Genomic DNA, 57,259 nt, shown 5'->3' with positions numbered 1-57,259 from the left:
GTAATCGGTTTGCTAGTCGGCGTTGATTGGGTGATGACCGTCGGGACAGGCTTTACCGGCTGCTGCGGCGCCACGGGCGGTTTAACCCGTGGGACCGGCTCGACCGGTTGTTTCGTGTTAGTTACAAGTTTCTCAGCTGCCGGCGTCGGGTTGCGAGGCTGCTCCATTTTGGGCGCGGGAGACATCCTAGCCGGTTTTGCAGGGCTATCGGCTGGAAGCGGCGGGTTTGTTTTCGCCAGTAACGGCGCGGGATATTCGATAGTGGCGACGGGCGGCGCTTTGTCTGCGGGTGGTTGCGGCGCGATGCCGAGAAAATAGGTCAGAATCGCCAAATTTAACAGGACCAGTACGACAATGATCTTGGTCAGGCTTTGCCGTTCGGGTGTTTGCTGAACAGCGATGCGACTGGTCACGGTGTCGGGCTGCATGGCTTGGCGTTCTCGTTCGGATTTGCGCAATGCATTCAAAATGTAAGACATATCAACAAGCCTAGCGAGTGGTTATTGCCAAATGGGGCGAAGCAGCAGCTCCGCTTTGGTTATCCAAATGTATCAGGGTGCGGGCACCGGCTATACCGTCGGGTGTCAGATGTTGCCGGCGTTGGAAAGCAATCAGCTCGGCTTTGAGGGGTTCATCGAAAACGTGGGATGCCATGTCGCCGGCAGGCTTCCCGTTGATCTTCTCCAGCCGTTCGCGCAGCCAGAGCACAGCGTCGGATTGCTGTTGCGGTGCGATTTCCGTAATCCCTGGACGCGGCGGTCGCCACAGCAGCAGATAATTGCCGTCCCAGTTCGTCAACAGTTCGGCGAGTGGAAATCGCAGGGTATCATTCTTGACGCGGATTTCAGCATGATCGTTATCAACACCGGTCAACAAAGCGTAGCGCTTTTGCTCGGCAGGGCCCGAAAACGCCAAAATGGCCGGGCGGTCTATGCTCAGCAATTCTTGCCAACTCGCTTTTCCTGATAAGCAACTCAATCCCAGAGCGGCGACCGCATGGCAGTCCAGTGCTGAGTCGGCTGGCGCCGTTTCCCGCCAAACTTGCAGTGCTTCAGCGAATGCGCCCGTCAATGTCAGTCCCGTATTCTCAAGATGTTGATTGAGGCTGGGTTCTGCTATCTTTGCGGTCACGGGGGGCGGCAAGGCAGTTTGCTGGGTCGCGACCGGCTTAGCAGGCTTGATCAAAGATAAAGCCGGACGCCATAGCTCAAATCCCGTCACAACTGCAAAGCACAAAACCAAAGCCGCCGCCAAGTACCATCGCGGCATAAACCGGGCCGAGCCCATCACTTCTGCCGCCGCCCGGCGAATAATTGCCGGCGTAATTACCCCGGCATTGGTCGCATAGGCACCCAGCAAGGCGCGGTCGCACAAAATATTGATCAATCGCGGCACGCCGCTCGAATACTGGTAAACCTTGCGGATTGCCGCCGGGTTGAACAGACGGTAGTTGCCTTTGCAGACCCTTAGCCGATGTTGAATATAAGCCCGGGTCTCTTCTAGCGAAAGCGGCAGTAAATGGTAGCGCGCGGTGATGCGCTGATTGAGCTGACGCAGATCCTGGCGCGCCAGCATTTTGTTCAACTCGGGTTGGCCGACCAGAATGATTTGCAGCAACTTGGCCTTGCTGGTTTCCAGATTGGTCAATAGCCGAATTTGTTCCAGCACTGTCATGCTCAGGTTCTGGGCCTCATCGATCAGCAAAACCGTCCGCCGCCCGTTGGCATACGCGGTCAGCAGATAGTGATTGATAGCATCGATCAGATTTTTTGCCGTTATCGGCATGCTGTTATGGCGGATGCCCAATTCGTCGCAGATGGTTGCCAGTAGTTCCAGAGCCGTCAGCTTGGGGTTTAATATCAGGGCGATATCGACGTTATCCGGCAACTGCTGGAGCAAGCAGTGACAGAGCGTGGTTTTCCCGGTGCCTACTTCGCCGGTCAGGGCGACGAAACCGCCGCCCCTGTTGATGCCGTAGAGCAAATGCGCCAGACCTTCCTGATGCCGCTCGCTCATGTACATGAAATGCGGGTCGGGCGAGATCGAAAAAGGCAATTCGCTGAAATTGAAGTATTGCTGATACAAAGTTCGGGTGCTTCAAGAAAATGGTGTCACGATGCTAATTCAAACCGAGGCGAATTGCACTTAAAAGTCTATGCGACTTCAGTGGTAGTCCCGATTTGCGAAGCGTAATCGGGGATGAATTGTAAAGTTTGCGTCTGATTAGGGGCGTAGGTGTCGCTGACGCGACGGTTGTTTTAATGTCGGGTCTCGGCCCGACAGCCGAGTAACTTTTCTTTGTTTGGCCAAAGAAAAGTCACCAAAAGAAAAGCCACCCGGATGCCGCTTTAGTCCTGCGCTCCGAAGCTTTTATCGAGGGTCGGCAGAACGGGCTTCCCAGCCCCTCCGCCGACGTGCGGCATCCCTGCCGCACCCCTTCGGGCTACTCACTCGGCACTTCCCTGTGCCTCGCCCTTCGGGTGCTCCGCATGCAAATCGGCAATCCTGCCGATTTGTCTCGATAAAAGCCCCGGTGCTCGGCGCGGCATACGGGGAAACCCCGTCGCGAGCTCAAAGGGCTTTGATGGTTTTTTTGGATTTAGAGGAATGATGGTGTAGCTCCGAATAGCGAAGCGTATTCGGAGGAACGAGAGGTATGCGAAACGTCGTTTGGACTTTTGCGAGGTAGCACAGGCCCTAACTGATTGAGGCGTTGCCAACATGCGTCCGATTACGCTTCGCTAATCGGACCTACAGAGGGCCACTGAAAATCGGGATGGTTTTCTCCCGTATGCCGCGCCGAGCACCGGAGCTTTTGAACGGACAAATCGGCAGGATAGCCGATTTGCATGCGCAGCACCCGAAGGGCGAGGTACATGGATGTACCGAGTGAGCAGCCCGTAGGGGCGATGCATGGATGCATCGCGTTGCCGAAGGGGCAGGAAGCCCCTTTCGGCAACCCCGTTCAAAAGCGAGGAGCGCAGGGAATAAGCGGCATCCGGGCCGCCTTTTCTTTGGGTACTTTCTTTTGGCGGAGCAAAAGAAAGTACCTCGGTCGTCGGTCCGAGAACCGACATTAAAACCAGCCGTCGCGCCAGCGACACAACAACATAACAAGTCAGCGCGTTACGCTCGACGAATACGCGACCAAAACCCCGCAACCCCCACGCCAAATAACCAAAACGCCCCCGGCAACGGCACCGTCTGCAAAACCACATTATCCAACCCTGCAGTTTCAATAATGCCGTTGGTGTATTCGCCGTGAATATAAAGCCCACTCAAGTCGGACAACACATTATGAAAATCACTTTGACTGGCCAACGCCCCGTCTGTAGTGCCCAGCCGCCATTCGGAGGACGGTGCCAAGCTCAGGCTGACATGAGTCCAACCACTATTTGGCACGATGTTCGGGTCCCGCTTCCATAGCAAGCGCAGACCGTTGCCTACCAACATGACGTCGGTGGTTTGCCAATTGACATCGCCATCGCGATACGTCAAATCATAGGACAATCCGGTAGCGCCGGCCTGCGGCCCCAGGAAAGCAGCAGGGGCAGAGAAGGTAAAATCGCCGCTGTCCGGATCACTGGCGGCGAGATAATTGCCGGGATTGCCACCACCTGACACGTAACTGGATTGGTATTGGCCGATGATCGAATAATTGTTCTGGCTGAAATCGGCAAAACTGACGATTTGCCAGTTCTCGCTGTTTACATCGAACGAACTGGACACACTGGCGTGAACTGGCTGCGAAATCAGCAGTGCAATAGCAACAGGTAATATCTGGTTGTTGTTCATGATCGGTACTCCCAAGGTAAAAGCCCGGCGTTGAAATCGGGAAACGTGGTTGTTAAGGCGATAAGGTTCAAGGCATTGGAGGCAATAAGTCGCTATCTTTATCACGCCTTATGTTCAGCCTTATGTCATTCCGCGCATCAGGATGTTACTTATGACGTCCTAAGGATTAAGGACTTTGCAAATTTTAGACGATTTGTAATTTCACGACGGGTGGGGCGCCAATATGACGTAGCGAATTCCTCGGTTTTTAAACGGACATACGATAGTCGGGCCGGCTTTCTTTTTTAGGCCAAGCGCAAATTTATTCTAGCAAATATCAACAGTGGATAGCCGGACTCGCCGGGTAAAAAACTAACGAGGTTTTTTGTGGAAACAGTCACTTGAACCTCGACGCACAAACTGCCAAAAACATATTCTTCACGGCAGCAGCATAAACCTATGCACCCTTAGCCGCCTCCCACACCAATCCATTCAATCGCTGAATCAGCTCCCCTCTGGCACTGGTTTTGCGCCAAACCATACCTATGGTCCGGCTCGGCGCCGGCTCCGCGAAAGGTAGATAACAGATCCCCTGTTCCTCGCGAACTGCGATTCGCGGCATAAAGGTGATGCCGGTGCCGGCGTGAACCATTTGCCACAAGGTTTCCAGACTAGTGGCGCGAAGGTCTTGTTCTTCGTCGGCACCGACTGTTTGGCAGATTTGCAGCGCATGACCGCGTAAGCAATGGCCTTCGTCAAGCAACAGCAAATGTTCGCCGTTTAGATCGTCTTGTTCGACTTGCGGCTTGGCCGCCAACGGATGACCGTCAGCCACCGCCAGCAAAAACTCATCGTCGAACAAGGCCTGGCTTTCCAGAAAGTCCTCGTAAATCGGCAGAGCCAGCAAGGCGCAATCCATTTGCCCGCTGCGGAGTTGCTGTAACAGTTGTTCGGTTTTTTCCTCCACCAAAATCAGCCGGATGCGCGGTAAATCCCTTTTGATTAAGGGTACCAGTGGCGGAAACAAATAGGTAGCCAGGGTGGGAAAGGCACCGAAACGCAGGTTGCCGGCCAGCGGGTCCTGGGCTGTGGCGGCCAGTTCCTTGATATTGTCTTGTTCCTTCAAGATACGCCTTGCCGACGCCACGATCTGCTCGCCCAGTTCGGTAGGCAGCACTTTTTTATTGGTGCGCTCGAAAATCTGGATACCCAATTCGTCTTCCAACTTTTTTATCGGGGTACTCAAGGTCGGCTGGCTGATGCAGCAACGGTCGGCCGCCTGCACAAAGCTGCGCAGGTCGGCAACGGCGATTAAATAATGTAAATCCCGCAGATTCATAGCCACCCCGCAAATAGCCAATAGCTATCGTTTAAATGATAACAATCGATTATAAGTCGACCATCCGGCAGAAACGAGTTTCGGTCACCAAAGCCGCGATCTAAAATAAAGTCTTCGCAGTGCGAAGTTGCCCGTGCTAGCGGCATATACCGGCTATAGTGGATAGCCACATTTCCACAACAGCTATAACTTTCCCACAAAATCTGTGGATAACTCTGTTGGCAACCCGTTAAAAGCCGCGCTAAGTTGTTGCTGTGCTTAGAGTGGTGTTAAATTGTCTAAAATTTATACAATATCCATTTCTTTACACAAACCGGCACTTCGACCGGCCCCAGCAAAGGATCACAGATGATAGATTGGAACCACACCTATGCGGCAATTTGGCGCCAGCGCCAGGCGTTTCTGCGTCCTGTTCGGCAAATTGACCCGATCCGGCTGGATCAACTGCTGGGCATAGAGCCGCAAAAGCAGCAAATGATAGACAACACCCTGCGCTTTCTGGCCGGACTGCCGGCGAATAATGCCTTGTTGTGGGGCGCGCGCGGTACCGGCAAGTCCTCGCTGGTGAAAGCCTTGTTGAACGAATATTTGCACGAAGGCTTAAGAGTCATAGAAGTGGATAAACAAGACTTGTTGTATCTGCCGGAAATCGTCGACGACATCCGCGAACACAATCAGCGTTTCATTATTTATTGCGACGATCTGTCTTTCGAGAACGGCGATGCCCTATACAAGCCGCTGAAGAGCGTTTTGGAAGGCTCTATTGAATTACCACCGGAGAATGTGTTGTTTTACGCCACCTCCAATCGCCGCCATCTGCTGCCGGAACATATGCGCGACAATCTGGATACCCTGCTGGTTGACAACGAGGTGCATTATTCCGACGCCATAGAAGAAAAAATCTCGCTCTCAGACCGCTTCGGTTTGCGGCTGGCGTTTTACCCGCAACATACCCAGACTTACTTGGACATTGTCGACAGTTATTTCGTCGATTATCCCGGCAACCGAGAGGCTTTGCACAAGGCCGCGTTGGACTTTGCCCATCAGAATGCCGCCAAAAACGGTCGAACCGCGAAGCAATTTTTCAATGCCTTTAGTAATGACGAGCGTACTGAACAGCTGTAACTCGGCTCTAAAACCGCTACCGGTTATAAAAATTCTTCTGCTTAGACAGTATCTTCAGTTAACACGAAGGAGGGAGCGGCGGAGTACCGCTGACTATTGCAAATCCTCGTCGTCGAGAATAATGGAGCCATCCTGCGCCCAATTGACTTGAGTGATACCCGGCTCCTCGGCCTCGAGCGCCTTAATAATCGCTTCTTTTTCATTCAGGAGTATCTGCTGTGCGCGCACCTGATCGGCCAGGGCCCGGTTTTCCAACAACATGCGCTTGTGCGCCAGACCATTCTCGACGACGTTGACGATCTCCAGATTACTCCAGGGTTTGTTGATAAAGCGAAACACTTCCGCCTCGTTAATGGCGTGCTGCGCGCCTTCCAGATCGGCAAAACCGGTCAAGACAATGCGCACGGCATCCGGCTGCATGCGCTTGAATAAAATCAAAAAGTCGATACCGTTAATCCCCGGCATCCGGTAATCGGAAATCACCAGATCGAAGCGATGTTGCTCGGCTAACAATAAGGCTTCCTCACCGCTGATTGCGGTAACAGGCTCATATTGTTTCAGCAAACGCGTCAGTGCTTTCAATACGTTCGGCTCGTCGTCAACGATCAGTATTCTAATGTCTGCCTGGTTCATGGTTTTGCAATAACAGTGGTCTATTGATGACATAGTCTGGCATGTAAAGCCCCTTCTGCAAGTTCGGTTTTAAAAATCCGCCAGACGCACCAGACTATTCGGCGGCCCCCAATTCCGGCGGCCGAATCGGCAGCCAGACTCGAAACCGACTACCCTGCCCAAGCTGGCTGGTCACTTCGATTTTACCGCCATGCTTACGCACGATATTTTGGGATACCGACAGCCCCAATCCGGTGCCCTTGCCGACCGGCTTGGTGGTAAAAAACGGCTCAAACAAACGCGGCAAGTTCTCAGGAGCAATACCTTTGCCGCTATCGCTGATTTCCACCCACACATTCTGGTCGGCGCGACCGGTACGAATATGAATATCGCCTTTGGTTTCGATGGATTGCGCGGCATTGATCAGCAAATTCATAAACACCTGATTCAATTGCGAAGACAAACAATAAATCTGGGGAATTTCGCCGTACTGTTTATGTACCGTGCAATGGTATTTCAGCTCGTTGGCGATAATATTCAGCGTGGAATCCAGACCCTTATGCAAATCGCCCAACTCCCATTCGTTTTTGTCGGCATGCGCAAAATCCTTCAAATCCTGAATAATGTCGCGCACCCGCGTCAAGCCTTCCATCGATTCGGCGATCAATTCCGGAATATCATTACGTAAATATTCAAGCTGCTTGGCTTGTTTCAGCTCGCGCAAGCTTTGCAGCGTCTCCTCCGATAGGGGTTTTTCGTCCAAGGCCGCGTTGCTGGCATCCACCACGCAAAAAACATCACGCAAATAGCTGTCCAGCGTATTCAAATTGGAATTGACAAAACCGATGGGATTATTGATTTCGTGTGCGATGCCGGCCGCCAATTGCCCTATTGCCGCCAGTTTTTCCGATTGCAATAATTGTAAATGTACAGCCTCATTCTCCTGATGCCGGCGTTGCACTTCCGTTTCCAGATAGGCATTTTGGTCTTTCAGCCAATCGCGGGCATTCTTCAGCTCCAGCTGGGTTTTGATTCTAGCCAATAGAATCGACAAATGGCACGGCTTGTAAAGGTAATCCACCGCCCCAAGTGACAAACCGCGCTCTTCCTCCAGATCGGAAGTCAAGGCGGTAACGAATATCACTGGAATGTCGCCGGTTTTGGGATCGGCTTTTAACTGGCCGATGACTTGATAGCCATCCATGTCGGGCATCATCACATCCAGCAGGATTAAATCAGGCTTCGGGGCTCCACCCGCCAGTTGCAAGGCTCTCTGCCCGCTGGTGGCCACCAAAACCTGATAATACGGGGCGAGAAACTGCCCGAAAACCGACAGGTTGATGGACTCGTCATCGACTAACAGAATGGTGGCTTGGCGCTCTGTCGATTGTTTATCGGATTCCATCTAAATTCCGTTCGATTTTAAAACCATGATCTGGATTGACTGCAAGCGTCTCAGGCAAGCGAGTTCGGGTCACGACTCAGTTTTTGGAGCGCCAGCAAAGTGTACCCGATTGTCGATGACATTCCAGTAAGAACAGTGTGCCATTAGCTCAAAGCGCCTTTTCGGCAAAGCTTAGCCGCATATAGGGGAGTTTATGCCGTAAAAGCCGATCTGAGAAAGACAAATCGCTTAAACGGCAGGATTGAGTCAGCGAAACTAGCGATACGCACTAAAATGATAGGGGAAAAGAACTCGCTATTTTGCCAATAAAACAAGCACCACCCGAATAGATCAGCACCCGGATCATGCCAGACCTTATCAAATGCGCAATCGCTATAACTCCTACAGGTTTCCATCGACTATGACCACCATCGCTCCCAATGCCGGACAAACAGCGTCCCCGGCTAGCGATATGCTGGCGACGGTCAGCAGCGACGAACAGACGCTACGCGTAATGCTTAAACCTCACCTCTCGGTACGCCAAGTACTCGACGCCACCGATTTACGCGTACGTGCAGCCTGCGGCGGCTTGGGCACCTGCGGCGCCTGTCTGATTCAAACCGTCAGCGGCGAGTTTAATCCGCCGACCCTGGCGGAACGGCAAAAGCTGCTACCGGAAGATCTGGCTAACGGCATGCGTTTGGCTTGCCAATTGCGGGCGTATAGTGACTGCGAACTTTACCTGGAAAATCCAGCGCCGCATTCCGCATGGAAAAGTCTGGACCCGACCCAGCTTTATCAAGCCAGCGGCAATCCGGCCATTTCCGAGCATGTCTATGGCGTGGCGGTAGACCTGGGCACCACGCACATTCGCCTGTCCGTGTGGAACCGGCAATCCGGGCGCCGGATCGGCACGCGCTACAGCATCAATCCGCAAGTCGCGCATGGCGCGGACGTGCTGACCCGGCTGGATGCCGAGCGCCTGGACGTTCAAGATTGCCTCCGGATAGGCCAGCAAGCTCGCGAGGCTATCATGGATGGCATACGCGATATTCTCAGCCGCGATATGGGCGAAATAACGCCGGTACTGGCAGCGCTGGGCAAAGTGTTGATCGTCGGCAATACCGCAATGTTGACGCTGATTTGCGGCAATAGCGGCGACAGTCTCTACCAACCTGAGAACTGGCAAAGCCCCATCGCCTGCCAGCCCACCGATGCCGATGCCTGGCGCCAGATATGGCGTACACCGCATGCCGACATCGACATTGCCCAACCGCTGGCCGGCTTTATCGGTTCGGACTTACTGGCCGACCTGCTCGCCACCGGCATTACTGAACAATCGCAACCGATGTTGTTGGCAGACTTCGGTACCAACACCGAAATCGCGGTGTGGGACGGCACAAACCTGTGGGCCAGTTCCGTGCCGGGCGGCCCCGCTTTCGAAGGGGTGGGCATGCGCAACGGTTTAACCGCTGAAGCCGGTGCGATTTGCAAAGTGTCGGCAAGCGGCTTACAGACGATAGGAGATGCCCAGGCGCGCGGCTACTGCGCCAGCGGATTCATCGACGCGATTGCGTTGCTGCTGGACAAAAAACACCTGAAACCGTCCGGACGCTTCGCCGAACCGCCAACCGAACAGGGCTTTTTATTGCAAGCCGACATGCCAAAAAGTGCCATTTTTGCGAGCGACATCGATATTTTCCAGCGTGCCAAGGCATCGACAGCCGCTGCCATGGCACAATTACTAGCCTTAGCAGGTTTAAAAGTAAACGAGTTAGACAGGTTATGGATTTGCGGAAGTTTTGGTCAACATCTGGATCTAAACAGTGCATTCCGGGTCGGTTTACTGCCGACGCTGCCCAGCGAGCGGATCAGCCTGCTGGCCAACGCCAGTCTGGCCGGCTGCGAACAGCTGCTGTTGAATCCAGCCGGGCCAAATCTGTTGAATGATATTGTCCAACGGGCGCGCACGATCAATCTGGGCGGGGTTTTCGAATACGAAAACCGCTTTATCGACAATTTACGCTTGCAACCCATGCCTATCGGGGAGTACGAATAATGCTTGACGCTTATATTCAATCCTACAACCAGGCGGTATTCGAGACCGATAAGCAGGCGGCGCTGGATGTCGTCAATCAGGCCTTGAGCGACGGATTCAGCCCCGAAGATATCGTCTTCAAATTAGTCATCCCGGCCGTCGAATTGATGATGACTTTAATAGAAAAGGATCCGGACGCCAATCTGGCTCAGCATTTCATGACCGCGCAAATAGCCGCCGACGTCACCGAAAAAATGCTGGAAAAATTCAGTAAACCGCCGGAAATGATAGGTCGCGTCGTGATCGGCGCCGCTTACGGCGACCTGCATTCCTTGGGCAAACGGATTGTCAGTGGCTGTTTGAAATCGCTGATGGTGGATGTGGTCGATCTGGGTACCAATGTCAGCGCCGAAAAATTCGTCGATACCGCAATGACCGAGAACGCTCAGGTCATCGCGGTATCCGCCATGATGGTCCACACCGCCACCAGCGAAAAAGGCAGTTTGGGGGTGCGCGCACTATTACAAGAGCGCGGCTTGGAACAGCAAATCAAACTGGCGGTAGGCGGCGCGCCCTACCGTTTCGATCCGGAGTTGTACATCCAGGTCGGCGCGGATGCTTGGGCGCCGGATGGCGTCACCGCCGCCAAAGTCATCGTCGATTTGATTCGCGAGGTCAAGCCATGACCCCCCTGGAAATTCTTACCGCAGCGATGACCGGCAGCCCCGCACCTCGCATCCCGGTTTTTTGCAATCTGCCCGATCACGGCGCGCGGGAATTGGGTATGCCTGCCAAGCAATACTTCAGCAAGGGCGAATATGTCGCCGACGCCCAACTGCGCATGCGGCGGCGCTACGGCTACGACAACATCTGGAGCCTGCATTACGTAGGCAAGGAAGCGGAATTGCTGGGTTGCCGGGAAATCCTGTTTGCCGACGACGGCGTACCGAACGTCGCCGACTTCGTCATCAAAAACCTGGACGACATCGCCAAGCTCGAAATTCCCGCCGACATTACCCAACAACCAGCCTGGCAACCCGTCTCCGACAGCCTACAGATTTTGCAAAGCGAAGTCGGCGCCACGCATCCGATTTGCACCTACATCACAGCATCGACCACCTTGCCAGCCATATTGATGGGCATGGATAAATGGATGGAGTTATTCCTGCTCGGTCCATTCGATGTCCGCGACGAACTACTGCGAAAATGTTCGGATTTCTGTCAACAGGAAATCGCCGCATTGCGGGCCTTGGGCACCAATGTCTTAATTTACTCCACACCATTCGGCTCGCCGTATTTCGTCAGCCGTAAACAAATCGAGCAAATCGTGATGCCCTGGATGCGGCGGGACTTACTGCCCGGCGGCAGCGAAGGCGTCGTCTATTACTGTGGCATGGCCCCCTTTAACGATGTGATCGATTTGGTTTTCGATGAACTTCACATCAAAGCCCATCACATCAGCCCGCTCGCCGACATTGCCGAAGCCAAACGTCTGATCGGTAATCGCGGCCTGACCTGCGGGGTAATCGACGATATTAAGATGATTCACTGGAGCGCGGAACAAACTCGCGCTGAAGTGCAGCGTATTGTCGAAATAGGCAAAACCGGCGGCCATTTTTTGTTCGGTAACGGCGTGATGCCGATGGCGGTGCCCGAGGCCAATATTCAGGCCATGGTCGCTGCCGCGTTCGAATATGGGAGATTGGCATGAAAAACTTCACAATACACCCGGAAAATCAAACCCCGCTGACCATGATAGGCTGCGGCATTTTGCGTAAGGAAGTGGACGGATTAATCGCGAAAAATCACTGGAACGTCCATACCCATTATCTGGATTCGGCCTTGCACAATTACCTGAATCGTTTGTCAACCGAGCTGAATCAAGCTCTGGAAGAACGCGAGAAACTCGGCGAGAAAACCGTGGTGTTTTACGGCGGCTGCCACCCGTTGATGGAAAAGTATCTGGAAGGCCACCACACCTGCCGCACCCACGGCCAAAACTGTATCGTGATGCTGCTCGGCTACGAATTATTCATGCAGGAACTGGAAAAAGGCGCCTATTTTTTACTGGAAGATTGGGCGTTGACCTGGGAACCGATGATCACCGCCTGCTTTGGCGCGAACATGACGGTAATCAGGGAGATATTTCATAGCAGCCACAAATACATCCTGGCTCTGCGCACCCCGTGTAACGGTGACTTCAGCGCCGCCGCCGAAACTGCCGCGCGGTTTGTGGATCTGCCGCTGGAATGGATGGATGTCGGCCTGGAGCATCTGGAAACTGTTTTGGCCGATGCCATTCAACGCCGGCTTGCCGCCGACCAATGACTCAAGCACCTTCCCATCAAGAGCTCGAGGAGCGGGTCAAGCAATTGGAAACCCGCGTCCGCAAGCTTTCGGAAGAAAAAGCCAATCTGTATCTGGTTCTGCACCTGGTGGAATTGTTAAACCCCATCGCCGGCGTCGAAGGACTGTTGGAGAGTTTAATGACCGCCTTGTGCGGCAGTTTGGGCGGCAGCAATGTCGAAATTTATTATCTGGACGAGGGCGAGATTCATTACGCCAATTTGGCCGGCGAACGCCAGGTTATCGACCATATCGACGACCCGTTGATCAAAGAAGTTTTTCAGCATCGCCGCTTTGTCGAACAAGCCACGGATTCTCAGCATACCTTACTGCGCGGGATGACCCCGGCCATTGCCTGCACTTGGGTGATGCCCTTGCAGGTAGGCAAAGAATTAATCGGCGCCATCAAAATGACCGACATGCTGGGGTCGGCGCAAATGCGCGATTATCTATCGCCGTTTTTCTCGCACATGGCGCTGATTTTGAGCAACGAAATCAAAACCCGCATCGCTGAAAGCGCGAATCAGGCCAAAAGTAATTTCCTGGCCACCATGTCGCACGAAATCCGCACCCCATTGAACGGTATTTTGGGGATGGCGCAGTTGTTGAGTCTACCGGACTGCGACCCAAGCAAGCATCAAGAGTGCGCCCGTACCATCCTCGCATCCGGACAAACCCTGTTAACCCTGTTAAACGATGTGTTGGATTTGTCCAAAATCGAGGCGAATCGGCTGGAGCTGATTTACTCGGCCACGCAGCCTCGGCAAATCATCACCGACGTGCAATCGCTGTTCGGGGAAAGCGCGCATCAGAAAAACCTGCGGATCGAAACCGCCTGGCTCGGACCCAGCGAACAATGCTACCAGCTGGATCAAATCAGAGTCCGGCAAATGCTCTCAAACCTGGTCAGTAATGCCATCAAATTTACCAATCAAGGGGTTATCCAAATCCAGGTTACGGAGTTGCGCCGGCAAGGATCGCAGGCGCAACTGGAATTTTCAGTTACCGATCACGGCATCGGCATTGCCACCGAACAGCAAAGCCTGCTATTTAAACCCTTTACCCAAATCGACGCCAGTTCGACGCGGCGTTATGCCGGCACCGGCCTGGGCTTATCCATCGTGCAACGTTTTGCCGGGCTGATGCAGGGCGAAGCCGGTGTGGAAAGTAGTCCCGGCACGGGCGCCCGGTTCTGGTTCAAAATTCGCTGCGACCTCGTTGATTGTCAACTTCATAATCACAATTCCGAACAAGAGCGCTTACCTATCCCGTGCGCGGAACTGTATTCTGCGGCAGCCAATGCCGGACTCCATCGAGATACGCCTGTCTATGCGGAGCAAACCGTCTTTGCGGTGGCCAACCCGACGATCAGCACGGAAGACATCGCCATGCTTCACCGTAACCAAGAAATACGACCACTAATGGACGAACTCGATAACTTACTTGCGAAAAACATGTTCCATGCCATTAATCAAGTCAAGGCATTGCAAAATTTACTGCGCGGTAGTGCGGTAGAACTGGGTTTTTCCGAAATAGCTCAATCGGTCAACGAAATGAAATTCGACCAGGCACGCCAGCAATTAGGACAGCTTTATTCAGTCTTGGGTTGGGACGGAGGGCAAACCGAATGAACAGCAAACAGTTGAAAATTCTCGCCATCGACGATACGCCCGCCAATTTGGCCTTGTTAGGTCTGGCATTACAGGACGATTATCAAATTCAAATCGCCACCTCCGGCGGCAAAGGCCTGCAACTGGCGCTGGATGAGCCGCCCGACCTGATCCTGCTCGACATCATGATGCCGGATATGGATGGCTACGAAACCTGCCGCCGGATCAAGGCCAGTCCGCTGTTAAAAGACATTCCGATTGTGTTCGTTACCGCTTTAAACGAAATTCAAGCCGAGGCCTTGGGCTTTTCCTTGGGTGCTGCGGACTATCTAACCAAACCCATCAGTATCGAAGTTGCCCGCTTGCGGATTCGCAACCTATTGGAACGCGAACAATTTCGTCAAGAACTGCAACGCCGCGAGGCCGAGCAACGCTTGGCGGCCAGCGTATTTGCCCACACCCACGATAGCGTGGTGATTACCGACAGCGAGAATCGCATCATCGATGCCAATGAGGCCTTCAGCCGAATTACCGGCTATGCGCGCGAGGACGTTTTGGGTAAAAACCCCAGCATGCTCAAATCCGGCCGGCAATCCGCGGAATTTTACAAAGCCATGTGGCAAGCGCTAAACACAAACAATCATTGGAGCGGTGAACTGTGGAACCGCAACAAAAAAGGCGAGGTCTTCGCCGCGCTGACGTCGATTTCGGTGGTGCGGGACGACGACGGCCAAATTCATCATTACATCGGCTTATCGGCGGACATCACCCCACTGAAAAATCATGAATACGATCTGGAACGCATCGCTCATTTCGATCCGCTGACCGGCATTCCCAATCGGGTGCTGCTGGCCGACCGACTGGCGCAAGCACTGGCCCACACGCACCGCGCCGGCAACCATATGGCGGTATGTTATCTGGATCTGGACGGTTTTAAACCGGTCAACGATCAGTTCGGCCACGAAGTGGGCGATCAATTGCTGATTGAAACGTCCCTACGCATCCGCGACTGCCTGCGCGCCGGCGATACCGTGGCCCGCATCGGCGGCGACGAGTTTGTGCTGCTATTACTGGACTTTAGCGACAGCCGCGAATACGAAGCCGTATTGGAACGCATGCTTTGCAAAGTCGCGGAACCCCTGTCGATTGCAGACAACCTGGTCTGTGTTTCCGCCAGCGTGGGCCTTACCCTGTATCCGGACGATCTGGCGAGCGCGGACACCCTGTTGCGGCACGCCGACCAGGCCATGTATGTCGCCAAACAACGTGGCAAAAATCGCTACCACCTGTTCGATCAGGAACTGGACAGGATCGCGCTGATCCGCGGCGAAACCTTAACGCAAATCGAAACCGCGCTGCTGAATAACCAGTTCGTGCTGTATTTTCAACCCAAGGTCAATATGCGCCTGGGTAAAGTACTGGGCGCGGAAGCATTGATTCGCTGGCAGCATCCGGAGCGCGGCTTATTATCGCCTGCCGCGTTTTTACCCGACATAGAAGGCACCGAGCTGGTCATAGCGCTGGGCAACTGGGTATTGGCCCGCGCTCTGGACCACTTACAAAAGTGGCAAGACATGGGCTTGAACATTGTCATCAGTATCAATATTGCCCCGCGCCACTTACTGCACCACGACTTCGTCGACACCTTGAAAGCCGGCTTTGCCGCCCATCCGCAATTGCGCCCCCACTGCCTGGAACTAGAGATACTGGAAACTGCGGCGCTGGAGGATATTGGCCGGGTCACCGCCGTGATGAAGGAATGCCAAAAACTGGGCGTCTGCTTTGCATTGGACGATTTCGGTACCGGTTATTCGTCACTAACTTACCTGAAAGCCTTACCGGCCGACACCTTAAAGATCGATCAATCGTTTATTCGCGACATCCTCGGCGACCCGGAAGATTTGGCTATCGTCGCCGGCATCATCAATCTCACCGCTGCCTTTCATCGGCAAGTCATAGCCGAAGGCGTCGAAACCGAAGAACACGGCTTGCTGCTACTAAAACTGGGTTGCGACAACGCCCAAGGTTATGGCATCGCCCGCCCCATGCCGGCCGGGGAGTTACCGCGATGGATAACTAATTGGCTACCGAACCAGGAATGGCTGAAAAATTAGTTGTGAGGGCTGCTCTATCTCGTGATTTCTCCCTTTGCCCTACGAAAATCCCCTCCGCGAGCGGGCCGAGGTAAGGGAATTTAAGCAAAAGCTATCCAGTCAAAACAGCGTAAAAACAATCGTAGGCTGGATAAGCGAAGCGCATCCGGCAATCTTGGTGGATGCGCACGGCTTATCCACCCTAAACTTCACAATCTCTAATTATTGATCCGGCCTTGTGAAGTTTTAATAGCCGTTCGCCTTGAGCTTGTCGACAGGCTGTTTGTGCTTCGACACGCTCAGCACGAACGGTTAAAACATTTAAGGGCCGGATCAATAGATCCAATAAAACTGGGTCAATACTCGGGCTATTAACCCTGCCCTACTTTTCACAGATATTCCGTTCCGGCTCACTGCGGCTTATGGATTTCCAGGTTCTCGATGAAATATTTAAACAGTTGAGTATCGTCGTCACTAGGCAACCCAAATTGTCTTTTATGTTCAGCGACTATCGATTGCAACTTTAGATAGGAATCCGTGACATAAGATTGCACTTTCAATTCCTCTAAAAACTTGTCCCAACTTTCAGGATTATTTTCACCCAAGTAAAAATGCAACGCTGCCAACGCCACCAATTGCGCTTCGCCGTGCGCGCCAGTCGTGTTCGGCCAGCGACTGGCAAAGCAGCGCAGTCGGTTTAAAAAGGCTTTGACGGTACGCGGCGAATTAATCTCCGGCGGCTGTGACTGGGTTTGGTGAATCAGCGGGTACCAGATCCGCAAGGCTGCGGCAAACTCCGGCGTATCCTGAGTTTGCCTTGGTCCGAACCAGTCCCGGCCAAAGGCTTTGTAAGCCATTTCCAGATAATCCACCAGCCAGTTTCGCGCCTTCTCGTTGACGCCTACCCAGACCAATCCACCGGCCAACAGCATAACCAGCAGTAACAAGCCATAGCCGATGCGTTGCGGCCAGGGCGTCAATTGTTCGGGTTTGAAATCGGCGCGAAACGAGGTGACGCCGGACTCGGCTTTACGCTGGTCGGGCTGATCGGAGACAGGCTCGACGTTGGTTTCCGCCAGCTTAGCAACCACTTCAGTCGCCGGCTGCGCTGCCAAAATCAGGGGTTTGGGAGTGGTAGGTATAGGCTGACTGGCATGGTAAGCCGCCCAAGCCATCGCAGCCAACAGAACTAAACCCTGCAATGTCAAAACCAGCCCGTTACCTACGGTTTGCAAGCGCTGCTCGCGTTGGCCGCGACTATCCTCTTCGCCGCCGCTGCCGGTTAATAAGTTCAGCATCGCCTCGCTGCCGGCGGAAGGCACCGGCACTTCAATGTTGATCAATTTTTGCAGATAAAAGCGCGCCAGGCTGCGTGGTTTTCGGGCTGGCGCAGTTTCGGCCGGCACGCCAACCGCCGCCGGACCATTGTCATCAAATTCGTGCAAGGCTTCGGCGAGTTCCTTGAAATGCAATTTGACATTGGCCAGTACATATTTAGGGGCAATGCCCATCACGATGAACAACTCGCCGCTGCTGACCAAGAAATTACAGGTTTCCAGCACCCGCAGCGCATGCTCGCGGCTGCACCGGTCCAGATCGTCGATAAACAACACCAACCGGCGCCGACCCAACAACTTGGTCAAACGCTCGAAGCGCCGTTCCCAGATTTGCCGGGTACCCACCGGCTCGGCAGCTTCTATAACGCCGGTTTTGCTGATAGCGGTTTTCAATAAATCGGTGCTGGCTAAACCGAACAATGAAGCACCTTTGACCACGACTACACCCGCTACGGTTGTCAGCACCGTCAACAAGGCTGTCAACCAGGCCGGCAAAGCAAACGGCGCTTTGCCTGGGCTATGTTCCAGTTGCTTAACGATGGCTTGTTTACGCTCTTGCGTTAATTCATGCTCAAGCACTTTTCCGGCTTGTGCCAATAACTCATCGTCGCTGGCGAAGGCGCTTAAGGTATCTTTGCAGTTTGCCGAATCTTTCGCTGTGCCGGAGATATCCGCATTCACCAGACATTGCAGTTTCTCGCAATCGGCAAGGCTAAACAGCTGGCCAGTGGCGGACTTCGCTGGATTGGTCACACCATCCGCTTGAGCACATAAGCGGGCGTGGCCTTGTGCAGTCAGCACCGCCGGTTGCTCCAAGCCGGCCAAGTGGGAAGCGAAGTGCCACACCTGATTTTCTTCCGCCTCTTCATGAAAATAGGAAAATGCCGCCAACCAACAAAAACCCGTCAAGAGCGCAGCCGCCAGCAGCTGGAGCCAAAATCGCCGATGTGTCAACAAACGCAATTTAAACCACAGGCCCGGCAACAGCCAGGGCCATAGCGGCGGCGTGGCCTGCTGGCGCACGCATTCCAGGATGGAGCCCAGCACCTGTTGCTCTTCCTGATGATGCCAAGCGTTGTACCACACCGGCCGCAAACCTTCGCGGCGCAACTCGGCTTGCAAATAATTCATCACCGAGCTTTTGCCGCTGCCCCAATCGCCGGTAATCGCCAGGGTCAATGGTGGCTGAGTGTTTTCGTTGCGCAGAAAGGCGGATAAATCCTGGGCTAACTTCAAACTGCCTAAATAATCCCTGCTGCCGGGACCGGTAGGTTTATCGGAAATAGCGGTGGGATTTATCCCTAAATTGGGATCGTTGGCTTCCGGTTCGCGCAAGTCGGTCAACTGCAAGCGCAAGCCTCGGCTGAACAACAGCATGATCGGCAACCAGCTCAGGTAATACCAAGGCGCCGGATAGCGTTGGTAGGGCAACACCGGGTCTTGCCAATGTTCGCCGCCGTCGCTGGTGGCGAGTAGGGTGCCGGCTGCGCCGACGGCCCAGGCATGTCGGCCTCCGTTGTCGGCATATATGTCTATCAAGTTAGCCGAGGTATCACTGTCTTGCGGCTGCCATGTGCCACCGCTATTTGTAGTAGACACTACAGTGCCGCCGACACCAACTGCCCAACCACGACTGCCGTCGCCGGCAAAAGCTGATCCTCTGAGATTCTGTTGGGTAGTACTCACTTGAGCATGCCAATTTTTTCCGCCATCGGATGTGGAAAAAATCGCCCCCTTAGAGCCGACAGCCCAACCGTTTATACCGTCGGCCTGAAACTGAAGATCGAGAATGCCTGCCTTTGAACCAATCACCTGAGATTGCCAGGTCAAGCCACCATCCTCGGTAAAGTCCGACTTACCGCTGACGTCGGCCAGCCAACCTCGCTGACCATCCCCCGAAAAATGCATGGCAAAAAGTGTTCCCCATATATCAGGGTCAAGTTGCCAGTTTTTGCCTCCATCACGGGTGACCAGAAGCCCCCCGTCACCCGCAGCCCAGCCGTGCAAACCGTCATTGAGAAATTGAACTCTGAATAAGAACATTTTGGTGTTGTTGTTTTGAGCACGCCAATTTTTCCCAGCATCGGTGGTAGCAAAAATAACCCCATTGCTACCGGTCAACCAGCCACGTTGGCCGTCAGCTAAAATGTGCAAGCCAAATAGGTCTTGATTGGTTTGAATTTCCTGCCTTCGCCAATTTCGACCAGCATCGGTACTGGACAAAACTGCGCCATCAGCGCCAATTACCCAGCCAAGTTGACGATTATTCATAAATTGCACACTGCTAAAAACCTTCTGGCTTGCAGCCTGCCAACTATTGCCACCGTCAGAGCTGGCGACTATGGTTCCGTCGGCACCGACGGCCCAACCGCGCAAACCATCAAGAAGAAATTTAACGCTACGCAACTCACCAGAAGTTCCGCCGTTTAGTGTTCGCCAGCTAAGCCCCCCATTAGTCGTCGCTGCGAGGGTACCGTTCGTGCCAGCCACCCAACCCCGTAAGCCGTCTTTTAGAAAGCGGACGCTATGCAGAAATTGCGACACTTGATTGGGTTGCGACTGCCAAGTGTTGCCTCCATCCGTGGTGGCAACGATGCGCCCACCCGTTCCCACGGCCCAACCGCGCCGATTATCGATAAAATCTACTGATTGAAAAATTTGATTGGCATTTTTAGCTTGAGCTTGCCAAGTTTGACCGCCATCTGCGGTGGCAAGTATGACCCCAAGATCACCGACGGCCCAACCATGCAGTTCATCGGAAAACGTCACACTATTCAGATGTGACCCGGCAACACTCGCCTGATTTTTCCAACTTTTACCACCGTCTGCGGTAGCCAGAATGAGGCCCGCCTGGCCTACTGCCCAGCCATGCGCGGGATCGACAAAATGCACGCTGTTCAATATTTCCTTCGTGCCGCTGGTTTGGAGCTGCCAACTTTTGGCGCCATCGGCGGTGACCAGAATCACACCATCTTCGCCGACCGCCCAACCATGAGAGGTGTCGACAAAATACACGGAATATAAATTGGCGCGCTTCGGATCCCGTCCACTCGGCTTTTGCTTCTGAACGGGTGGTGGCGAAGCGGGTTCGCCCGCCTTATCGACTGTACTTGCTTGAGGTGAGTTTTTTGGAGTGGGTGTCGCTGGCTCATTATTGGTCTTTGCCGCAGGTAGGTCTTGCTCTTGCGGCGCACTCGGGGACTTTTGGACTGGCGACTGGTTTGCGTAATCGAGCGCAGGGTTTATCACCTTGGCAGCATTTGCCTCGCCGCCGTCGGCATTCCGAACGTTGAAAGGTGCATTGTCTAGGTTAGTTGGAACCGATTGCTGCTGTTGCGGCTCGGCCGCCGGCATCTCGGCTTGCGCTGCCTTAATCCAAAAACCGTCGGCTCGCGCCAAAGGTGTTATTGGCGCAGGAGGCCCAATTTGCCCTTGCTGCCAACTCACGCCAGCATCCGTACTGTAGATGATCAAACCGCCATCACCCACAGCCCAAATATGCTGACCATCTTCGGAAACAGCCAGATCGTTGAGATTCCCGGCGATGGCCGGCAACCTACGAAAAGCGTTGCGCTCGATTGGGTATCCCCAATAATTCCAACTCGACAATTTGGGTTCAGGGCGATAGGCGTTACGGTGCGGCGCTTGCTGGAAGGCGATGACGGTAGACAGCAAGGCCAGCATTAAGGCCCAGCCTAGCCAGTATCCAGGGCGGCTCAGCCAATGCCGGGGGACCGCGCTTATAGCTGCGCCTTTGGTAGCAGACGCGTGTTTTGTCGCCAGTCCGGACATGTCGTCCCCCTTATCGCCGTTAGATAAGGGCTTTTTAACAACAAAATCGCCGCAAGGAAAGGCCAATCGAATGGCACTATTTCACAGTGAATCGATTCCTGAGTTTGCAGGTAGATTGAATCAAGAATACACGTGGCTATTCATTAGGTAATCAGTGATAGCTTTCCGCCGTATTAACGATTAAGGCTGGTGGTGGCCGTGGTGCATATGCTGTCCGCCGGGCACCGCATGGCGAGCGTGATCGCTGAGTTGGGCATCGAAATAGCTATGCACTGCTTCTACCAACTGTTTGTCCTCGCTCCGATACTCGATTTCGGCGCCGTTCGACAAATCCCGATAGGCAAAACTGACTTTTCCGGCAGCGGACGCCAAGGCTTTTAGCCCCGGCATATCATCGCCATGAATGCGGCGCGGCCCGGAAAAATCCCCTTTGGCAAAACCCGCAGCCAGTTGCGCCAGATGGCTGCGCGCCAAAGCAATTTGGTCAGTATCCTCGCCATCTTTGGCGATGACTTGCTGGATGCCGCCGGTGTCAGTCTTATTAAAAATATGTAAGGTTTTTTCCAGATCAAACGGCATGACATGGCTGCCGCGCTCTTGCACTTCGTCCAGCCGCGCCGGATCGACCGGTGGGATGGCCCGGGCAGCGCTGACCGCTAGCAGTAAGGCAGTTAGCAATAGTGTTTTTTTCATCCTAATCGTCCTGTGTGAATGAGCAACGCTCACAAAATATTCGAGTTGAAATGGGCATCGACCTTACCGAGAACACCCGCGCATAGCCGCCGAAATCTGTCGAGAATGCAGCTGAATTGATGTATTACGATTCGTCGCTTGGCTTACGAATAAGCAGTGTCGATAAGGCCAGCAATAAAATACCGCCGGACACCAATAAAATCCCCATATCGGCCTGGTGATGGGCTTGAATATCAGCAATTAACAAACGGGCCAGCGCGGTGATGGCAATGTAAATCAGACAACGCACCGGCATTAGGTTAGTTTTGAAATAGATGCCGACCATCGCACCCAATTCCAAATAGATGAACAACAGCAAAATGTCGCCAATGGTGGCGTGGCCTTGCAACATCATGCCGCCGTATGCCACCACCGCCGACCAAACAATACTGGCGCCAATGACAAACAAGGCCAGATAATGAAAAACTTCGATCAGCAAATTGCCTGTTTCGTCCGCCAGCCGTTTGGCTTGCTCGTTCAATTGTCTGAAACGTTGAATATCCAAAACTTTACCTCACTGAACGGGCTGGGTATGCGCGGGCATCGCTGCGGGCATCTGACCTGCTTGGACGATTTTCAAACCGCGTTGAGCCATCATTACGCCCATCGCGATAACCAATATTGCGGAAACCTTGACGAGCTGCCGCATAAATACCGGCGACAACAAACTGGCGAAAAACCCAAAACCGAGCAACGGCGCCAACGTACCGAGGCCAAACCAAAATAGGATCAGCGCGCCCTGCACCGGGTCGCCGCTGCCGGCGGCCATCACATACATGGCCTGTAGCGGCCCGCAACCCAGCAAAAAACCGGTCAACAAGCCGGTACGCAATGCACTGCGCGGTTTGCGCATTTCGTCTGCAAGCTGGCGATTGACGGCCTTGGGCATGCGCAAGGTAAAACGGCGCAAGACCGCAAAGAAGTTGAGCATCTTTAGACCGTACAGCAACAGAAATAGGCTCGCAACCAAAGCCAGCCCGCCACGTATCTGCGGGGTAATGGCGATGCTGGCACCTAACAATCCAAAGCCGGCGCCGAGTGTGCTGTAGGACACGGTCTTGCCGAATGCGTAACTTAAATGCGCCAGCAATTGGCGGGATTTGGGTTTGGCCGGATCGGTGTAACCCACCACAAAACCGCCGCACATGCCGATACAATGAAAACCGGTGAGAAAACCGATGCCCAGCAATACCGCTTGATCCATATGCGGCGACATTTGTTGCATCACGCCCGGCATCAAGCTCTTGCCCCAGAACGCCACGCCGCCGACCACCAGCAATAACAACAGAAAAATCAACAGGCCTTTCAGCTTTCCGCTAGCAGGGCGCGGCGTCAGTACCACGCCGTAACCCTTGCCGCGAATGGCTTGGCATAACGCCGCTTCGTCGGCCAGCTTGTCGTCAAATTGCACATCAACCGTCGCTCGCGCATAGCTGACTTCTACCGTTATCACACCCGGTAAATCAGCCAGCGCTTGGCGAATGGTATCTTCGCAACCAGGGCAGTGCATGCCCTCGACTGTTAAATGCCTGTTGATCACCGTCATATCCCGCTCCCTGACAATTAGCGTCGTCTGCTCATCCCACCAAGAAATCCCGCATCATACCCATATCTTCGTGTTCCAGGTTATGGCAGTGGTACATAAACAAACCTTTAAAATCCTGGAAGGGCTTGATGATTTTTACCCGCTCGCCCGGCATCACCAGCACTGTGTCTTTCCAGCCACCTTCGATGAAGCCCTCTTTAACCGTTGCGTAATCTTCGCCAGCGTTGGTGGCTATGGTCCTGCTCAGGATTTGAAAATATTGGCCGTGCAAATGAATCGGATGCGCCATAGACATCATCATGCCCATGCCACCGCCCATACCTCCCATGCCGCCCATCTGATGACCGCCGGCTTCTTCACTGTCGCCGCCATGGCGCATGCCCATCATACCCATGCGCCGATGACCACCCTCGCCTTGCTTGTTATCATCATCGTGCCGCATACCGCCCATCATGCCCATGCCGCCCATTCTGTGACCGCCGGACTCCGCTTGCATGCCTGAGTTGTGCTTGACGCCGGCACTCTCTTTGCCGCCGTGCTCAGCAGCACTGTTAGCACCATGTCCACCGCCATGTGCATGAAAAATCTCCAGCAATTGCACGGTATTCAGCGGGATACGCTCGCTCGGCAAGATGTCGTTATAGGCATAGGGCCGGCCATTTAAAACCATGCGCATCGGTCCTTCCGAAATAGCGATAGGCACCGGTTTATCGGGGTTGACTGTGTCGCTTAAGCCGTAATGGTGAATTTGCGCCAAACTGTTGGGTAATTTCGGACTATCGCTTACTTGCCGGGTGACTTTCACCGTAAAAATCGGATAGTCACTACCCACCGGCAAAGCACTGCCGTGCATACCCATGCCGCCGCCCATGCGCCCATGTTCACCTTGGCCACCGCCCATCATTCCCGGCAATACGCCGGAAAAAGAACGGCTGCGCAACACCAACTGAGAGCCGACTTTACGCCCGCTGAAATCCGCCCAAATATCCAAACGCTCGCCGGGGGCCAGCATCACGTAAGGTTTATTGACCGGTGCCTCCAGCAAACCGCCATCGGTGCCGATGACGGTGATGGGCGATTTGTCGTCCCAAGCCAGTTTGTAGATGCGCGCCGTTGAGCCGTTGAGGACGCGGAAACGATAAGCTCGACTGGCCACGTCGAGTTGAAAATTGGGGCGACCGTTCACCAAAATCCGGTCGCCGTAAAAACCCATCATGCGATCGCGCATGTGCCGCGCGTAAACAAGTTGGTTGCTGTCGTCAAACAACTTATCTTGAATGACGATAGGGACTTCGTATTCGCCGCCGGGCAATTCCAGCCGCCGTTCTTCCTCGTCGTTTACCAAAATGGCGCCCGCCAGACCGTGATAAACCTGTTCCGCAGTGGTGTTGTGCGGGTGCGGGTGGTAGATATTCATGCTGGCCCGGTTGAGCATTTCAAACTCATACACGAACACTTGACCGCTATCTATCGTGTACAGCGGATGACCATCCACTTCGGCAGGCACGTGCAAACCATGCCAATGGGTAATGCTGGGTTCGTTAAGTTGATTGTGCAGATTGATTCGAATCTTCTGGCCTTTCTCGAAACGCAGCACCGGTCCCAAATAAGAGCCGGGAATTTCGGTTAAGGTCTGCGCCGGCCCCTTCACCAACTTGGCAAAGTATTGCTGCACCCGCGTGGGCTGACCCGGCAAAATAGCAACCGAGCCAGGCTTGCAGATCAAGTCCAATTCCACATCCGGATGAAAATTGGCCGAGGCTTTTCGCGGTGACATTTTCGGCATGTCGCCCATGTTTTCCATGGCCCGCAGCCACGCGGGCGTTGCCGCCCAGGCCATTAATCCGGCGCCACTTTGCGCAAAAAAGCGCCGACGGGACTTATTGAATGAATAAGACATATACCCTCCTCAAACGATTTTTATAGTTATGCGCCAAGCGGTTAACACCGGATGACGAAAGTGACGGTCTAACACAACCGTCAATATTAGTCTAGCCTAATTTATAGGTGCTGCCGAGGCTGCATTGGCACCGCTTCTATATGCGGTTTACGGCTATGAATACGATTGCCGATTAGACCTAGTGCCAAGACGGCGGCTAAGCCGGCCAACACCCGTCGCCAGGCAAGTTCGTCATCCTGCCACACCGCTACCGATGCCAGCAGCTGCCAACTCAAGGCGTTAAACAACACGTAAACCGCCACCACCATCACGAACCAACCAAACCCTCGCCGTAACACTGCCGCACTAATAAAATTGGATAACCAGCCGCCCAGAAAACTGCCGCATACCGCACCGGCGGTGACCAGTATCATCAACTCGATATCCAGCTGAGCGTGATTGGCATAACCGCTCAAGCCGGCGGTGGCGTTCATCACGATAACCAGTAAGGACGTACCGATCGCCGCCGGCATCGGCAAGCCCACCAACAAGGTCAATGCAGGCACGATCAAAAACCCGCCGCCGACCCCCACTAATCCGGTCAAAGCGCCGACCAAAACCCCATCAAATAACAAGCGCAATATCGGTGTCTGTAAGGGACACATTGGTAATGCCTGCTCAATAGTTGTCTCGCTAGGCGCTTTCTTGAAGATCATCGCCAAACCGGTCAACAAGGTAATCGTCCCAAAAAACACCATTAGCCATTCTCCGGAAAAATGCCCGGCCAAGCGACCGCCGCCAAATGCGCCTAGCATGCCGGCCAAACCAAATACCAGCGCGCTTTTCCAGCAGACGTGGCCGCGCCGCGCATGTGGAATTAACGCCATCAGGCTGGATACGCCCACCACTACAAACGAGGTGACGATGGCGGTCTTGGGCGGCACATCCAACACGTATACCAGCATCGGCACCGTCAAAATCGAGCCGCCGCCGCCCAACAAGCCCAGCAGCAGGCCGATACAGATTGCCAAGATCAGCGTTAGGATCATCGGCTAACTCCGCCTACTCGGCCAGCGTCCCACAGGACTGATTGGCCGGCAGCGCCTGATCGATAAACTTGGGATACGCCAACTTCAATTCGCTCATGATCGCTATGAACTCGGCACGCGTGCGGCCTTGACCAATGCGGGAGTTTTTAGCCATTTCCTGTTTGATGGTAGACACGGTATTGCCTTGGTAATCATGTCCGGGATAAACCAGCGTATCAGCCGGTAAAGTAAATAATTTGCCGGTGATACTGTCGTAAAGCTGGCCCGCATCACCTTGCTGGAAGTCGGTGCGACCGCTGCCGCCGATCAACAAGGCATCGCCGGTAAACACCCGGTCGGCCATCACATAACTGACGCAACCGCCGGTATGGCCGGGGGTATGCCGTACCTGAATATCCAAATCGCCAACTTGCAGTAACACGCCGTCGGTGACCAGCAAATCCGCGCAGAGCGCGCCGGCATCCCGATGCACCACGCTCTTGCTGCCGAGTTTTTCCCGCAACAGACCGGCGCCGGTGATGTGATCGGCGTGCACATGAGTTTCCAGGGTATAAATCAGTTTTAGATCCAAGCTTTGCAGTAAATCGATATAAATCGGCAGCTCTGAAGCGACCGGATCGATCAGGCAGGCGCGACGGCTACGTTCACAGCCCAACAAATAACTGTAGGTAGAGGTTTCTGTTTCGAAGAGTTGTCTGAAAATCATGACCAGCCTCGTTTATCGCAAAATAAGAAGAATATAGCGTTTATATATCAATACTCGTGCCAGCTTATCCGCAATATTAATCTCCGCACTATTTATAAAATTAGCTTTGCAGAATATGGGCTAAATACGGATACACCTTTGTTTTAACTGAATATTTTATTTTTCACCGATTAGGTTGATAAGTCGATAGATTCTATAAAGTGGCCTCGTAACGGCCATAGATGGCGTTTCAATATGAAATACTGAAACAATACTGATACACTTGAAACATCACTGAAACAACACGAGATTCTGCGCATGGCATCTTCCTCGCCCCTATTCAAACGTTGGCTCGGCCAAATCGGCGCCGATCAAGTCGTGGAAGTGTTGACCGACTTATTCGAAAGCGGCGCGGCCTTTATAGTGGACAGCAATAGCGACATCTTGCTGTGGAGCAAAGGCGCAGAACAATTGTTCGGCTTGAGCGCGACCGAGGCCATCGGCAAACCTTGCAAAACCGCGCTGAATTGCGATAGCGACAACGACCCCTGCAATCTGGCCGAACTTGGCATCGTCAAGTCGCAAGCAGTGCGGATACATCGCCCGGATGGCCGAACGTTGAATTGTTATCGAACCGCCCGCGCCTTCTACGACAGCAACGGCGGCTTCGCCGGGGCGATAGAATTTCTGCAACCAAGCGACACAAGCCCAAAACAAAAACCGGACGACAGCGACAGCTTTCACGGCATTCTGTCGCGCGACCCGGCGATGAAGGAGGCCATCAAAATTATTCGCAACGTCGCCGAAACCGAAGCCACTGTGTTGATCCGCGGCGAATCCGGCACCGGCAAGGAGATGGTGGCGCATGCACTGCACCTGGAAAGCCCTCGTCACTATCAACCGTTTCTGGCCATCAACTGCGCGGCCTTAACCCCCAGCCTGTTGGAAAGCGAGTTGTTCGGCCATGTGAAAGGCGCGTTCACCGGCGCGGTGCGCAACCATGCCGGCCTGTTTCAACGCGCCAACGGCGGCACGCTGTTTTTAGACGAGATAGCGGAGCTGCCACTGGAACTGCAAGCCAAGCTCTTACGCGTGATACAAGAACGCAACTTCATCCCGGTGGGCGGCGACAGCGCCGTCAGCGTGGATGTGCGGATTATCGCCGCCACGCATAGATCGCTACGCGAAGAGGTCAAGGCCGGGAGGTTTCGGGAGGATTTGATGTATCGCTTACGGGTGGTGCCGATCTTTCTACCGCCGCTGCGCGAACGTCGCCAAGACATCAGCCTGTTGCTGCAACATTTGATAGACCGGCATAACACCCAAGGCCATCGGCATATCGACAGCATCGCGCCGGAAGCGATGCGCCTGCTGCTGGATTACCGCTGGCCGGGCAATGTCCGGGAATTGAATAATGTCGTCGAATACGCGTATGCGGTTGGCCGCGACAGCGAGCTGAGCATAGGCGATTTGCCGCCCGAGTTCCGCGAGCAGCTTAGACCGATAGCAACGATTGACCAGCACGTTGCACCGCGTGCGAAAAGTCAAAACGAAGCGGAATTGATCCGTGAAGCCTTGGAAAATAACCCCGATAATCTGGAACAGGCTGCGCAATATGCGGGGATGAGCCGGGCGACTTTTTGGCGAAAGCGGCGGAAGTATGGGTTATAGGCTTGCTTTATTGGCGGGTTAATCGCCTCAACGCCACGCAAATATCGTAAGTATTGACGTCCCATTGATTGCGTCTTATCGTGTAACCCCAGTCATCAATGGGACTCTACTCATGCAAGCACCCACTCTAAAACAGGAAGCGCTGGAATCGATTGACCGTTTGCCTGACAACGCAGACATTGACGAAATCATGTACCAGCTTTACGTCGTCGACAAGTTACGTAAAAGCCGCGACGCTATCGTTGAAGGCCAATTCATTCACCACGAAGAGCTCAAGCGCGAAATCGAACAATGGTGATCGTTTGGTCAAAACCCGCCCGCGAAGACCTCCACTCGATACATCAATTTATAGCCCGTGATTCCAAACACTACGCAAACCGGGTGGCGCGAGACATTCTTGCTAAAGTGGATGTACTGGCGACCATGCCCAAGCTGGGCCGGACAGTTTCCGAAATTGGTGAAGAAAATGTGCGTGAAATCAGCATATATCCATACCGGATACTTTACGAAATAATCGGTGAAACCGTATATATCCATGGCGTGATTCATAAGCGGCGAGACTTCAAACAGGAAGATCTGCAACGGGAATAAGCACTGAATGGCTAAACGCAGGCTACTGCCAAATTGCCTAACGCCTCCCCACCATCAGCTCAATTTCCTCAACGATTTCTTCCTGACGCAGCCGGTTGCGTTGCCGTTGTAGTTCTTCGCCACCGCGCTCCAGATGCCGCAACGCGGTTTCCATCTGCATCAGCCGCATGTGGTTTTCCACCCGAATCGAGCGCAACAATAACGCCAGCAAGGTGTGAAACAGATAATGTTCGGCAACGCCTTGGGCCACTTCCGCCGGCGGCGCGAAAGTCAGCGGCGGGTTTTGCCTGGCGTTGCCAGCAACATTCGACAGAGGCCAAAGACGCTGGCTACGCGCGCCCTGCTCGTCTCGGACGCAGGCTATCAACCCAAACTCGACCGCGCGCAATTCGGCTACCGCCGCCAGAATGTTATCTATCGCTGCCGGTGCATCCAAACCGCCGTCGGCACCGCGCAGCCGTTGCCGCGCGCCGCGCTCGTCAACCATTTGGTGCAGGCGTTCGCCAACCAGAATCAGCGGGCCTTGCTGAGTGGATTCTGTTCGCCAATAGCGGATCACGTCTTCGTTAAAGCTGCCGCAAAAGCCGCGCACGGAACCGAACAACAGCCAGATGTCGTTGGCGGGCGAGCTTAAAGCCGGCTCCGGCAAGCTGTCGGCCAAATCGGCCAAGGCGGTCTCCAGGGATTGCACCACTTGTTGTTGCGCGGCTTCGCGCTTACCCACTTTTCGCAGTTCGGCCAAGGCAAAACTGCGCATCGCGCCGAGAATGCCGGACAAATCGTCGAACAAGGCCAGTCGCGCCTCGACTTCCCGGCGCTGACTCATGTTTTATCCGCCAATAATTGCCGCAACACTGATAACCATTGCTTTTTAGGTGAATCCAACATCAAAGTATCCGGCAGTTTTACAAGTAGCGCTGCCAAGACGCCGGCTGCCTGTTCCGGTTTGAGTTTTTCCAGCAAACCCTCGCCATAGGCCAGCAACCAGGCCAGATGTGCTCGTTCGGACAAAGGTTGCAAGCGGTCCTGTTTCAATATTTCCCGCAGTAAGCGGCCGCGTTGCAGTTTTTCCTCAACCCCGGCTTCTAAACGCGTCCCGAAACGGGCGAAAAGCTCCAGTTCCAGAAATTGCAAATAGTCCAAGCGAATATGCGCGGAAGCGGTTTTGATGGCCGGATGCTGGGCCTTGCCGCCGATGCGCGACACCGACCGGCCGATGTCGATAGCCGGCAGCATACCCGCCGCGAATAGTTTGCTTTCCAGATAAATCTGGCCGTCGGTGATCGAAATCAGATTGGTGGGAATGTACGCCGACAACTCGCCCTGGCGGGTTTCGATGATGGGCAAGGCGGTCATGCTGCCGCCGCCATATGCCGATGACAACACGGTGGAACGCTCCAACAGCCGGGAATGCAGATAAAAAATATCGCCAGGATACGCTTCGCGGCCCGGCGGCCGTTGCAGTAACAGCGATAGCTCGCGATAGGACTGGGCGTGGCGCGTCAAATCGTCGTAGACCACCAGCGTATCGCGGCCCATGCGCATCCAGTGCTCGGCAATCGCGCAACCGGCAAACGGCGCCAGGTAACGAAAACCCGGCAAGGCATTGGCTTCGGCAACCACCACCACGGTATAGGCCAACGCGTCGGCCTGGCGTAGTGCTTCTATCGTACCGGCTACGGAAGAACGCGGCTGGCCGATCAACACTATCACGCACAACACATTGCGACCGCGTTGGTTGAGCACTGCATCCAAGGCCAGCGCGCTTTTGCCTATGCCGTCGTCGCCGATGATCAATTGCCGCTGGCCCTTGCCGATCGGAATCAGCGTGTCGACGATCTTGCAACCGGTATATAAAGGTTCGGACACGAAATCGCGCTCGATGATGGGCGGCGCGGCGGCTTCCAATGAGCGAAACTGGCGCAATTCCGGCGGCGGCAATCCGTCCAGCGGACTGCCAAGCGGATCGACCACCCGTCCCAACAAAGTATCGCCAACGCCCACTTCCAGCTTGCGACCGATATGTTGCACCGCCATGCCGGCAGTAACGCCACGGTTTTGCGACAACAGAATCGCCCCCAACACCTCCTTGCCCAACTGAAACACCAGGCCGGTGCTGCCGTCGTCGAAACCGATCAACTCATCAAGCCGCGCCGTCGGCAAGCCGCGTATCCAGGCGATGCCGTCGCCGATACCGGCCACGCAGCCGCGCTCGGATAGGCGTAGGCCAAATTGATAGGGTTTAACCGACTCAACCATGATTGGCTTGGCGCCGGAAAAACGCCAGCTCATCGGCCAGATTGGCGTGCAATTGGCATTCGCCGACTATGGCGCGCAGACCGGCAATCAAGGCCGGGTCTTCCTTGAACCTGAATTGCAAGATTTGTCCGGCAGCGCCCGATAAGGCTGCCGTCACTCGCGCTTGATCAGCTTCGCTCAAAGGATGCGCGCTAAGCACCTCCACCGCAGAAGCGGCAATCAACATCGCCGCCGCTTTGCGCAGCGCGGCTTGTTCGCTATCTGGCATATTCAACAGATCCTGCAAAAACACCTCGACAATACGCTGCGTCAATTGCGGCGATGCCAGCCGTTGTAACATGGCCGCTGCTTGTCCATACGCCGCGCCCGCCGCTTCCCTAATCAAAGCCGCTTCCCGTGCCGCAATCAGCGTCTGGTTGCGGACCCGCAATTTGGCGTCTTCGTCCGCTAGGGTTTGTTTCAGATTCTCCGTTGCGGTATTGCGCAACTGGGCTAACTCTTCGTCTAGTTGGCGGCGACTGGTTTCTTGTTGTTGATTCCAATCGGCTAATCGTTGCTCGTATTGTTGGCGCAGGGCTTCCGCTTCGTTGCGCAACTGTGCGGCCTGCTCGGTTTCATCTTTGATGCGTTGCTGCCGGGCATCGAGCATTGCCAGCACCGGGCGATACAGGAAGCGTTGCAGTATCCATACCAGGACCAGGAAATTGAGGATTTCCAGGATAAAGGTTGTCCAGTCGAATTGCATCATGGATGGGTAACCTGTTTTGTTGGATATGATTTTGCGGCGTTGTTACGAAAATACCGCCGATTAGTTTCTCCGCTATCTTAAACCCCGCAATGGTTTTGATGTCTGAAAATTTACCCCACGTAGTTTGCCGTTTAGGCACGTCTTGAGGCTGGAATACTTACGGCTTAGAATACGGCCCGACTTTCCAGATTAGAGCCTGCCCGACCACCTAAGCCATGGCAGATAAGACGGGAAGCCCGAACCAACTTAGCATTTCGTTACCCTATGACCTCTTTGCAAGCACACCTGTCACACCCCAAGTATCGTCCGGATATTGACGGCTTGAGAGCCATTGCCGTTCTCTCGGTTATCGCCTTTCACGCCTTTCCCAAGAGCTTGCAAGGCGGTTTTATAGGTGTAGACATCTTCTTTGTGATTTCAGGTTATCTGATATCGACCATCATTTTTCAGAACCTGGAAAAGGGCACCTTCAGCTTCATCGAATTTTACGCCCGCCGGGTTAAACGCATCTTCCCGGCACTGATTCTGGTATTAGTTGCCTGTTACGCCTTCGGTTGGTTCGCGCTGTTTGCCGATGAGTACAAGCAACTGGGCAAGCATATTGCCGCCGGCGCCGGATTCGTTTCCAACATTGTGCTGTGGAGCGAGGCCGGCTATTTCGACAACTCCGGCGAGACGAAACCGCTGCTGCATTTGTGGAGTTTGGGCATTGAGGAACAGTTTTACATCGTCTGGCCCTTGTTGCTTTGGTTTGCCTGGGAGCGGAATTTCAATCTGTTGACCATCACGATTCTGGTCGCCATCGTCTCTTTCTGCCTGAATATCACAGGCATCATTGCTCATCCTGTCGCGACGTTTTACTCACCGCAAACCCGGTTTTGGGAGCTGTTATGCGGTAGTTTGCTGGCCTGGGTGACGCTCTACAAGAAAGATTCATTTTCGTCTGTCAAGCTAAAGCTTGACGGCTGGCTGGCTTGCGCAGTTTATCGAAATTCTCACGCCGCCGACGGCAAGACGCTTGCCAACGCACTTTCTTTTCTGGGCATACTCCTGTTGGCCTTCGGGTTTTTCATCATCAATAAAGATTTCAATTTCCCTGGCCGTTGGGCGGTGATACCGATGTTGGCTGCGGTCATGATCATATCGGCCGGACCCAATGCCTGGGTTAATCGCATCGTCTTATCCCACCCGCTAGCGGTATGGTTCGGCTTGATCAGTTTTCCATTGTATTTGTGGCACTGGCCCCTCCTGTCTTTTGCGCAAATCATCGAGACCGAAGTGCCCAGTATGAATATCCGCGCCATTGCGGTGTTGCTGGCCGTGGTATTGGCTTGGCTGACCTACAGACTGGTGGAAAAACCGATACGTTTGGGTAGTCACAGCAGAGCCAAGACGGCGGTACTGCTGCTGTTGATGCTCGGTATCGGCTATGTCGGCTACGCTTCATATTCCCGGGATGGCCTGGAGTTTCGTAAAGCCGATGCACAGACCAAAACCAAGATGTATGCCGACGTGAACGGCACAGTGCTCTACAACACGCCGGAGGACTGGGTCGATGAGCGCTGTAAGGCGGTATTGGGGGGCGCCAGTTACAATTATTTGATGTGCCGCTTTACCACCGCCACGCCAAAAACGCTGGTGGTCGGGGATAGTCACGCCGCGCAATTTGTCTACGATTCGATTTCCAAGGGCTCGAATGATCTGGCGTTGGTGGCTGTCAATGGCTGCCTGCCGTTTATCGATTTGGTGAGCATTAATCCCACGGAAGAATTTGCAGAGAAATCCACAAGATGCCGGGTAGTCATTCCTATCGTGCTGAAGCTGCTGAAGGAATTCCCGTCAATTCAGCGCGTGGCATTTGCCACCAGAGGCGCGATGTACATAGAAGGTTCCGGGTTCGGCAATACCGAAACGAAAAACGTCTATCGGATTATTAAAAGCCCGGATGATGTATTGGCGGAAAATTACAATCAATTTGTTTCCGGCTATGTCGCAACCATCAATGAGATTTTAAAGCTGGGCAAATCGGTGGTTTTTATTGAAGACGTACCGGAGATTGGTGTAAGCGCTAAAAACTGTGTGGACGAGCGCCCGCTGCGAATTACGGAAAGAGCGCTGCCCGAATGCGATGTCTCCAGAAAGTCTTTTGAAGAGCGCAATATCAACTACAGAAGAGCAGTCGATTCTATCAATGCCGCCACGCACAAGCGGATTAAGATTTTCCCCGCATACGAATATTTATGCGATGAATCGACTTGCGGCGGCATGCACGACGACATGTCTTATTTTTACGACGACGATCATCTTTCCATGCGCGGCAGTAAGTTTATTTTCGACAAATTCGCCGAATGGCTGGGCACAGAGTCCAAGTAAACCAATGGACCGCTCTACGGCAATCCGAGGTGAGTTATTTTAAAAAATATTCAAGCAACGGATTTCTAAACAACACAATCAGGGCCACCACCAAACAATAAATCGCCAACGACTCTATCATCGCCAAGCCGATAAACAGGGTACGAGTGATGGTTTTTTCGGCTTCCGGCTGACGAGCCAGGGCTTCCAAAGCGGCGGCGATGGCCTTACCCATTGCCAAAGCCGGCAACATCGTACCAAGGGCAATCACCAGACCGGCCACGCCGGTGGAAATCATGCTGAATAAATGAATGTCGTTCATGGCTATTCCTCGGGAATTGCGGATATATCGGATTCGGTAGGTTCCAACGCACCGGCGATGTAGATTAGCGCCAGCATACCAAAGATATAGGCCTGCACCACGGCTTCGATCACATGCAGCATTAATAATGGCACCGGCACCAGGAAGCCGGCAATCAACAGTACCAGCAAGGCCGCCATTTCCAGACTCATGATGTTGCCGAAGAGGCGGATGGCCAAAGCCAGGGTGCGGGTAAATTCGCTGATGATGTGAAACGGTAACAGGATGACACTGGGCTCAACATAATGGCGAAAATGTTGCCGCCAGCCGCGATCACGAATCCCGAACCAGTGGGTGGAACCGAACACCAGCACCGCCAATGCGGCGGTGGCGGACAAGTCGCGGGTGGGCGCATGTAGTTCCGGAATTAAACCCACCAGATTGGCGACCAGCACAAATAACCACAAACTTGCCACGAACGGCAGCACCCGCCGCACCGACGCCGCCGGTAAGACTTCGGCAATCGCGCCTTCTATCGCCACGACCACCGCTTCGAGCAAATTTCGCAATGAGGATGGCTGACGACTGAAGCGCAACAACAGGGTTAACAGCACAAAGCCCAGCATCACGCCCCAAGTAGTCGCAACCGTGTTACTGATCGCCAGTGGGCCGAGTTGAAAAACAGTGGTGGCAACAGATTCTGAGTTGTTCATGTCCGCACCTCGATAAACGTAAGGGAATAGCCGAAAGCCAGCCTAGATACCCAACATTTTTATTTAGTTGGGTTTCGCTCCGCTCTGCCCAAGCTACATTTGACTCTTACGATAGCCCCAGTGGGGAGAGCGTTTGCGCTCCGTCCGGAAAGCGGCCGGAGCGGTAAGGTTAACTTATTCGACAGCCAGGTATTGGCCGGGGGCCAACGGACTTTCGTAACGGACGCCTTCCCGGAAAAACTGTTCGGGGTTGGAAGCAATTTCGCGGGCGGCCAGGAATTGCGCATAGTAGTTGCGGGAGGCAAAACCGAAGGCCGGACCGTCATAGGTGTCTACGATGCGCACGAAGTCGCTGCCGACTTGGTTTTGTGCACGCTTCATACCGCCGATACCGTGATTGTAAGAGGTCACAGCCGCTGGCCAGTCGCCAAGCTTGCCGTAAGCGTAACTCAGGTAACGGGCCGCGCCGTTGGCGGAGACGAAAGGATCGTAACGTTGATCGACGCGATCACCGCCGGGCATGAAGGTTTTGGCAGCGGCTTTGGTAAATTGCCACATGCCGACTGCGCCGGCGGAGGATTTGGCGGACGGTTGAAACGAGGATTCTACGTGCGGCAGATAAGCCAAGTCTTCCGGCAAACCGGCATCGCGGAAGGTTTTTCGAAACTGCAAATCATAGCGGCCGCTGATCTCCAATCCGCGTTTGAAGCGCTCACGCGTGCCGCGTTGCGAACGCAGCCTGTCGCTAAGACCAGTCAATACGCTATTTAACGATCTGCCATTGCTTTCCAGTTTGGCTATCAACTGTCTGTCGTTGGCGTTCAACGCCGCACCGTAACGCACTTTACTTTCCAATTCGGCCAACTGGGCCTTCCAGTATTCTCGCCGCTGGCTAATCATGTCTTTTTGCTCAGTTGTCAGGCCTTCCCCGACATAGCCCGGCAAGGTCATGACTTCGTAGACGACATCCAGATAACGATCATCGTGAAAAGCCACTTCGGAACGTTGCCAGACCGCATAGGTTTTTCGCCAAAAATCCACGGCCGGCTCCAATGCTGCGGGTTTTGGGAAAGTTCCCGTATAAAACGCTGGTTTATACGGGGCCGGTTGCGGTTGATAAGACGGTCGTTGTTGAACGATATTTGGTCTAACCGAGGCCATTTTCTCTCGCTTTACCGGCGAACTGCTGGTGCAAGCATTCAGCAACACCAAGATTAATAAGGGAAGAGTTAAACGCAGCAAGGGTGGTTTCATTTTGGTCTGGTTATTGGGTGCAACGTTGATCGAGGTAAAGTTTGCCTAGCCGAGGAGAGATAAAATATTCCTCGTGTATTTTCAATAAATAATAGCGCTCATTTCGAATTTTCGTGAAGAATAAATCCGAAAAAAATCAGCTTTTTTCCTGCAAAAATCGAAAAACGTTATAAGCACCAACCACAATACCCAACACGATCAAACTGACTGTCCAGCGCACCGAATAACCGGCGGCCAACGTATCCAACCACCGCCCCAAATACGCACCGGCGACGATAGGTACCACAAACAGTAAACCCAGCGTGCCGCCATAAAACAACATGCCGACCCAAGTCGCCGGGCGGCGGGTTTTATCTTCAAGGCGCCGCAGATCGCGGCGGGTGTGTTCGATTAATTTGTCCCGAAAACCCATGGCTATATCCCCGCTGATCCGCGACTACTGAGCTCGGCTAAGCGTCGCACCAAAGAACGTTCGATTTCCGACAGCGTCGCCCGCGCGGTGTGCACTTCGGAATCAGCCTGGGCCATTTCCGCCTCGAGTCGTTCGCAGATGGCATCGCGGTCGTCGCCGAGAAAATAGCGTACCGTAGTAACAGTAAGTTGATTGTCGGCAAAGCGCAGCACACCGCTGGGCAAAGCTAAATAATGCCAGACGCCGGATTGATCGCTGAAACGGGCCAACCCGTATCTAAGCAAGGCCACGCAGTGAATATGTCCGGCCAAAATCCCGAAACTACCGTCGGCATCGGCGCCGACAAACTGGGTAACGGTATCGAAATGCTCAGCGCCACGGCTATCCAGCAAAGTTAAGCCGAAACTGTTCATGCCGGCATTGCGCCTTTCATATAGCAATCGGCTTCGCTGAGCTGGTCGTATTTGCCATCCATGAACGCTTCGCAGTCGGCGATGGTTTGCGCCAGCGGCACCCGTACGCCCGGCATGCCGGTATGGTCGGCTACGGTGGTAAACGGTTGAGTCAGATAGCGTTGCAAGCGGCGCGCTCGTTCGACGATACGCCGGTCTTCCTGCGAGAGCTCTTCGATACCGAGCATGGCGATAATATCTTCCAACTCCCGATAGCGCGACAAATGCTCGCGGACGGCACGAGCCACCTGATAGTGCCGGTCGCCAAGGATATGGTGATCCATGATTCGGCTGCTGGATCGCAAGGGGTCTATGGCCGGATAAATCCCTTTGGCGGCCTGTTGCCGGGACAGAATCACCACGCTATCCAGATGACCCAGGATGGTGGCCACCGCCGGGTCGGACATGTCGTCGGCAGGTACATAGACAGCCTGCACCGAAGTGATGGAGCCGGATTTGGTAGAGACGATGCGTTCTTCCAGCGACGCGACTTCGGTCAGCAAAGTCGGCTGATAACCGACCGTAGCCGGCATGCGGCCAAGTAAGCCAGAAATTTCGCTCCCAGCCTGTACGAATCGAAAAATATTGTCCATCAGAAACAATACTTCGGTATCCAGGGTATCGCGCAAATACTCGGCATACGCCAAGGCGGTGTAACCGACATGAAAGCGCACGCCGGGCGACTCGTCCATTTGCCCGTAGACCAGCAGTGCTTTGGGTAATACGCCGGCATCGGCCATTTCATGCCAGAGTTCGTGGCCTTCGCGCATGCGTTCGCCGACGCCTGCATAAACCGATACGCCTTGCATCGTCACGCTGACCGCATGCATGAACTCCATCATCAGCACTGTCTTGCCAACACCGGCTCCGCCGAACAAGCCAGTTTTCCCACCGCGCACGAACGGACAAAGCAGGTCGATAACCTTGATGCCGGTTTCCAAGATTTGCGAGGCGGGGAGAGTATCGGAGAGTAAGGGTGGCGCAGAGAGGATATTGCGGAAAACGCCATTAGGTAATGGCTGGCCACCATCGAGCGGATCGCCGAACACATTCAGCATCCGCCCCAAACAACTGGGATCGACCGGCACATTCAGAGCGTCGCCACGGTCAAACACCGGCATGCCGCGAAATAGCCCCGAGACTGAATGCAAGGCAATTGCCCGAATCAGCGTCGGCTCCAGATGCTGAAACACGACCAGCACGTAGCGGCCTGCGCCGTTTACCACATCAAGTGCCTGACCTATCGGCGGCAGGTAATCGCAACGCACATCGACCACCGGCCCCTGCGCGGCCTCGATGCTACCCACCTGATTCATCTCACCTGTCATAGCAGCTTACTCCGACGCATAATCCCCCTACAGCACTTGGGTGGACATATTTTTTAGATTCTTGCGCCCGCCAACGAAAAAAGCTTGCTACGGAATCGTCACTACTTGGATAATCACATTAGATATTTAGCATATTTGCACTATGTCGTACTCACCGATTAGCGCCGGTCTCCCGGTGTTAGTTCAGGAACTTTGGACTTTATCACATTGCCCTAACAGCGGAGTGTTGAAAAATGCCGGCGTTCCAACAGAAGGCAACAAATATTCCGTTTATCCTCAGCAACGATTTTTACGAGAAAGAGGGGGGAACATGAAACCAAAGGCAACGCAGTTAAGCTTTTGCTCAAGGTGCGGGGATGAAATTCCTCCGGACGAGTTGCAGTTTTTGCCAAATACGTCGCTATGCGCTTTTTGCTACAACACGCAGCTGGAATGCAGGGCTATCCACAACTCCAGCATTAAAATATCTAAACCCGTCTTGACCTTGGTTCCGCAAAACCCAAAAGTCCACGACAGCAACGCAGCGTAATCCCATCAGGCCGGTAGCTAAAGCTTTTTAACGCCAACAGCCACCGGACTGAAAAACACTATCATCTGCATATACTTTACAAACGATCCGGCAACTGCATGCGGATTGTCTTACTGTTTTATGTTTTTATAACCTTCTTCACTCTCGCGCATGATTTTTTGGCCTTCCTCGACCAGATTGCGCCCTTCGTCGATCTTTATCTGACCTTCACGTTGCATCACTTGTCCGCGTTCGACCATTTGCTTACCTTCCTGCCAACGGCTGCCCAACTGCGCAATGCCCTGACTATCCCGCAACATTTGCTCACCGGACAGAATTTTGTCCGCCTGCTTTGTCGGGGCGGCTGGCTCGCTAGCACAACCGGCGACCATTAAAGTTAAGAGAAGAACGGAAGTATTCGGTCTGACTCTGCGCATAAATATGTCCTCTTATGATGCACTGGAAATGATGGGGAGAAATATTGCAAAACACCATGGTATCTGGCAATCATTTTTTCAAGTTGGTATCCCGTTTTGGTCTAATCGCCGCGTCCAACTTTAGCTTGCCGCTGGGACCACAACCCATAAACGATTAACGCCGATACCAACCAGCTACTTACCAGAGGGCCCACTACGCCGTCATAGTAGGTGTTGACCAGGAACAGCGAATCGGCTTGCAAATTGACATTGAACAAATCTCTACTCACCTTGATTTGCCACACCCAAGCAGCATGACAACCGATACATAAACCCAAACTTTGCGGGACTCGACTTCTGAGGATTGCTAAAAACACCCCTACCACGAATAAAGCCAGCAAGGCGCTGAGTATCGCTGGGTTCAACCAGTTGGCAAACGCTTCGGCCATTAGTTTTAAACCGCTGCTCGGCGTTAACTCGGCGTAAACCAGTTGCGACTTACTTTTTAGAAAATGTAAGGCCGCATAATAGATAGAGCTAATTGTCACCGCAGCAATAATCGACGTTTTCCGGCGCAAACCACCCAGTAGCAGGCCGCGAAATAGTATTTCCTCACCGATGGCAATCAGCATCGCAAAAAACAAACCCAAGCCGATTTTTTCCGCGATTTTGCCCGCTGTCCAATGCCGGGTATCGTCCCAGACATGCACATCCAGCCAATACAGCGTCAATAATACCGGCAGCAAGGTCAACAAACCCAGCGCCAGACCTTGGCCCAATTGTTTGGAAAACATTGCTTTAGGCGCGAAGCCCAATTCCGCCCAACTGAATTGCAGATAGTTCTTTAACGGAAAAATACTCAGCAGCAACAGCACCAGGGTAATTTTGCTGATGACTTTTGCCAACGGCAAAATATCGCCGGCAATCCACAACAAACCGTAACCCAGCACGCTGGCAATAGTGGCCGCAATGACCAATATGACCAACGGCATCAAGGCATAGCCCAACCAGCGGATCACCGAAAATCCCCCCACAAGGTTTGCACGGCGGTCAATGCCGATAATACTGCGGTCTCGGTGCGCAAGATCCGTGCGCCCATACGCACCGGGACAAATCCCGCTGCCTTGGCAATTTGTCGTTCTTGCTCGCTAAAACCGCCTTCCGGCCCGGAGAGCAAGGTGACACGGGCGCTTTCCGGCTTTAGGTCCGCTAGGGATTGCTGGGCATAGGGATCGAGAAACACGCTTAATCCTTCCTGTCCGCTCACCCAATCGGTTAAATTCGCAATCTCGCCGATTGACGGGCAACAAGTTCTTCCGGATTGTTCTGCGGCGTGCTGGGCAATATGCTGCCAATGCTGTAAGCGTTGCTGTTTTTTATCGTCGTTGAATTTGATCACGCAACGCTCGGTTACCAAGGGCGTCAATTGCGTCACACCTAATTCAACGGCTTTTTGTACCGCCCAGTCCATCCGGTCGCCGCGAGAAATGCCCAAACCCAGATTGATCGCCAGCGGGGATTCGACATTATGCTCAACAAACTGCTCGATTTCGACGCGAACGCTCTTGCGGCTGACTTCGCTGAAACGGCCCAGATACTCTCCGCCTTGGCCGTTAAACAGCACGATGCTCTGATCCTGTTTTAGGCGCAGCACACTGCGCACGTAATGGGCGGCGTCATCATCTAATTCAATGCGACCGCCAACATTTAGCGGCGCGGCGACATATAAACGAGAAACCCGCATCAGGCCTGCACCGCCAGTTGGATGCCCTGCCAGGCGACGTCTGCCATCAGTTGTATCTCCTGCTCATTGATAATATAAGGCGGCATGAAATAAATCACATTCCCCAATGGCCGCAATAGCACACCACGACTCAAAGCATAGCGATAAACTATTAAACCGCGCCGCTGCTGCCAAGGATAAGCCTCGCGGGTTTGCTTATTTTTGACCAGTTCTATCGCGACGATCATGCCGGTTTGCCGCACTTCCGCGACATTCGGATGCTCCTTAAACCGCTCTACCGCTTTGGTCATAAGCCCCGCCAAATGCCGATTGTTCATAATCACATTTTGCTGCTCAAATATCCCCAGCGTCGCCAGCGCCGCCCGGCATCCCAATGCATTGCCGGTGTAACTATGCGAATGTAAAAACGCGGTCAGATTTTGATAGTCGTCGTAAAAGGCTTGATAGACCTGATTGCTGGTCAAGACCGCAGATAAGGGTAAATAGCCGCCGGTCAGCCCTTTGGATAGGCAGATAAAATCCGGGCTGATTGTCGCTTGCTCGCAAGCAAACAAGGTACCGGTGCGACCAAAGCCTACGGCAATCTCGTCGGCGATTAAATGTACCTGGTATTTATCACACGCTTCACGCAGTAATTTTAGATACACCGGATGATACATGCGCATACTGCCGGCGCATTGCACCAGCGGTTCAACGATTACCGCGCAAACCTCGTCAGCATGTTGCGCCAAAGCTTGCTCCATGGCAGCAAAACGGCGGATGGAATAGGCCTCCCAACTTTCGCCGTCTTCACGATGGTAACAATCCGGCCCAGCTACCGTGATCACATCCATCAACAACGGCGCGTAGGTGTCCTTGTATAAAGCCACGTTACCAACTGCCAAAGCCCCCAGAGTTTCGCCGTGATAGCTGTTTTCCAGTGTGATGAATTTGGTTTTTTGAGTACGTCCGAGATTTCGCCAATAATGAAAACTCATCTTTAACGCGATTTCGACCGCAGACGAACCGTTATCGGCATAAAAACATTTATCCAAGCCAGGCGGCGTGATCTCCACCAGCTTTTCCGCCAGCATTAGCGCAGCTTCATGGGTAAATCCACCGAGGATTACATGTTCGAGCTTTTCAAGCTGCTCTCGTAGCGCCTGGTTGATAGTGGGATTGGCATGACCGAACAGATTTACCCACCAGGAACTGATCGCATCCAGATAGCGGTTACCGTCGAAATCTTCCAGCCAGACGCCTTGGCCCGATTTGATCGGAATCAACGGCAGCGCATCCGGCGCAGTTGCCCGAGGATCGTGGTCTTTCATCTGACTACAGGGATGCCAGAGTACGGCGAGGTCGCGCTGAACGATAGTTTGATTATTCATAGCTTGCATAAAAAAAAGGGGCTTGCGCCCCTTTATTGTCGGATTGACTTAACCGTTAATAGCGATAATGATCCGGTTTGTAAGGACCTTCGACTGGGACATTAATGTAAGCCGCTTGCTCTTTGGTCAATTCGGTCAGTTTTACGCCGATTTGCGCCAAATGCGAACGCGCGACTTTTTCGTCGAGCTTTTTCGGCAGCACGTAGACCTTGTTTTCGTAGCTAGCCGCGTTGCTCCAAAGCTCCATTTGCGCCAATACTTGGTTGCAAAACGAGTTGGACATCACGAAGCTCGGATGACCGGTAGCGCAACCCAAATTCACCAGACGACCTTCCGCCAACACTATAATGCGCTTGCCGTCAGGGAAGATCACATGATCGACCTGTGGCTTGATATTTTCCCAGGTGTAATGGCGTAAAGACGCAATGTCGATTTCCGAATCGAAATGACCAATATTGCAAACAATAGCCTGATCACGCATCGCTTTCATGTGATCATGAGTAATGACGCCAACGTTGCCGGTAGCAGTCACGAAGATATTGGCAATAGCCGCCGCTTCGTCCATGGTCACCACGCGGTAGCCTTCCATCGCCGCCTGCAAGGCGCAGATTGGGTCAATCTCGGTGATCAGAACAGTGGCACCTAAACCGCGCAGCGATTGCGCGCAACCTTTACCCACATCGCCATAGCCGCAGACCACGGCAATTTTGCCGGCTACCATTACATCGGTAGCACGTTTGATGCCGTCGACCAAAGACTCGCGGCAACCGTACAGATTATCGAACTTGGATTTGGTGACCGAATCGTTGACATTAAACGCCGGCACTTTCAGCGTGCCTTTTGCTACCATTTCAGTCAGACGTAATACGCCCGTTGTGGTTTCTTCCGACAAGCCTTTTACATCCGCCATCAACTCAGGGAAGTTATTGTGCATCATGGTCGTCAGGTCACCGCCATCGTCCAGAATCATATTGGGACGCCAGCCGTTCGGGCCGATGATGGTTTGTTCGATGCACCATTCCGCTTCTGCCTCGGTTTCTCCTTTCCAGGCAAAAACAGGAATACCGGCAGCAGCTATAGCGGCGGCGGCGTGATCCTGCGTAGAGAAAATATTGCAAGATGACCAGCGAATTTCTGCACCCAATGCCGTCAACGTTTCTATCAAAACCGCGGTTTGAATAGTCATATGCAAACAACCGGCGATACGTGCGCCTTTTAATGGCTGTTGCGCGCCGAACTCGGCACGTAAGGCCATCAAACCTGGCATTTCGGTTTCGGCGATATTAATTTCTTTACGACCCCATTCAGCTAGGGCTAAATCGGCAACTTTGTAATCGGCTTGGCTCATAATATTTTCCTGATCCTGATTAAATGCCGGCCGCATCTTTCAATGCCTCGGCTTTGTCGGTTTTTTCCCAGCTGAAGCTGGCTTCGTTGCGACCGAAATGGCCGTAAGAGGCGGTTGGGCGATAAATTGGTTTTAACAAATCCAATTGCGCAATCAAACCTTTTGGTCGCAAGTCGAAATGCTCACGCACGATTTGCACCAAACGTTCTTCCTCGATTTTACCGGTACCGAAGGTTTCAATGCTGATAGAAGTCGGTTCCGCGACGCCAATGGCGTAAGACACCTGGATCTCACAACGCTCTGCCAGGCCGGCGGCAACGATATTTTTTGCTACATAACGCCCCATATAGGCCGCAGATCTGTCTACTTTTGACGGATCCTTACCGGAAAACGCACCGCCGCCATGGCGGGCCATACCGCCGTAGGTATCAACGATAATTTTCCGGCCGGTCAAACCGCAATCACCAACAGGCCCGCCGATGATGAACTGGCCGGTAGGGTTGATGAAATATTTGGTGTCTTTGTGTAACCACTCTTTCGGCAAAGTCGGCAGAATGATTTCATCCATTACCGCTTCTTCCAGTTGCTTGCCGCCAATTTCCGGGGAATGCTGGGTAGACAGAACTACCGCATCAATGGCAACCGGTTTGTTGTTTTCGTAACGGAAAGTCACCTGACTTTTCGCGTCTGGACGTAGCCATGTCAGGGTTTTATTCTTACGCACCAAGGCTTGTCTCTCAACCAAGCGATGCGCGTAGGTGATTGGGGCCGGCATTAACACATCGGTTTCGTTGCTGGCATAACCAAACATTAAACCTTGGTCGCCGGCTCCCTGTTCGTGGTCTTCGGATTCATCAACACCCATCGCGATATCCGCCGATTGTTTACCGATGGCATTCAACACTGCACAGCTGTTTCCGTCAAAGCCGATTTCACCGTTGTCGTAACCGATTTCGCAAACGACCTTTCTAACTAATTCTTCGGTATCTACCCAAGCGTTGGTGGTAATCTCGCCAGCGAGAACAACCATACCGGTTTTGACCAAGGTTTCGCAGGCTACCCTGGAACGCGGGTCTTGAGCCAATAAGGCATCAACAACAGCATCGGAAATTTGGTCAGCGACTTTGTCCGGATGACCTTCCGAAACAGACTCTGAGGTAAAAAGGTAGTTTTTATTCACGGTTACACCCTCGCCAAAATTAAAACTTGCGCATATAAAAAAAGGCCGCGCAAACGGCCTGTTATCTGTGGTGGGCCCTGTAGGACTTGAACCTACGACCTGCCGATTATGAGTCGGAAGCTCTAACCAACTGAGCTAAGGGCCCTTAATTATCTAGCCTACGAACAATGCAGACGCCTTACTCGCCGTCAAGAAAACATCTCAACTGCTCTGATCTGGACGGATGTCTTAATTTCCGCAGCGCTTTCGCTTCGATCTGACGAATCCGCTCACGGGTCACATCAAACTGTTTACCAACCTCTTCCAGCGTATGGTCGGTATTCATATTGATACCGAAACGCATCCGGAGCACCTTGGCCTCTCTAGCTGTCAAGCCCGCCAATACATTCTGGGTAGACTCGCGAAGGCCGGCGATTGTAGCAGATTCGACGGGCGATAGCATCTTGGAATCTTCGATAAAATCCCCTAAGTGCGAATCTTCGTCGTCACCAATCGGTGTTTCCATTGAAATCGGCTCTTTGGCAATCTTCAGCACTTTGCGAATTTTGTCCTCGGGCATTTCCATACGCTCGGCCAATTCTTCAGGTGTAGCTTCCCGCCCCAATTCTTGCAAAATCTGTCTGGAGACGCGATTCAGCTTGTTAATGGTCTCGATCATGTGCACCGGAATACGAATAGTTCTGGCCTGATCAGCGATGGAACGGGTAATAGCCTGACGGATCCACCAAGTTGCGTAGGTAGAAAATTTGTAGCCGCGTCGATATTCAAATTTATCGACAGCCTTCATCAGACCGATATTGCCCTCCTGAATCAAATCCAGAAACTGTAAGCCGCGGTTGGTGTATTTTTTGGCGATAGAAATAACCAAGCGCAAATTGGCTTCGATCATTTCCTTTTTAGCGCGTCTCGCCTTAGCTTCCCCTAGGGAGATACTACGGCAAATACCTTTCAGGACAGCAATGCTCAGGCCGAAGCGAGACTCGATATCCGCCAATCGCTGCTGAGCCGCCCTAATATTCTCGCGGTGACTACTGAAAACCTCCGCAAAATTAGGCCTCGCAGCGATAAACTGATCCAGCCACTCAAGATTAGCTTCATTCTCCGCAAACGCATTAATAAAGTCCTTACGCGGCATTTTTGCTTTCTTGACACAAACATCCAATATGAAACGCTCTTCTTCGCGAATAGCTGAAATCAACTCTTCAGAAATGGATACCATTTTTTTCAAATACTGCGGCGTCCATTTAAACTCGCAAAATATTTCGTCTATCGCATCGAATAACTTTTCGGTTTTATCATGGCCGTAACCATGCTTTTTAACTGAGGTTGTTGCGGCTTTTAAGGCTTTTCTGAGTAAATCGACCTTTTGTTTGACCTCTTCGTAATCGACTGTTTTGCTCTCTTCTTCAGCATCCTCAGCGGGCTCTTCAATCTCGATACCGCTGACGTCTATGTCCTCAACTTCGGTGAGATCGACAAAACCCAACACCAAATCGTTGAGGCGCACACCGGAGTCTTCAACCTGAACGGAATCAAAGGCGTCGATAAAAGTCTCGACAATGAATCCGGACCGAGCGATGGCACCCACGACTTGGCGCTGGCCCTCTTCAATCCGTTTCGCAATTTTTAATTCTTCCTCGCGCGTCAATAGCTCCACAGACCCCATTTCCCGCATGTACAAGCGGACTGGATCGGTAGTACGGCCAAACTCACTATCGACAGACGCCAAAGCCGCGACTTCAGCCACTTCTTCATCATCATCGGCGGTCACTACCGCATCCGAGGTGATCAGCGAGTCATCGTCATCCGGCGCCACCTCATAAACCTGAATCCCCATATCATTGATCATGCCGATGATATCGTCGATTTGTTCGGGATCAATGATGTCGCTCGGCAAATGGTCGTTCACTTCCGCATAAGTTAAATAACCCTGCGCTTTACCTTTTGCTATCAGTTGTTTCAGTTGGGATTGCTGTTGTTCTTGATTCATTCTTTACTCACAATACGTTTTCAGCACCAAGCGCCGCAGAACAGGAAATTATAACGGCAAAAATTAATGCGGTCACCTAAGCCTTATCCCTTAAAAGCTTCCGCAGTACCTCTTTTTCTTCAATCATTAAGCCTTCTCGACTCTCCTTCTCGATCAATCGGGTCAGCATAGCTTCCTTGGCCTGTTTACAAAGTTGTTGCAAAGCCCCGCAAAACTCGGGCTCTTCCCCACCCGCCGGCACATCGAGATCTAAACTAGCTAAAGCCTTTACGGCTTTTTCCTGGGATGTTCCCCGGAAAGATTCCAACAAGATGGCGCTATTTTCCGGCTTTTCAAGGGCGATCCGCTGCAAAACCTCTCTTAACAACTCAACCCCGGCAAAACTCAGATCATCAAGCATGACCCCCTCACGCTCAACCAAACTCGCAAAATGCGGGTGCTGAAGCAACAACCCTAAGACCTTGCGCGCCAAACTGATTCTTGGCGATGGGATGCCTTTTTTGCCAGCATTAAACTTAGACTTAAGTCTAGCCTGATTTTCGACAACATCCACGGCAATTCTGGAACCCGACAACTCTTGCAAACGGGCAAACATCATTTCCCGAAAAAACCCGGCAGGAACCTTTTCCAGCGAAGGAGTCGCTGCCGCCAGCAACTGCGACCGCCCCTCAACGGTTGTCAATTCCAATTGACCGACAATATTCTCGAAAAAGTAATCCGACAAGACCTGCGCATTACGAATTCGTTCCATAAAAACCGATGAATTTTCCTCGCGCAACAGAGAGTCCGGATCCTGCCCCTGCGGCAACAGCATTATTTTGATTTGCCTGCCATCGCGCAAACAAGGCAAAGCGGCATCCGTAGCCTTCCAGGCCGCCTGCCTGCCGGCATTATCGCCATCGAAACAAAACACCAATTCGGAAGTAAATCGGAACAATAAATCGATTTGCGCTTTCGAAGTCGCAGTACCCAGTGCAGCCACCGCATTGGAAATACCAAACTGGGCCAAGGCAATCACATCCATATAGCCCTCCACAACCAATATCCGGTCGGGCTTACTATTTTTTTCCAAAAGCTCGCAAAGCCCATAAAGCTCCTTGCTTTTAGAAAAAACCGCAGTCTCTGGCGAATTAAGGTATTTGGGCAAAGAGTCATCCAGCACTCGCCCACCAAACCCCACCACCCGCTTCCGTTTGTCCCGAATTGGGAACATCAATCTCCCTCGAAAGCGGTCGTAAACCTTGCCATCATCCCTGACCACCAGCATACCAGCCTCGATCAAATCCGCTTGATCGAAACGCGCCACCAAGGCATCCCACTTATTTGGCGCATAACCCAGGGAAAAATCACGGGCTACCTCTCCGCTAACACCCCTGGTTTTTAAGTACTCTACAGCTTTCCGACCTTCGGAATTTCCGCGCAATTGCTCGGCATAAAATCCGGCAACACCCGCCAACACGTCGTAAACATGCGCCACACTTTTTTTATCTGGCAGCCCAGACTCGCCGTCAATCAACTCCCTAGGCACATCCACTCCGGCAAAGGCCGCCAAATCCTCAACCGCCTCAACAAAGCCCAGATGATTAAATTCCATCAAAAAGCCGATTGCGTTACCACTGGCTCCGCACCCGAAGCAATGATAAATCTGCCGACCGCGACTGACTGAAAAGCTGGGAGTTTTTTCGGTATGAAACGGGCAGCGCGCCGTGAAATTGCTGCCGGATTTTTTAAGGGGGACGCGCGAATCGATTAGATCGACAATATCGACCCGCACCAAAAGATCATCTATAAACTGACGAGGTATCCTGCCGGACATGTTACCGACAAGATATTAAGCGATAAAACAGGCCTTGATTCTCGCACTGACATTCGCCATGTCAGCTCTACCTTGCATTTGCGGCTTGAGCAAAGCCATCACACCACCCATGTCTTTTACCGATGTAGCGCCCACTTCAGCTATAGCATCGGCGACCATGCCATCGATTTCAGCATCGCTAAGCGGTTGCGGGAGAAAATCCTGAATAACCAACACTTCAGCCTCCTCGATTTCCGCCAGATCGTTGCGATTGGCATCGCGGAATTGCTTGATGGACTCGCGCCGCTGCTTCAGCATTTTATCGAGCACAAGGATGATTCGCTCATCGCTCAGTTCGATACGTTCGTCGACTTCAACTTGCTTAATTGCAGCCAAAATCATGCGGATCACGCCCAGCCTAGCTTTTTCGCCGCCTTTCATCGCGGCTTTCATATCGTCCGTGATACGCTTTTTTAACGCATCCATTGTCTGCCTTAAATTTGCGGACGACCGCGACGTAGGTTTTTCAACGCATATCGCTCGCGTGCCAATTTTTTCAAATGACGTTTAACTGCCGCAGCACCTTTGCGTTTACGCTCGGTGGTTGGCTTTTCATAAAATTCGCGGCGACGTACTTCAGCCAATACACCGGCCTTTTCGCACGCACGTTTAAAGCGACGAATCGCGATGTCAAAATGTTCGTTCTCTTTAACTTTAACTGATGGCATTATCAATAATCCGATTTATGTTAGTATCTTTTGACGCTATCGGCGATAGCAAGCCCGCCGAAAACGGCCGATTATACTCATAAAATTCTTTTATTCAAAAACTAATGTATGTTTTAGGCATAGAAAGCTCTTGCGACGAAACGGCTGTCGCCTTATACCACGCCAGCAAGGGCTTAATTGCGCACACCTTATACAGCCAAATTGCCACGCATGCCGAGTATGGCGGCGTCGTTCCTGAACTAGCCTCGAGAGACCATATCCGTAAACTGGTTCCGCTAATCAAAACGGTATTAAAAGAAGCCGAATTAACAGCCAAAGACATCGAAGGCATTGCTTATACCGCCGGCCCCGGCTTGATGGGTTCGCTACTAGTCGGAGCCGCCACCGCCCAAAGCCTGGCCTGGACCTGGCAAATACCTGCTATCGCCGTGCACCATATGGAAGGCCATTTATTGGCGCCGATGCTGGAGGATAATCCGCCCACTTACCCGTTCGTCGCATTACTCATTTCCGGCGGCCATACCATGCTTATCGAAGTCCGCGCGATTGGCAAATACCGCTTACTCGGAGAATCGCTGGACGATGCCGCGGGCGAAGCCTTCGACAAAACGGCAAAGATGTTAGGTCTGGACTATCCCGGCGGCCCCAAATTGGCTGAGTTAGCGCGCAGCGGTCAAAATCGCTTTAAATTCCCACGACCAATGACTGACAGACCAGGACTGGAGTTTAGTTTTAGCGGCCTGAAAACCTTTACAATGAACGCCCTGCATGCCACCGAGCAAACTAAGCAGGACAAAGCGGATATCGCTTTCGCATTTCAACAAGCCATCGCGGAAACGCTAAGCATCAAATGCAAACGGGCTTTACAGCAGACGCAGTTGAAAACGCTGGTAGTAGCTGGCGGCGTTAGCGCCAACCAGGAGATTCGTCGACAATTGCAACAGATGGCGACAAAAGAAGGCGCCGACATACGCTTTCCCCGCCCTGAGTTTTGCACAGATAACGGCGCCATGATTGCCTACGCCGGCTGCCAGCGCTTGATGGCGGGGCAAATCCAAAATCTGGAAATTTTTGCCCGTCCGCGCTGGCCGATGGAGCAGCTAATCAGCCTTTGATCAAGATTCTTGCCCAGCCAACAGCCGCTGAATATTGCTTTTATGCCGCCACAGCAAAATCATAGAAATAACGGTAAAGATAGCAGTCAAATTGACATCGCCAACAATCAGCCAAACATATAGCGGCGTTAACGTTGCCGCTACCAAAGCCGCCAACGACGAAATTCTGCCTATTTTGTAAACAACGAACCAGGTAGCGGCAACCACCAAACCCAACAACCAAGCCACACCGAGCGCCACACCCAAGGATGTTGCAACCCCTTTACCACCCTTAAATTCAAAAAAAATCGGATAAAGGTGTCCTAAAAATGCGGCAAACACTACCAAGGACAGCACCACACTGTCGACACCCAACGCCTTCGCCAACAACACCGGCAACAGCCCTTTTAAAGCGTCACCCACCAAGGTAATCGCCGCAGCCTTTTTACCGCCTATGCGCATAACATTGGTTGCCCCCGGATTACCGGAACCGTTTTCCCGAGGATCTGCCAAGCCCATCATCTTACATACGATAATTGCGCTCGACACCGATCCGGTTAAATAGGCCAAGGGCACCAACAACCAATCAATCATTTAATCAACCTCTCGTCAATACTTGTACAGCAGCGCCATTTACTCGATACTGCCGCTTCTCAGAAATATAATAACCGGAAAGCAACGATGGACATCATCTTTTTAGGCGGACTTGAAATCGATACCGTGATAGGTATTTACGACTGGGAAAGGAAGATCAAACAAAAAATCATCCTGGACATCGAAATGGGCTTTGATATCCAAAAAGCTGCCGCCAGCGACGATATTGCCCACACACTGGACTACAAAGCCGTTTCGGACCGTGTTGTCGACTTTGTCGAGCACAGCGAATTTTATTTGGTGGAAAAGTTGATTGAAGAAATTGCCGGAATTTTACGTAGCGAATTTGCCATTCCCTGGGTAAAGATCACCCTCAACAAAAAAGGCGCCATCAGTCGCGCTCGTGACGTCGGCATCATCATCGAACGCGGCGAAAGATAAGTCATGCCTACCGGATTTATCAGCATCGGCAGCAATATAGACAAGGAGATCCATATCCCTTCCAGCCTGCAAGCATTAAGCGAACTGTTCGGAGAACTGACAATTTCCAGTGTCTTCGAAAGCGAGCCGGTAGGCTTTGTCGGCGATAGCTTTCATAACCTAGTCGTGCAATTCGAATCGGAATTATCCGCGAAAGAAGTCGCCAAATTGCTAAAACAAATCGAACTGGACCACGGCCGCAGCAGGGAAAGTCAAAAATTCTCAGCCAGAACGCTGGACTTGGACTTGATTTTATACGGAGACCAAATTATCAGCGACGGCAGACTACAAATTCCACGCGATGAAATAGAACGCTACGCCTTCGTATTGGAACCATTGGCGGAGATTGCGCCGAACGCAACACACCCGATAAGCAGACGCTGTTACAAAGATCTATGGCACGACTTCGACAAACGCGATTTGCGCCAAACGAAACTCGAGAAATAAACGCTCTGAGACCTTTACCGAAACAGAGCCCGCCCACCATCCACAGTCAACACTTGGCCGGTAATGTAATCAGCATTTCCAACCAAAAATCTTACCGCTTTAGCAATATCGTCGGCTTCGCCGCAACGCTGCAAGGCTACTTTTTTTAAGATTTCCAACTGCTCCGCTTCAGCCACGTCTTGCTCCGGCCATAAAATTGCGCCCGGCGCCACCGCATTAACGCGAACCTCCGGAGCCATCTCCCTGGCCAATATCCGCGTCATCGCCACCAAGCCCGCTTTAGACATACTGTATACCGGATAGCCGGGCAAACCGGTTTCCGCGTGAATATCGGCGATATTGACTATACAGCCCCGTTTAATTTTCAGTGACGACCACAACGCTTGCGACAAAAAGAACGGCGCTTTCAGATTGCTAGCCGTTGTCAAATCCCAATCCTGTTCCGTAACTTTTCCGATGGGCACAGATTGAAACAAGGATGCGTTGTTCACCAACACATCAATACCATCCCATTGAATAAGCGCTTCTGCGGCCAACTTCTGGACGCTGCTGAATACCGATAAATCGGCGCTTAATAACCTTGCCGAATCGCCTCGCAAGGCATTCAACTCGGCAGCCAAACGCACAGCGTCCACATCGGAACTGTTGTAATGCAAAATCACATTACAACCCTCACCATGCAATAACCGAGCACAAGCCGCACCGATGCGTCTTGCCGCACCGGTAATCAGCACATTCTTGGGCATTTATTGACCCGCGGCCGGCAAACTAGCGATCAATTTTTTTCTGATCAGATAACAAGCAGCCAGCGCGACGAACACCGGTAATTGGGTAAGCAAAAACTCAGTCACGGAATGCTTGGTCACCATACCTGCCAAAGGCACCACGATCAGCATCTTGGATAACCACCAAGTCAGCCAATAACCTATCAGCCCAATCACAGACCAATTAATTAACGGACCGCCGTGATTTTTTGCCGTCAAATAAAACCAAACCAAGGTCAAAATACCGCATAATTTAGCCAGAAATAACATCCTATCCCCCATTTTTATTGTTGTTAATACGCAAACCAGACCGTAGCTCAATGTAAACCAATCCCGGCAAAAATATCAAATCAATACCGTCAGACCGTTTATCGCTTGTGCTTCAAACTTGCGGACTTAGGACATATAATCGCCGCCTTCCTAAAACAAGAACATGAGGAACACCCATGCACGCACGTCTTTTTGCCGCAGCATTGCTGACTATCGGTTTTGGCAATCCTGCTTGGTCGCAATCCACGCCGAGCCATGGCGGTCACGGCGGAGCGGGCGGCGGAGATGGCAGCGGATGCCTCAATGCCAAAATCAGCCGTTACATGCCTGAACATTTAGCCACAGTCAAACCGGGCTCGGAGTTTTCGTTCGCGGTTTCCGGCAGCAATGGCCCCGGCCAGATTCACGTCAGCATTAAACAGCAACCTGTCGCGGTTCAAATCGAAGACAAGGACACGTTCTATTTGGTAAAAGGTAAACTGCCTGACGACCTGAAAAACACCGTCGTTAGAATCTCGGTAAAAGCTAAGGCAAAAGTCAGCAAATGCGATGCGGACGGCGGCTGGCTGCTAAAAGTGTCCGAGTAATCCCAAAGGCCATATCAGCAGCATAAACTCAATTAGATAGATTGTTTTCGCTCAAAAGATCAGTTGAAATCCCATTCGAACAGAGTCCACTTGTTGATATTGGTATTTTCGTCCAAATCATTTTTCTTCACATCCATCTGCTCATCGCCGTTAGTATCCAGCATATAGTAAGCTGGCCCTACCTGCGGCTGGATTTTCACCATGTATAGCTTGCCGTTGCGACGAAACTCTTGAATGGTGTCTTTGCCTTTTCGAATAATGGTAATGTCGGGCTCCATCTCTTCGCCGGACTGCACTGGAGCGGGCAAATCAGGCGGCTCCGGAACGGGCGCCAATTCATTGGAATCCGGGTCCGCCGCAAAAGCAAAAGCAGGCAAAAACAGTATCCAGCTAAAACCCAATAATCGAGACATCAAGATCCCTGCAATAATTTGAATGTGGTTAGTCATGATAATACAGATTCGGCAACGCCGCATAAATCCCTAGCTTGCAGATAGCCATCAATGCTCTGAAACTAGCAGACATAAAAAAGCCGACACCTCCCAACGGAGATGCCGGCTTAATCAACTAGACCTTAGGCTTGTTTACGTAAGTATTTCTCTACACCCGTCGTTCTAGCCACAACCTCATCCTTGGATTGCAAGGCTTGCTTTGCCATATACCGCGCCACGCCGGATACGCCAGGCGCATCCTTTGCCAATACGTCCTGTCTGGACATATATTTGGCGACACCAGTGAGTTCTTTCGCATCCTTATCCAGCAACTCATGCTTAGTGACATATCGGCTAACCGAGCTCAATTCAGCAACAGGTTTTTGCGCTAATATTTGCTTGGCTAAATACTTGCTGACACCGGTAGGCGGCGGCAACTGCCTGGTCAATATTGCTTGCTTGGCAAGATAACGGGCGACACCGGTTAAAGGCTCCACCTGACTTTGCAATTGCAACTGTTTAGCCAGATATTTGGCAACACCGGTTGGCTTTGGTGCTTGTTGGGCTGACGCAGCCTGTCTGGCGAGATAACGCTCCACTGCGGAACCCTCAAATGCCAATTCCTCGGCCAATTCTTGCTGAGCATTTTGTTCTTGATTCAACTGGGCCTCCGCTTTTTCTTGTTGGGCTAGCGCTTCCGCTGCAACATATCGTGCAATCAAAGCCACCGCTGCCGCTTTTCTATCCGCCGCCGCCTGCTCCGCCAAAAATTTAGCAACGCCGGTCAAAGGCGCCTGCTCTTTCAATAAGCGCTCTTGTTGAGCGACATATTTAGCAACACCCGTTATCAATGGGGCATCTTTTGCCAACAGGGCTTGCTTGGTAACGTATTTGCTCACACCAGTTGCGATTGGCGCTTCTTTTGCCAACACATCTTGCTTCAGTACATACTTGGCAACACCGGTAACCAAGGGCGTCGAGCCAGTCTGCATGTTTTGCCGAATGACATATTTAGCGACATTGGTCACCACATGATCTTCGCGATCATTTTTGGTGATGTATTTAGAAACGCCAGTTACCGGCGCTTCTTTAGACAGAATCGACTGCTTGATCAGGTATTTCGCTACCCGAGTAACCGGATTTGCCTCTTGTTGAGTCAAATATTTATCGACGCCTGTCGCAACCGGCTCGCTCTCGGCCAATTCTTCTATAACGTCTTCTACAACTTCTTCAATTTCTTCTTCTACTTCTTCCTCGACAACCGGCTCCACGACAGCCACCTCTTCGACGACTTGCCGGGCTTTTTCCATTTGCGCTTGTAAGGCCAGATATTTCGCCACCCCGGTCAACGGCTGGCCATATTCGTCCAGCTCCGGCTTAGGCGGCTCAAGTTTTTGCAGATAACGGGCAACACCGGTCAATTGACCGTCTTCGTTGTCGACACGTGAATAAACTTCCGACCGACTAGAGCCTTCCGCTGGTTTGTCGAATAAAAAGCCGAATAAGCTATTCATCAAACTGTTGTTTGCCATTTGAGAATACTCCTGAATGTAATAATTGTTATGTGTCTAAACGACGAGTTCATCAAATTCACGGTGATGCCTAAAAAAGGTTAGGAACCCGCTGCGCTGAATAATACCTTAGGCTGAAAATTGGCCGCAGGATACTTTGCATCAACCTCGGGAGCCTCTTGCTTTTGCACGCAAGGCGCGCTGGAATTACTCGAAGCTGCGGTGGGCGAGCTGGCTTGCGATATTTCTGCAATGGCCGGATCCCTATAGAGAACCTTCGGTTGAAAATCCGCCGCGGGATAGTCTTGGGCACTCGCAGCAACCGACACCGCTAACAGTAACCCTGTTAATAACTTCTTAATCAATTGCGTGTTTATCATGATTCCACCTTACTCTATTGATTAATGACTGACCTACCGGCGACAAGCGTACCGGCAGGTCTTTTACATGGCGCTTATTAAAGCACAGCTTCCACATTAGCGACGACATTGTCCACGGTAAAGCCGAACTCTTTGAAGAGTTGACCTGCCGGGGCGGATTCGCCGAAACGGTCCAATCCCACGACTCTACCCGCGCTGCC

The 57,259-nt window shown here is 52.6% G+C and carries 55 protein-coding genes and 1 tRNA gene (1 of these 56 cut by a window edge); 16 read left to right on the top strand and 40 right to left on the bottom strand.

Annotation, left to right across the window (positions count from 1 at the left end):
* The 4 genes from A1332_RS18355 to A1332_RS18335 form a co-directional block, all read right to left on the bottom strand.
* Positions 1-479: the 5' portion of a general secretion pathway protein GspB gene (locus A1332_RS18355; protein WP_064009880.1), read on the bottom strand. The gene continues 331 nt to the left of window position 1, outside the view; the window shows 479 of its 810 coding nt (coding positions 1-479); the start codon lies at positions 477-479; the stop codon falls past the left edge of the window.
* 10 nt (positions 480-489) lie between these two features.
* Entirely contained in the window at positions 490-2,085 is a 1,596-nt protein-coding gene (locus A1332_RS18350) for an ExeA family protein (RefSeq protein ID WP_064009879.1), read from the bottom strand.
* Between the two features lie 1,041 nt (positions 2,086-3,126).
* Entirely contained in the window at positions 3,127-3,795 is a 669-nt protein-coding gene (locus A1332_RS18340) for a laminin B domain-containing protein (RefSeq protein ID WP_064009877.1), read from the bottom strand.
* A 436-nt stretch (positions 3,796-4,231) separates the two neighbouring features.
* Positions 4,232-5,113 (bottom strand): LysR substrate-binding domain-containing protein, encoded by an 882-nt coding sequence (locus A1332_RS18335; RefSeq protein ID WP_064009876.1) that lies wholly within the window; start codon positions 5,111-5,113, stop codon positions 4,232-4,234.
* Between the two features lie 348 nt (positions 5,114-5,461).
* Between A1332_RS18335 and A1332_RS18330 the strand changes: the two genes are divergently transcribed.
* Positions 5,462-6,238: an ATP-binding protein gene (locus tag A1332_RS18330; protein WP_064009875.1), complete on the top strand. Its 777-nt coding sequence runs from the start codon at positions 5,462-5,464 to the stop codon at positions 6,236-6,238.
* Positions 6,239-6,331: 93 nt separating this feature from the next.
* Here A1332_RS18330 and A1332_RS18325 read toward each other — a convergent pair whose 3' ends face one another.
* Together A1332_RS18325 and A1332_RS18320 are read right to left on the bottom strand one after the other, a co-directional pair.
* Entirely contained in the window at positions 6,332-6,871 is a 540-nt protein-coding gene (locus A1332_RS18325; RefSeq protein WP_064009874.1) for a response regulator, read from the bottom strand.
* A gap of 94 nt (positions 6,872-6,965) precedes the next feature.
* Entirely contained in the window at positions 6,966-8,255 is a 1,290-nt protein-coding gene (locus tag A1332_RS18320) for an ATP-binding protein (protein ID WP_064009873.1), read from the bottom strand.
* A gap of 400 nt (positions 8,256-8,655) precedes the next feature.
* Here A1332_RS18320 and A1332_RS18315 point away from each other — a divergent pair, with 400 nt between their 5' ends.
* From A1332_RS18315 to A1332_RS18290, 6 genes are read left to right on the top strand one after another with little or no spacing between them, the layout of a single operon-like run.
* Positions 8,656-10,293: an ASKHA domain-containing protein gene (locus A1332_RS18315; protein WP_064009872.1), complete on the top strand. Its 1,638-nt coding sequence runs from the start codon at positions 8,656-8,658 to the stop codon at positions 10,291-10,293.
* Positions 10,293-10,958, top strand: a complete 666-nt coding sequence (locus A1332_RS18310) for a cobalamin B12-binding domain-containing protein (protein ID WP_064009871.1) — start codon at positions 10,293-10,295, stop codon at positions 10,956-10,958. The genes A1332_RS18315 and A1332_RS18310 overlap by 1 nt, the downstream gene beginning before the upstream one ends.
* Positions 10,955-11,983, top strand: coding sequence for a uroporphyrinogen decarboxylase family protein (locus tag A1332_RS18305; protein ID WP_064009870.1), 1,029 nt, complete (start codon positions 10,955-10,957; stop codon positions 11,981-11,983). Before A1332_RS18310 ends, A1332_RS18305 begins: the two co-directional genes overlap by 4 nt.
* A complete protein-coding gene (locus A1332_RS18300; protein WP_064009869.1) occupies positions 11,980-12,600 on the top strand; it encodes a DUF1638 domain-containing protein in 621 nt (206 codons plus the stop codon). Before A1332_RS18305 ends, A1332_RS18300 begins: the two co-directional genes overlap by 4 nt.
* On the top strand, positions 12,597-14,249 hold the full coding sequence (locus A1332_RS18295; protein WP_064009868.1) for a sensor histidine kinase: 1,653 nt from the start codon (positions 12,597-12,599) through the stop codon (positions 14,247-14,249). The genes A1332_RS18300 and A1332_RS18295 overlap by 4 nt, the downstream gene beginning before the upstream one ends.
* Positions 14,246-16,342 carry an EAL domain-containing protein gene (locus A1332_RS18290; RefSeq protein ID WP_064009867.1) on the top strand — a complete coding sequence of 699 codons (2,097 nt, stop codon included), beginning with the start codon at positions 14,246-14,248 and terminating at the stop codon, positions 16,340-16,342. Before A1332_RS18295 ends, A1332_RS18290 begins: the two co-directional genes overlap by 4 nt.
* A 389-nt stretch (positions 16,343-16,731) precedes the next feature.
* Here the strand turns inward: A1332_RS18290 and A1332_RS18285 are convergent, their stop codons facing one another.
* From A1332_RS18285 to A1332_RS18255, 7 genes are all read right to left on the bottom strand, one after another.
* On the bottom strand, positions 16,732-21,450 hold the full coding sequence (locus tag A1332_RS18285; protein WP_082879770.1) for a YCF48-related protein: 4,719 nt from the start codon (positions 21,448-21,450) through the stop codon (positions 16,732-16,734).
* Positions 21,451-21,630: 180 nt separating this feature from the next.
* Complete coding sequence (locus A1332_RS18280) at positions 21,631-22,143, bottom strand: hypothetical protein (protein WP_064009865.1); 513 nt, start codon at positions 22,141-22,143, stop codon at positions 21,631-21,633.
* A 124-nt stretch (positions 22,144-22,267) separates the two neighbouring features.
* Positions 22,268-22,687 (bottom strand): phosphate-starvation-inducible protein PsiE, encoded by a 420-nt coding sequence (locus A1332_RS18275; protein WP_064009864.1) that lies wholly within the window; start codon positions 22,685-22,687, stop codon positions 22,268-22,270.
* A 9-nt stretch (positions 22,688-22,696) separates the two neighbouring features.
* Positions 22,697-23,728: a sulfite exporter TauE/SafE family protein gene (locus A1332_RS18270; protein WP_064009863.1), complete on the bottom strand. Its 1,032-nt coding sequence runs from the start codon at positions 23,726-23,728 to the stop codon at positions 22,697-22,699.
* A gap of 31 nt (positions 23,729-23,759) precedes the next feature.
* Positions 23,760-25,628 carry a multicopper oxidase family protein gene (locus tag A1332_RS18265; RefSeq protein ID WP_064009862.1) on the bottom strand — a complete coding sequence of 623 codons (1,869 nt, stop codon included), beginning with the start codon at positions 25,626-25,628 and terminating at the stop codon, positions 23,760-23,762.
* A gap of 101 nt (positions 25,629-25,729) precedes the next feature.
* The gene (locus A1332_RS18260; protein WP_064009861.1) at positions 25,730-26,656 is read right to left on the bottom strand and encodes a sulfite exporter TauE/SafE family protein; all 927 of its coding nucleotides are present in this window, start codon (positions 26,654-26,656) and stop codon (positions 25,730-25,732) included.
* Between the two features lie 13 nt (positions 26,657-26,669).
* Complete coding sequence (locus A1332_RS18255) at positions 26,670-27,362, bottom strand: MBL fold metallo-hydrolase (protein ID WP_064009860.1); 693 nt, start codon at positions 27,360-27,362, stop codon at positions 26,670-26,672.
* 297 nt (positions 27,363-27,659) lie between these two features.
* Between A1332_RS18255 and A1332_RS18250 the strand changes: the two genes are divergently transcribed.
* The 3 genes from A1332_RS18250 to A1332_RS18240 all read left to right on the top strand — a co-directional run bounded on the left by A1332_RS18250 (position 27,660) and on the right by A1332_RS18240 (position 29,603).
* Complete coding sequence (locus tag A1332_RS18250) at positions 27,660-29,012, top strand: sigma-54 interaction domain-containing protein (protein WP_064009859.1); 1,353 nt, start codon at positions 27,660-27,662, stop codon at positions 29,010-29,012.
* A gap of 112 nt (positions 29,013-29,124) precedes the next feature.
* On the top strand, positions 29,125-29,310 hold the full coding sequence (locus A1332_RS18245; protein WP_064009858.1) for a hypothetical protein: 186 nt from the start codon (positions 29,125-29,127) through the stop codon (positions 29,308-29,310).
* Positions 29,304-29,603, top strand: a complete 300-nt coding sequence (locus tag A1332_RS18240; protein WP_082879769.1) for a type II toxin-antitoxin system RelE/ParE family toxin — start codon at positions 29,304-29,306, stop codon at positions 29,601-29,603. Before A1332_RS18245 ends, A1332_RS18240 begins: the two co-directional genes overlap by 7 nt.
* Before the next feature lie 37 nt (positions 29,604-29,640).
* Here the strand turns inward: A1332_RS18240 and A1332_RS18235 are convergent, their stop codons facing one another.
* Genes A1332_RS18235 through A1332_RS18225 form a run of 3 tightly spaced genes read right to left on the bottom strand, consistent with a single transcriptional unit; the run spans position 29,641 to position 32,610 of the window.
* Positions 29,641-30,429: a F0F1 ATP synthase subunit gamma gene (locus tag A1332_RS18235; RefSeq protein ID WP_064009857.1), complete on the bottom strand. Its 789-nt coding sequence runs from the start codon at positions 30,427-30,429 to the stop codon at positions 29,641-29,643.
* The gene (locus A1332_RS18230) at positions 30,426-31,895 is read right to left on the bottom strand and encodes a F0F1 ATP synthase subunit alpha (RefSeq protein ID WP_064009856.1); all 1,470 of its coding nucleotides are present in this window, start codon (positions 31,893-31,895) and stop codon (positions 30,426-30,428) included. Before A1332_RS18230 ends, A1332_RS18235 begins: the two co-directional genes overlap by 4 nt.
* Positions 31,855-32,610, bottom strand: coding sequence for a F0F1 ATP synthase subunit delta (locus A1332_RS18225; protein ID WP_082879768.1), 756 nt, complete (start codon positions 32,608-32,610; stop codon positions 31,855-31,857). Before A1332_RS18225 ends, A1332_RS18230 begins: the two co-directional genes overlap by 41 nt.
* A gap of 264 nt (positions 32,611-32,874) precedes the next feature.
* Here A1332_RS18225 and A1332_RS18220 point away from each other — a divergent pair, with 264 nt between their 5' ends.
* The gene (locus A1332_RS18220) at positions 32,875-34,983 is read left to right on the top strand and encodes an acyltransferase family protein (RefSeq protein WP_064009855.1); all 2,109 of its coding nucleotides are present in this window, start codon (positions 32,875-32,877) and stop codon (positions 34,981-34,983) included.
* A gap of 34 nt (positions 34,984-35,017) precedes the next feature.
* On the opposite strand, the gene A1332_RS18215 is transcribed toward A1332_RS18220, so the two are convergent.
* From A1332_RS18215 to atpD, 6 genes are all read right to left on the bottom strand, one after another.
* Entirely contained in the window at positions 35,018-35,284 is a 267-nt protein-coding gene (locus A1332_RS18215) for a F0F1 ATP synthase subunit C (protein ID WP_020483596.1), read from the bottom strand.
* A gap of 2 nt (positions 35,285-35,286) precedes the next feature.
* Entirely contained in the window at positions 35,287-35,976 is a 690-nt protein-coding gene (locus A1332_RS18210) for a F0F1 ATP synthase subunit A (protein ID WP_064009854.1), read from the bottom strand.
* A gap of 174 nt (positions 35,977-36,150) precedes the next feature.
* Positions 36,151-37,230, bottom strand: a complete 1,080-nt coding sequence (locus A1332_RS18205; RefSeq protein WP_231890355.1) for a lytic transglycosylase domain-containing protein — start codon at positions 37,228-37,230, stop codon at positions 36,151-36,153.
* A gap of 136 nt (positions 37,231-37,366) precedes the next feature.
* Positions 37,367-37,642 (bottom strand): AtpZ/AtpI family protein, encoded by a 276-nt coding sequence (locus A1332_RS18200; RefSeq protein ID WP_064009853.1) that lies wholly within the window; start codon positions 37,640-37,642, stop codon positions 37,367-37,369.
* 2 nt (positions 37,643-37,644) lie between these two features.
* Positions 37,645-38,055, bottom strand: a complete 411-nt coding sequence (locus tag A1332_RS18195; protein ID WP_064009852.1) for a F0F1 ATP synthase subunit epsilon — start codon at positions 38,053-38,055, stop codon at positions 37,645-37,647.
* Complete coding sequence (gene atpD / locus A1332_RS18190; protein ID WP_231890354.1) at positions 38,052-39,422, bottom strand: F0F1 ATP synthase subunit beta; 1,371 nt, start codon at positions 39,420-39,422, stop codon at positions 38,052-38,054. The genes A1332_RS18195 and atpD overlap by 4 nt, the downstream gene beginning before the upstream one ends.
* A gap of 142 nt (positions 39,423-39,564) precedes the next feature.
* On the opposite strand from atpD, the gene A1332_RS26565 reads away from it, so the two are divergent.
* A complete protein-coding gene (locus tag A1332_RS26565; RefSeq protein ID WP_419865999.1) occupies positions 39,565-39,951 on the top strand; it encodes a TraR/DksA C4-type zinc finger protein in 387 nt (128 codons plus the stop codon).
* A gap of 110 nt (positions 39,952-40,061) precedes the next feature.
* Here the strand turns inward: A1332_RS26565 and A1332_RS18185 are convergent, their stop codons facing one another.
* The 11 genes from A1332_RS18185 to rpsU all read right to left on the bottom strand — a co-directional run bounded on the left by A1332_RS18185 (position 40,062) and on the right by rpsU (position 50,501).
* Positions 40,062-40,367, bottom strand: a complete 306-nt coding sequence (locus A1332_RS18185; RefSeq protein WP_064009850.1) for a hypothetical protein — start codon at positions 40,365-40,367, stop codon at positions 40,062-40,064.
* Positions 40,368-40,468: 101 nt separating this feature from the next.
* Positions 40,469-41,365, bottom strand: a complete 897-nt coding sequence (locus A1332_RS18180) for a type II CAAX prenyl endopeptidase Rce1 family protein (protein ID WP_064009849.1) — start codon at positions 41,363-41,365, stop codon at positions 40,469-40,471.
* Positions 41,362-42,090, bottom strand: a complete 729-nt coding sequence (locus A1332_RS18175) for a 16S rRNA (uracil(1498)-N(3))-methyltransferase (RefSeq protein WP_064009848.1) — start codon at positions 42,088-42,090, stop codon at positions 41,362-41,364. Before A1332_RS18175 ends, A1332_RS18180 begins: the two co-directional genes overlap by 4 nt.
* Positions 42,090-43,460: an adenosylmethionine--8-amino-7-oxononanoate transaminase gene (locus A1332_RS18170; protein ID WP_197491507.1), complete on the bottom strand. Its 1,371-nt coding sequence runs from the start codon at positions 43,458-43,460 to the stop codon at positions 42,090-42,092. The genes A1332_RS18175 and A1332_RS18170 overlap by 1 nt, the downstream gene beginning before the upstream one ends.
* Positions 43,461-43,515: 55 nt before the next feature.
* Positions 43,516-44,808: an adenosylhomocysteinase gene (ahcY, locus tag A1332_RS18165; protein ID WP_064009892.1), complete on the bottom strand. Its 1,293-nt coding sequence runs from the start codon at positions 44,806-44,808 to the stop codon at positions 43,516-43,518.
* A 19-nt stretch (positions 44,809-44,827) separates the two neighbouring features.
* The gene (gene metK, locus A1332_RS18160; RefSeq protein ID WP_026147029.1) at positions 44,828-45,988 is read right to left on the bottom strand and encodes a methionine adenosyltransferase; all 1,161 of its coding nucleotides are present in this window, start codon (positions 45,986-45,988) and stop codon (positions 44,828-44,830) included.
* Between the two features lie 68 nt (positions 45,989-46,056).
* A tRNA-Ile gene (locus A1332_RS18155) sits at positions 46,057-46,133 on the bottom strand.
* A gap of 33 nt (positions 46,134-46,166) precedes the next feature.
* Positions 46,167-47,978: an RNA polymerase sigma factor RpoD gene (rpoD, locus tag A1332_RS18150; protein ID WP_064009846.1), complete on the bottom strand. Its 1,812-nt coding sequence runs from the start codon at positions 47,976-47,978 to the stop codon at positions 46,167-46,169.
* Positions 47,979-48,054: 76 nt separating this feature from the next.
* The gene (dnaG, locus tag A1332_RS18145) at positions 48,055-49,794 is read right to left on the bottom strand and encodes a DNA primase (protein ID WP_064009845.1); all 1,740 of its coding nucleotides are present in this window, start codon (positions 49,792-49,794) and stop codon (positions 48,055-48,057) included.
* 15 nt (positions 49,795-49,809) lie between these two features.
* Entirely contained in the window at positions 49,810-50,259 is a 450-nt protein-coding gene (locus tag A1332_RS18140) for a GatB/YqeY domain-containing protein (RefSeq protein ID WP_064009844.1), read from the bottom strand.
* 8 nt (positions 50,260-50,267) lie between these two features.
* Positions 50,268-50,501 (bottom strand): 30S ribosomal protein S21, encoded by a 234-nt coding sequence (rpsU, locus tag A1332_RS18135; RefSeq protein ID WP_020483611.1) that lies wholly within the window; start codon positions 50,499-50,501, stop codon positions 50,268-50,270.
* Between the two features lie 104 nt (positions 50,502-50,605).
* On the opposite strand from rpsU, the gene tsaD reads away from it, so the two are divergent.
* On the top strand, positions 50,606-51,616 hold the full coding sequence (tsaD, locus tag A1332_RS18130) for a tRNA (adenosine(37)-N6)-threonylcarbamoyltransferase complex transferase subunit TsaD (protein WP_064009843.1): 1,011 nt from the start codon (positions 50,606-50,608) through the stop codon (positions 51,614-51,616).
* Here tsaD and plsY read toward each other — a convergent pair whose 3' ends face one another.
* On the bottom strand, positions 51,617-52,189 hold the full coding sequence (gene plsY, locus A1332_RS18125; RefSeq protein WP_064009842.1) for a glycerol-3-phosphate 1-O-acyltransferase PlsY: 573 nt from the start codon (positions 52,187-52,189) through the stop codon (positions 51,617-51,619).
* Positions 52,190-52,276: 87 nt separating this feature from the next.
* On the opposite strand from plsY, the gene folB reads away from it, so the two are divergent.
* Both folB and folK read left to right on the top strand, forming a co-directional pair.
* A complete protein-coding gene (gene folB, locus A1332_RS18120) occupies positions 52,277-52,630 on the top strand; it encodes a dihydroneopterin aldolase (protein ID WP_064009841.1) in 354 nt (117 codons plus the stop codon).
* A gap of 3 nt (positions 52,631-52,633) precedes the next feature.
* Complete coding sequence (gene folK / locus A1332_RS18115; protein ID WP_064009840.1) at positions 52,634-53,116, top strand: 2-amino-4-hydroxy-6-hydroxymethyldihydropteridine diphosphokinase; 483 nt, start codon at positions 52,634-52,636, stop codon at positions 53,114-53,116.
* Positions 53,117-53,130: 14 nt separating this feature from the next.
* Here the strand turns inward: folK and A1332_RS18110 are convergent, their stop codons facing one another.
* A complete protein-coding gene (locus A1332_RS18110) occupies positions 53,131-53,862 on the bottom strand; it encodes a pteridine reductase (protein ID WP_064009839.1) in 732 nt (243 codons plus the stop codon).
* Positions 53,863-54,150 carry a hypothetical protein gene (locus A1332_RS18105; RefSeq protein ID WP_036273002.1) on the bottom strand — a complete coding sequence of 96 codons (288 nt, stop codon included), beginning with the start codon at positions 54,148-54,150 and terminating at the stop codon, positions 53,863-53,865.
* Positions 54,151-54,326: 176 nt separating this feature from the next.
* Here A1332_RS18105 and A1332_RS18100 point away from each other — a divergent pair, with 176 nt between their 5' ends.
* Positions 54,327-54,737, top strand: a complete 411-nt coding sequence (locus tag A1332_RS18100; protein ID WP_064009838.1) for a hypothetical protein — start codon at positions 54,327-54,329, stop codon at positions 54,735-54,737.
* Positions 54,738-54,796: 59 nt separating this feature from the next.
* Here the strand turns inward: A1332_RS18100 and A1332_RS18095 are convergent, their stop codons facing one another.
* The 4 genes from A1332_RS18095 to A1332_RS26560 form a co-directional block, all read right to left on the bottom strand.
* On the bottom strand, positions 54,797-55,186 hold the full coding sequence (locus A1332_RS18095; protein ID WP_082879767.1) for a DUF2782 domain-containing protein: 390 nt from the start codon (positions 55,184-55,186) through the stop codon (positions 54,797-54,799).
* A 125-nt stretch (positions 55,187-55,311) separates the two neighbouring features.
* Complete coding sequence (locus A1332_RS18090; protein ID WP_064009837.1) at positions 55,312-56,700, bottom strand: hypothetical protein; 1,389 nt, start codon at positions 56,698-56,700, stop codon at positions 55,312-55,314.
* Positions 56,701-56,780: 80 nt separating this feature from the next.
* Positions 56,781-57,059: a hypothetical protein gene (locus A1332_RS18085; RefSeq protein WP_157204047.1), complete on the bottom strand. Its 279-nt coding sequence runs from the start codon at positions 57,057-57,059 to the stop codon at positions 56,781-56,783.
* Positions 57,060-57,136: 77 nt separating this feature from the next.
* Positions 57,137-57,259: transketolase-like TK C-terminal-containing protein (locus A1332_RS26560; RefSeq protein WP_419865994.1), on the bottom strand; the 123-nt coding region annotated here is incomplete at its 5' end.

The sequence above is a fragment of the Methylomonas methanica genome (assembly GCF_001644035.1).
Lineage (GTDB): Bacteria > Pseudomonadota > Gammaproteobacteria > Methylococcales > Methylomonadaceae > Methylomonas > Methylomonas methanica_A.
Note: the sequence above shows the minus strand (reverse complement) of the source record. Positions and strands in the feature narration are given on the sequence as shown.

What these genes read in the sequence shown, in the direction of transcription:
- A1332_RS18240 (WP_082879769.1), top strand. Translation starts at nt 29,304, where the DNA reads ATGGTGATCGTTTGGTCAAAACCCGCCCGCGAAGACCTCCACTCGATA.
- atpD (WP_231890354.1), bottom strand. Translation starts at nt 39,422, where the DNA reads ATGACAGGTGAGATGAATCAGGTGGGTAGCATCGAGGCCGCGCAGGGG.
- dnaG (WP_064009845.1), bottom strand. Translation starts at nt 49,794, where the DNA reads ATGTCCGGCAGGATACCTCGTCAGTTTATAGATGATCTTTTGGTGCGG.
- A1332_RS18245 (WP_064009858.1), top strand. Translation starts at nt 29,125, where the DNA reads ATGCAAGCACCCACTCTAAAACAGGAAGCGCTGGAATCGATTGACCGT.
- A1332_RS18110 (WP_064009839.1), bottom strand. Translation starts at nt 53,862, where the DNA reads ATGCCCAAGAATGTGCTGATTACCGGTGCGGCAAGACGCATCGGTGCG.
- rpsU (WP_020483611.1), bottom strand. Translation starts at nt 50,501, where the DNA reads ATGCCATCAGTTAAAGTTAAAGAGAACGAACATTTTGACATCGCGATT.
- A1332_RS18170 (WP_197491507.1), bottom strand. Translation starts at nt 43,460, where the DNA reads ATGAATAATCAAACTATCGTTCAGCGCGACCTCGCCGTACTCTGGCAT.
- A1332_RS18185 (WP_064009850.1), bottom strand. Translation starts at nt 40,367, where the DNA reads ATGCGCAGAGTCAGACCGAATACTTCCGTTCTTCTCTTAACTTTAATG.
- A1332_RS18265 (WP_064009862.1), bottom strand. Translation starts at nt 25,628, where the DNA reads ATGTCTTATTCATTCAATAAGTCCCGTCGGCGCTTTTTTGCGCAAAGT.
- A1332_RS18100 (WP_064009838.1), top strand. Translation starts at nt 54,327, where the DNA reads ATGCACGCACGTCTTTTTGCCGCAGCATTGCTGACTATCGGTTTTGGC.
- A1332_RS18220 (WP_064009855.1), top strand. Translation starts at nt 32,875, where the DNA reads ATGACCTCTTTGCAAGCACACCTGTCACACCCCAAGTATCGTCCGGAT.
- A1332_RS18280 (WP_064009865.1), bottom strand. Translation starts at nt 22,143, where the DNA reads ATGAAAAAAACACTATTGCTAACTGCCTTACTGCTAGCGGTCAGCGCT.
- A1332_RS18085 (WP_157204047.1), bottom strand. Translation starts at nt 57,059, where the DNA reads ATGATAAACACGCAATTGATTAAGAAGTTATTAACAGGGTTACTGTTA.
- A1332_RS18340 (WP_064009877.1), bottom strand. Translation starts at nt 3,795, where the DNA reads ATGAACAACAACCAGATATTACCTGTTGCTATTGCACTGCTGATTTCG.
- A1332_RS18225 (WP_082879768.1), bottom strand. Translation starts at nt 32,610, where the DNA reads ATGATGCAATTCGACTGGACAACCTTTATCCTGGAAATCCTCAATTTC.
- A1332_RS18140 (WP_064009844.1), bottom strand. Translation starts at nt 50,259, where the DNA reads ATGGATGCGTTAAAAAAGCGTATCACGGACGATATGAAAGCCGCGATG.
- folB (WP_064009841.1), top strand. Translation starts at nt 52,277, where the DNA reads ATGGACATCATCTTTTTAGGCGGACTTGAAATCGATACCGTGATAGGT.
- ahcY (WP_064009892.1), bottom strand. Translation starts at nt 44,808, where the DNA reads ATGAGCCAAGCCGATTACAAAGTTGCCGATTTAGCCCTAGCTGAATGG.
- A1332_RS18235 (WP_064009857.1), bottom strand. Translation starts at nt 30,429, where the DNA reads ATGAGTCAGCGCCGGGAAGTCGAGGCGCGACTGGCCTTGTTCGACGAT.
- A1332_RS18260 (WP_064009861.1), bottom strand. Translation starts at nt 26,656, where the DNA reads ATGATCCTAACGCTGATCTTGGCAATCTGTATCGGCCTGCTGCTGGGC.
- folK (WP_064009840.1), top strand. Translation starts at nt 52,634, where the DNA reads ATGCCTACCGGATTTATCAGCATCGGCAGCAATATAGACAAGGAGATC.
- A1332_RS18215 (WP_020483596.1), bottom strand. Translation starts at nt 35,284, where the DNA reads ATGAACGACATTCATTTATTCAGCATGATTTCCACCGGCGTGGCCGGT.
- A1332_RS18310 (WP_064009871.1), top strand. Translation starts at nt 10,293, where the DNA reads ATGCTTGACGCTTATATTCAATCCTACAACCAGGCGGTATTCGAGACC.
- A1332_RS18285 (WP_082879770.1), bottom strand. Translation starts at nt 21,450, where the DNA reads ATGTCCGGACTGGCGACAAAACACGCGTCTGCTACCAAAGGCGCAGCT.
- rpoD (WP_064009846.1), bottom strand. Translation starts at nt 47,978, where the DNA reads ATGAATCAAGAACAACAGCAATCCCAACTGAAACAACTGATAGCAAAA.
- A1332_RS18255 (WP_064009860.1), bottom strand. Translation starts at nt 27,362, where the DNA reads ATGATTTTCAGACAACTCTTCGAAACAGAAACCTCTACCTACAGTTAT.
- A1332_RS18105 (WP_036273002.1), bottom strand. Translation starts at nt 54,150, where the DNA reads ATGTTATTTCTGGCTAAATTATGCGGTATTTTGACCTTGGTTTGGTTT.
- A1332_RS18320 (WP_064009873.1), bottom strand. Translation starts at nt 8,255, where the DNA reads ATGGAATCCGATAAACAATCGACAGAGCGCCAAGCCACCATTCTGTTA.
- A1332_RS18210 (WP_064009854.1), bottom strand. Translation starts at nt 35,976, where the DNA reads ATGAACAACTCAGAATCTGTTGCCACCACTGTTTTTCAACTCGGCCCA.
- A1332_RS18095 (WP_082879767.1), bottom strand. Translation starts at nt 55,186, where the DNA reads ATGACTAACCACATTCAAATTATTGCAGGGATCTTGATGTCTCGATTA.
- plsY (WP_064009842.1), bottom strand. Translation starts at nt 52,189, where the DNA reads ATGATTGATTGGTTGTTGGTGCCCTTGGCCTATTTAACCGGATCGGTG.
- A1332_RS18305 (WP_064009870.1), top strand. Translation starts at nt 10,955, where the DNA reads ATGACCCCCCTGGAAATTCTTACCGCAGCGATGACCGGCAGCCCCGCA.
- A1332_RS18315 (WP_064009872.1), top strand. Translation starts at nt 8,656, where the DNA reads ATGACCACCATCGCTCCCAATGCCGGACAAACAGCGTCCCCGGCTAGC.
- tsaD (WP_064009843.1), top strand. Translation starts at nt 50,606, where the DNA reads ATGTATGTTTTAGGCATAGAAAGCTCTTGCGACGAAACGGCTGTCGCC.
- A1332_RS18230 (WP_064009856.1), bottom strand. Translation starts at nt 31,895, where the DNA reads ATGAGCTGGCGTTTTTCCGGCGCCAAGCCAATCATGGTTGAGTCGGTT.
- A1332_RS18175 (WP_064009848.1), bottom strand. Translation starts at nt 42,090, where the DNA reads ATGCGGGTTTCTCGTTTATATGTCGCCGCGCCGCTAAATGTTGGCGGT.
- A1332_RS18270 (WP_064009863.1), bottom strand. Translation starts at nt 23,728, where the DNA reads ATGACGGTGATCAACAGGCATTTAACAGTCGAGGGCATGCACTGCCCT.
- A1332_RS18300 (WP_064009869.1), top strand. Translation starts at nt 11,980, where the DNA reads ATGAAAAACTTCACAATACACCCGGAAAATCAAACCCCGCTGACCATG.
- A1332_RS18205 (WP_231890355.1), bottom strand. Translation starts at nt 37,230, where the DNA reads ATGAAACCACCCTTGCTGCGTTTAACTCTTCCCTTATTAATCTTGGTG.
- A1332_RS18090 (WP_064009837.1), bottom strand. Translation starts at nt 56,700, where the DNA reads ATGGCAAACAACAGTTTGATGAATAGCTTATTCGGCTTTTTATTCGAC.
- A1332_RS18195 (WP_064009852.1), bottom strand. Translation starts at nt 38,055, where the DNA reads ATGAACAGTTTCGGCTTAACTTTGCTGGATAGCCGTGGCGCTGAGCAT.
- A1332_RS18330 (WP_064009875.1), top strand. Translation starts at nt 5,462, where the DNA reads ATGATAGATTGGAACCACACCTATGCGGCAATTTGGCGCCAGCGCCAG.
- A1332_RS18335 (WP_064009876.1), bottom strand. Translation starts at nt 5,113, where the DNA reads ATGAATCTGCGGGATTTACATTATTTAATCGCCGTTGCCGACCTGCGC.
- A1332_RS18250 (WP_064009859.1), top strand. Translation starts at nt 27,660, where the DNA reads ATGGCATCTTCCTCGCCCCTATTCAAACGTTGGCTCGGCCAAATCGGC.
- A1332_RS18325 (WP_064009874.1), bottom strand. Translation starts at nt 6,871, where the DNA reads ATGAACCAGGCAGACATTAGAATACTGATCGTTGACGACGAGCCGAAC.
- A1332_RS18295 (WP_064009868.1), top strand. Translation starts at nt 12,597, where the DNA reads ATGACTCAAGCACCTTCCCATCAAGAGCTCGAGGAGCGGGTCAAGCAA.
- A1332_RS18290 (WP_064009867.1), top strand. Translation starts at nt 14,246, where the DNA reads ATGAACAGCAAACAGTTGAAAATTCTCGCCATCGACGATACGCCCGCC.
- A1332_RS26565 (WP_419865999.1), top strand. Translation starts at nt 39,565, where the DNA reads ATGTCGTACTCACCGATTAGCGCCGGTCTCCCGGTGTTAGTTCAGGAA.
- A1332_RS18200 (WP_064009853.1), bottom strand. Translation starts at nt 37,642, where the DNA reads ATGGGTTTTCGGGACAAATTAATCGAACACACCCGCCGCGATCTGCGG.